This window comes from Cupriavidus sp. MPR-AND1C, assembly GCF_058809705.1.
On record NZ_JBXASU010000057.1, the window covers coordinates 1 to 48,618 of the forward strand.

General features: G+C 66.9%; 46 protein-coding genes and 1 pseudogene. 20 read left to right on the plus strand and 27 right to left on the minus strand.

The features are described from left to right. The first annotated feature begins 349 nt into the window (after nucleotides 1–349). Nucleotides 350–583, plus strand: a complete 234-nt coding sequence (locus tag AC1RWI_RS25510) for a hypothetical protein (RefSeq protein ID WP_492869554.1) — start codon at nucleotides 350–352, stop codon at nucleotides 581–583. Between the two features lie 30 nt (nucleotides 584–613). Next, nucleotides 614–1,015, plus strand: coding sequence for an IS66 family transposase (locus tag AC1RWI_RS25515; protein ID WP_052494998.1), 402 nt, complete (start codon nucleotides 614–616; stop codon nucleotides 1,013–1,015). Nucleotides 1,016–1,207: 192 nt separating this feature from the next. Here the strand turns inward: AC1RWI_RS25515 and AC1RWI_RS25520 are convergent, their stop codons facing one another. From AC1RWI_RS25520 to AC1RWI_RS25545, 6 genes are all read right to left on the minus strand, one after another. Next, a complete protein-coding gene (locus tag AC1RWI_RS25520; RefSeq protein ID WP_492869556.1) occupies nucleotides 1,208–1,936 on the minus strand; it encodes an amino acid ABC transporter ATP-binding protein in 729 nt (242 codons plus the stop codon). Beyond that, complete coding sequence (locus AC1RWI_RS25525; protein WP_043354550.1) at nucleotides 1,917–2,573, minus strand: amino acid ABC transporter permease; 657 nt, start codon at nucleotides 2,571–2,573, stop codon at nucleotides 1,917–1,919. Before AC1RWI_RS25525 ends, AC1RWI_RS25520 begins: the two co-directional genes overlap by 20 nt. After that, nucleotides 2,570–3,235: an amino acid ABC transporter permease gene (locus AC1RWI_RS25530; RefSeq protein ID WP_043354552.1), complete on the minus strand. Its 666-nt coding sequence runs from the start codon at nucleotides 3,233–3,235 to the stop codon at nucleotides 2,570–2,572. Before AC1RWI_RS25530 ends, AC1RWI_RS25525 begins: the two co-directional genes overlap by 4 nt. A 169-nt stretch (nucleotides 3,236–3,404) precedes the next feature. After that, nucleotides 3,405–4,187, minus strand: a complete 783-nt coding sequence (locus AC1RWI_RS25535; RefSeq protein ID WP_492869559.1) for a transporter substrate-binding domain-containing protein — start codon at nucleotides 4,185–4,187, stop codon at nucleotides 3,405–3,407. Nucleotides 4,188–4,285: 98 nt separating this feature from the next. Then, on the minus strand, nucleotides 4,286–5,020 hold the full coding sequence (locus tag AC1RWI_RS25540; protein WP_492869561.1) for a GntR family transcriptional regulator: 735 nt from the start codon (nucleotides 5,018–5,020) through the stop codon (nucleotides 4,286–4,288). Nucleotides 5,021–5,322: 302 nt separating this feature from the next. Then, entirely contained in the window at nucleotides 5,323–6,828 is a 1,506-nt protein-coding gene (locus tag AC1RWI_RS25545) for an efflux transporter outer membrane subunit (protein WP_492869563.1), read from the minus strand. 165 nt (nucleotides 6,829–6,993) lie between these two features. Here AC1RWI_RS25545 and AC1RWI_RS25550 point away from each other — a divergent pair, with 165 nt between their 5' ends. The 7 genes from AC1RWI_RS25550 (at nucleotide 6,994) to AC1RWI_RS25580 (ending at nucleotide 13,422) form a co-directional block, all read left to right on the plus strand. Next, nucleotides 6,994–7,527, plus strand: a complete 534-nt coding sequence (locus tag AC1RWI_RS25550) for a winged helix-turn-helix transcriptional regulator (RefSeq protein ID WP_492869565.1) — start codon at nucleotides 6,994–6,996, stop codon at nucleotides 7,525–7,527. Between the two features lie 71 nt (nucleotides 7,528–7,598). After that, the gene (locus AC1RWI_RS25555; protein ID WP_492869567.1) at nucleotides 7,599–8,711 is read left to right on the plus strand and encodes an HlyD family secretion protein; all 1,113 of its coding nucleotides are present in this window, start codon (nucleotides 7,599–7,601) and stop codon (nucleotides 8,709–8,711) included. Next, on the plus strand, nucleotides 8,708–10,342 hold the full coding sequence (locus AC1RWI_RS25560) for a DHA2 family efflux MFS transporter permease subunit (protein ID WP_492869570.1): 1,635 nt from the start codon (nucleotides 8,708–8,710) through the stop codon (nucleotides 10,340–10,342). Before AC1RWI_RS25555 ends, AC1RWI_RS25560 begins: the two co-directional genes overlap by 4 nt. 26 nt (nucleotides 10,343–10,368) lie before the next feature. After that, nucleotides 10,369–10,596 carry a hypothetical protein gene (locus tag AC1RWI_RS25565; protein ID WP_492869572.1) on the plus strand — a complete coding sequence of 76 codons (228 nt, stop codon included), beginning with the start codon at nucleotides 10,369–10,371 and terminating at the stop codon, nucleotides 10,594–10,596. Further along, entirely contained in the window at nucleotides 10,596–11,783 is a 1,188-nt protein-coding gene (locus tag AC1RWI_RS25570) for a thiolase family protein (protein WP_492869574.1), read from the plus strand. The genes AC1RWI_RS25565 and AC1RWI_RS25570 overlap by 1 nt, the downstream gene beginning before the upstream one ends. Before the next feature lie 85 nt (nucleotides 11,784–11,868). After that, nucleotides 11,869–12,417: a winged helix-turn-helix transcriptional regulator gene (locus AC1RWI_RS25575; RefSeq protein WP_492869576.1), complete on the plus strand. Its 549-nt coding sequence runs from the start codon at nucleotides 11,869–11,871 to the stop codon at nucleotides 12,415–12,417. A gap of 66 nt (nucleotides 12,418–12,483) precedes the next feature. Next, nucleotides 12,484–13,422 carry a 2-dehydropantoate 2-reductase gene (locus AC1RWI_RS25580; protein WP_492869578.1) on the plus strand — a complete coding sequence of 313 codons (939 nt, stop codon included), beginning with the start codon at nucleotides 12,484–12,486 and terminating at the stop codon, nucleotides 13,420–13,422. Here AC1RWI_RS25580 and AC1RWI_RS25585 read toward each other — a convergent pair. Next, nucleotides 13,395–14,393 (minus strand): AraC family transcriptional regulator, encoded by a 999-nt coding sequence (locus AC1RWI_RS25585; protein WP_492869580.1) that lies wholly within the window; start codon nucleotides 14,391–14,393, stop codon nucleotides 13,395–13,397. The two genes, AC1RWI_RS25580 and AC1RWI_RS25585, sit on opposite strands and share 28 nt — an antisense overlap. Nucleotides 14,394–14,561: 168 nt before the next feature. Here AC1RWI_RS25585 and AC1RWI_RS25590 point away from each other — a divergent pair, with 168 nt between their 5' ends. Further along, the gene (locus AC1RWI_RS25590) at nucleotides 14,562–15,098 is read left to right on the plus strand and encodes a carboxymuconolactone decarboxylase family protein (protein ID WP_492869582.1); all 537 of its coding nucleotides are present in this window, start codon (nucleotides 14,562–14,564) and stop codon (nucleotides 15,096–15,098) included. A gap of 201 nt (nucleotides 15,099–15,299) precedes the next feature. Here AC1RWI_RS25590 and AC1RWI_RS25595 read toward each other — a convergent pair whose 3' ends face one another. The 3 genes from AC1RWI_RS25595 to AC1RWI_RS25605 form a co-directional block, all read right to left on the minus strand. Continuing rightward, the gene (locus AC1RWI_RS25595; RefSeq protein WP_492869584.1) at nucleotides 15,300–16,547 is read right to left on the minus strand and encodes a cation:proton antiporter; all 1,248 of its coding nucleotides are present in this window, start codon (nucleotides 16,545–16,547) and stop codon (nucleotides 15,300–15,302) included. 251 nt (nucleotides 16,548–16,798) lie between these two features. After that, the gene (locus AC1RWI_RS25600; protein ID WP_492869586.1) at nucleotides 16,799–18,631 is read right to left on the minus strand and encodes a methyl-accepting chemotaxis protein; all 1,833 of its coding nucleotides are present in this window, start codon (nucleotides 18,629–18,631) and stop codon (nucleotides 16,799–16,801) included. A gap of 211 nt (nucleotides 18,632–18,842) precedes the next feature. Then, entirely contained in the window at nucleotides 18,843–19,742 is a 900-nt protein-coding gene (locus tag AC1RWI_RS25605; RefSeq protein WP_492869588.1) for a LysR family transcriptional regulator, read from the minus strand. Between the two features lie 123 nt (nucleotides 19,743–19,865). On the opposite strand from AC1RWI_RS25605, the gene AC1RWI_RS25610 reads away from it, so the two are divergent. The 6 genes from AC1RWI_RS25610 to tcuB all read left to right on the plus strand — a co-directional run bounded on the left by AC1RWI_RS25610 (nucleotide 19,866) and on the right by tcuB (nucleotide 26,198). Continuing rightward, nucleotides 19,866–20,828, plus strand: coding sequence for a tripartite tricarboxylate transporter substrate binding protein (locus tag AC1RWI_RS25610; RefSeq protein ID WP_492869590.1), 963 nt, complete (start codon nucleotides 19,866–19,868; stop codon nucleotides 20,826–20,828). 95 nt (nucleotides 20,829–20,923) lie between these two features. Further along, nucleotides 20,924–21,673 carry a PIG-L deacetylase family protein gene (locus AC1RWI_RS25615; RefSeq protein WP_043354573.1) on the plus strand — a complete coding sequence of 250 codons (750 nt, stop codon included), beginning with the start codon at nucleotides 20,924–20,926 and terminating at the stop codon, nucleotides 21,671–21,673. Continuing rightward, nucleotides 21,670–22,383 (plus strand): 4-carboxy-4-hydroxy-2-oxoadipate aldolase/oxaloacetate decarboxylase, encoded by a 714-nt coding sequence (locus AC1RWI_RS25620; RefSeq protein WP_492869592.1) that lies wholly within the window; start codon nucleotides 21,670–21,672, stop codon nucleotides 22,381–22,383. Before AC1RWI_RS25615 ends, AC1RWI_RS25620 begins: the two co-directional genes overlap by 4 nt. Before the next feature lie 93 nt (nucleotides 22,384–22,476). Then, a complete protein-coding gene (locus AC1RWI_RS25625) occupies nucleotides 22,477–23,427 on the plus strand; it encodes a LysR family transcriptional regulator (RefSeq protein ID WP_492869594.1) in 951 nt (316 codons plus the stop codon). A gap of 184 nt (nucleotides 23,428–23,611) precedes the next feature. Beyond that, nucleotides 23,612–25,039: an FAD-dependent tricarballylate dehydrogenase TcuA gene (gene tcuA / locus AC1RWI_RS25630; RefSeq protein WP_492869596.1), complete on the plus strand. Its 1,428-nt coding sequence runs from the start codon at nucleotides 23,612–23,614 to the stop codon at nucleotides 25,037–25,039. Beyond that, nucleotides 25,026–26,198 carry a tricarballylate utilization 4Fe-4S protein TcuB gene (gene tcuB, locus AC1RWI_RS25635; protein ID WP_492869598.1) on the plus strand — a complete coding sequence of 391 codons (1,173 nt, stop codon included), beginning with the start codon at nucleotides 25,026–25,028 and terminating at the stop codon, nucleotides 26,196–26,198. The genes tcuA and tcuB overlap by 14 nt, the downstream gene beginning before the upstream one ends. A gap of 459 nt (nucleotides 26,199–26,657) precedes the next feature. Here tcuB and AC1RWI_RS25640 read toward each other — a convergent pair whose 3' ends face one another. The 6 genes from AC1RWI_RS25640 to AC1RWI_RS25665 form a co-directional block, all read right to left on the minus strand. After that, the gene (locus tag AC1RWI_RS25640) at nucleotides 26,658–27,065 is read right to left on the minus strand and encodes a Zn-ribbon domain-containing OB-fold protein (protein WP_492869600.1); all 408 of its coding nucleotides are present in this window, start codon (nucleotides 27,063–27,065) and stop codon (nucleotides 26,658–26,660) included. A gap of 4 nt (nucleotides 27,066–27,069) precedes the next feature. Further along, nucleotides 27,070–28,236 (minus strand): thiolase family protein, encoded by a 1,167-nt coding sequence (locus AC1RWI_RS25645; RefSeq protein WP_492869602.1) that lies wholly within the window; start codon nucleotides 28,234–28,236, stop codon nucleotides 27,070–27,072. Between the two features lie 107 nt (nucleotides 28,237–28,343). After that, on the minus strand, nucleotides 28,344–29,897 hold the full coding sequence (locus AC1RWI_RS25650) for a class I adenylate-forming enzyme family protein (protein WP_492869604.1): 1,554 nt from the start codon (nucleotides 29,895–29,897) through the stop codon (nucleotides 28,344–28,346). Between the two features lie 283 nt (nucleotides 29,898–30,180). Then, a complete protein-coding gene (locus AC1RWI_RS25655) occupies nucleotides 30,181–30,666 on the minus strand; it encodes a spectrin repeat-containing protein (RefSeq protein ID WP_043354589.1) in 486 nt (161 codons plus the stop codon). A gap of 163 nt (nucleotides 30,667–30,829) precedes the next feature. Continuing rightward, the gene (locus AC1RWI_RS25660; protein WP_052495000.1) at nucleotides 30,830–32,128 is read right to left on the minus strand and encodes an MFS transporter; all 1,299 of its coding nucleotides are present in this window, start codon (nucleotides 32,126–32,128) and stop codon (nucleotides 30,830–30,832) included. 173 nt (nucleotides 32,129–32,301) lie between these two features. Then, the gene (locus tag AC1RWI_RS25665; protein ID WP_236702205.1) at nucleotides 32,302–32,457 is read right to left on the minus strand and encodes a hypothetical protein; all 156 of its coding nucleotides are present in this window, start codon (nucleotides 32,455–32,457) and stop codon (nucleotides 32,302–32,304) included. Nucleotides 32,458–32,775: 318 nt separating this feature from the next. Here AC1RWI_RS25665 and AC1RWI_RS25670 point away from each other — a divergent pair, with 318 nt between their 5' ends. Both AC1RWI_RS25670 and AC1RWI_RS25675 read left to right on the plus strand, forming a co-directional pair. Next, nucleotides 32,776–33,522 (plus strand): hypothetical protein, encoded by a 747-nt coding sequence (locus AC1RWI_RS25670; RefSeq protein WP_043354590.1) that lies wholly within the window; start codon nucleotides 32,776–32,778, stop codon nucleotides 33,520–33,522. Nucleotides 33,523–33,946: 424 nt separating this feature from the next. Next, nucleotides 33,947–35,134 carry an OpgC domain-containing protein gene (locus tag AC1RWI_RS25675; protein WP_492869607.1) on the plus strand — a complete coding sequence of 396 codons (1,188 nt, stop codon included), beginning with the start codon at nucleotides 33,947–33,949 and terminating at the stop codon, nucleotides 35,132–35,134. Nucleotides 35,135–35,173: 39 nt separating this feature from the next. On the opposite strand, the gene AC1RWI_RS25680 is transcribed toward AC1RWI_RS25675, so the two are convergent. The 5 genes from AC1RWI_RS25680 to pdxA form a co-directional block, all read right to left on the minus strand. Further along, a complete protein-coding gene (locus AC1RWI_RS25680) occupies nucleotides 35,174–36,163 on the minus strand; it encodes a Bug family tripartite tricarboxylate transporter substrate binding protein (protein ID WP_052495003.1) in 990 nt (329 codons plus the stop codon). Between the two features lie 77 nt (nucleotides 36,164–36,240). Continuing rightward, a complete protein-coding gene (locus AC1RWI_RS25685) occupies nucleotides 36,241–37,272 on the minus strand; it encodes an aldo/keto reductase (RefSeq protein WP_492869610.1) in 1,032 nt (343 codons plus the stop codon). A 78-nt stretch (nucleotides 37,273–37,350) separates the two neighbouring features. Further along, nucleotides 37,351–38,118, minus strand: coding sequence for an HpcH/HpaI aldolase family protein (locus AC1RWI_RS25690; RefSeq protein WP_492869612.1), 768 nt, complete (start codon nucleotides 38,116–38,118; stop codon nucleotides 37,351–37,353). A gap of 76 nt (nucleotides 38,119–38,194) precedes the next feature. Further along, nucleotides 38,195–39,175 carry a Bug family tripartite tricarboxylate transporter substrate binding protein gene (locus tag AC1RWI_RS25695; protein WP_043354597.1) on the minus strand — a complete coding sequence of 327 codons (981 nt, stop codon included), beginning with the start codon at nucleotides 39,173–39,175 and terminating at the stop codon, nucleotides 38,195–38,197. 29 nt (nucleotides 39,176–39,204) lie between these two features. Further along, nucleotides 39,205–41,634: a 4-hydroxythreonine-4-phosphate dehydrogenase PdxA gene (gene pdxA / locus AC1RWI_RS25700; RefSeq protein ID WP_492869615.1), complete on the minus strand. Its 2,430-nt coding sequence runs from the start codon at nucleotides 41,632–41,634 to the stop codon at nucleotides 39,205–39,207. 340 nt (nucleotides 41,635–41,974) lie between these two features. Between pdxA and AC1RWI_RS25705 the strand changes: the two genes are divergently transcribed. After that, complete coding sequence (locus AC1RWI_RS25705; RefSeq protein ID WP_043358040.1) at nucleotides 41,975–42,661, plus strand: GntR family transcriptional regulator; 687 nt, start codon at nucleotides 41,975–41,977, stop codon at nucleotides 42,659–42,661. 617 nt (nucleotides 42,662–43,278) lie between these two features. Here AC1RWI_RS25705 and AC1RWI_RS25710 read toward each other — a convergent pair. After that, the gene (locus tag AC1RWI_RS25710) at nucleotides 43,279–44,496 is read right to left on the minus strand and encodes an MFS transporter (RefSeq protein WP_492869617.1); all 1,218 of its coding nucleotides are present in this window, start codon (nucleotides 44,494–44,496) and stop codon (nucleotides 43,279–43,281) included. Between the two features lie 187 nt (nucleotides 44,497–44,683). Between AC1RWI_RS25710 and AC1RWI_RS25715 the strand changes: the two genes are divergently transcribed. Continuing rightward, nucleotides 44,684–45,601, plus strand: coding sequence for a LysR substrate-binding domain-containing protein (locus AC1RWI_RS25715; RefSeq protein WP_492869619.1), 918 nt, complete (start codon nucleotides 44,684–44,686; stop codon nucleotides 45,599–45,601). 45 nt (nucleotides 45,602–45,646) lie between these two features. On the opposite strand, the gene AC1RWI_RS25720 is transcribed toward AC1RWI_RS25715, so the two are convergent. From AC1RWI_RS25720 to AC1RWI_RS25740, 5 genes and pseudogenes are all read right to left on the minus strand, one after another. Further along, nucleotides 45,647–47,140 carry a gamma-glutamyltransferase family protein gene (locus tag AC1RWI_RS25720; RefSeq protein ID WP_492869621.1) on the minus strand — a complete coding sequence of 498 codons (1,494 nt, stop codon included), beginning with the start codon at nucleotides 47,138–47,140 and terminating at the stop codon, nucleotides 45,647–45,649. Nucleotides 47,141–47,267: 127 nt separating this feature from the next. Continuing rightward, on the minus strand, nucleotides 47,268–47,615 hold the full coding sequence (locus tag AC1RWI_RS25725; protein WP_082055123.1) for a 2Fe-2S iron-sulfur cluster-binding protein: 348 nt from the start codon (nucleotides 47,613–47,615) through the stop codon (nucleotides 47,268–47,270). 59 nt (nucleotides 47,616–47,674) lie between these two features. Continuing rightward, the gene (locus AC1RWI_RS25730) at nucleotides 47,675–48,028 is read right to left on the minus strand and encodes a hypothetical protein (RefSeq protein WP_043354603.1); all 354 of its coding nucleotides are present in this window, start codon (nucleotides 48,026–48,028) and stop codon (nucleotides 47,675–47,677) included. A gap of 29 nt (nucleotides 48,029–48,057) precedes the next feature. Beyond that, nucleotides 48,058–48,426 (minus strand): 2Fe-2S iron-sulfur cluster-binding protein, encoded by a 369-nt coding sequence (locus tag AC1RWI_RS25735; protein ID WP_043354604.1) that lies wholly within the window; start codon nucleotides 48,424–48,426, stop codon nucleotides 48,058–48,060. Between the two features lie 101 nt (nucleotides 48,427–48,527). Then, a pseudogene (locus tag AC1RWI_RS25740) lies at nucleotides 48,528–48,618 on the minus strand (TenA family transcriptional regulator); the annotation flags it as partial.

Here is a 48,618-nt window from a genome sequence, read left to right on the forward strand (position 1 = left end):
TTTCAATCTTTACGGTTTCGCCGAACTCGGCCAGCTTGAGCGCAGTCTCCCCGTCCGCATTGGTCACGCCTTCGATGCGGCTGCCTCCCGAAAAAATCCGCTACTCCGATGAATTTAGCTTCACAAGCCTATCGACCTGGAAACGGGACGTCTATGAGACTATTCCGGAATTGATCCCAGACAATTCGGAGCAATGCGAAAATGACAGAGATGCTGGATGGCGCAGCGAACAAGCATGTCGCCAAATCGGCTAGCCTTGCGGCTGCCCCATCCGGCCCGCCATAGGCGTGCAGATGCCAAGCTTTCAACAAACAGTGAATCTGTAGCAAGATCCGCAAGGCGATGTGGCTTGAACCTGATGTACCTTGCGCCGGTGCTGGCGCACCGATCCGCCAGTGATTTTCATAGATACCAGGACGGTATCCTGCAGCGAGAAACGCTATGCCGCAATCGGACAAGTACGAAATTCGATGAGAAATCGGGCGATGAGGGCGGCCATGAAACGATCAGAAAAGCGGCTACCGCTCAATTCATTCAGCCCACCGTGGGTGCTCAGGCGCGAGCCGGCATGCTGCACCATTGAGGATGTGGAAGCGTTCTAAGTTCCTGCGGGATGCCCTGCACCCCTCATCGGCGCCGCGCGCGTCAACTCGTCGCGCGGGGACAGCGGGAGAATCCACCGCAGGCACGCGATCCGGCCCTGGACCCGCGCGGCAAGACCAAGCAGTCCTTTGCCTGCAACTTACTGGCTCGCCTGCGACGCTATGCGGACCAGGTATGGCGCTTCATTGCCGATCATCGCGTGCCGTTCGACAACAACCAAGCCGAACGCGATATCCGCTTGCCCAAGCTCAAACAGAAGATATCGGGCGGCTTGCGCGTCGCGCAGGGCTTCCAAGCCTTCTGCACCATCCGCTCCTATCTCGCCACACTGCGAAAGCAGCGACGCAAACTCTTTTCGGCCTTGATCCGCAACTTCTCCGGCTGTCCGCCTTCGCCAATCCCTGCTGAATAGTTACGATGTATCGGATATTCCATCAAGATGAATAGCTGCCTGATGATACGTGTAGGGAAAACCGTCAGTCGCTCATCAATGTGGGCAAACCTCAGCCCTGAGGGGAGAGGGAGAGACAGCCGTCGTCATCTTGCGCGGCTCTGGCCCATTCTGCGGCTTCGGCGAATGCCTCTGGTTTGTCAGCAGGCCAGCTCAGGCCGCCATCCCCAGGAACTGCTGCAGCTCCGGCGTAGCCGGATTGCTGAACAACTGCTCCGGCGGCCCGATCTCGTGCACGCGCCCCTGATGCATGAACACCACCCGATTGCACACTTCGCGCGCAAAGCGCATTTCGTGCGTCACCATCAGCAGCGTCATGCCCTCGCGGGCCAGCTGGCGCACCACGTTGAGCACCTCCACCACCAGCTCCGGGTCCAGCGCCGAGGTAATCTCGTCGCATAGCAGGGCCCGTGGCTGCATGGCCAGCGCGCGCGCGATCGCAACCCGCTGCTGCTGCCCGCCGGAGAGCTGGTCGGGATAGCTGTCGAACTTCTCCCCCAGTGCTACCTTGGCCAGGCACTCGCGCGCGCGGGTCAATGCTTCCGGCTCTTTGACGCCGGCCGCCACGGTGGGCGCCAGCATCACGTTGCGTCCCGCGCTCAGGTGCGGGAACAGGTTGAACTGCTGGAAGATCATGCCGACCTTGCGCCGCAGCGCGCGCAGCTCCAGCTCGCTGCTGCCGAGCTTGGCGCCTGCCACGGTGATATTGCCTTCGTCGATGCTCTCCAGGCCGTTGATACAGCGCAGCAAGGTGCTCTTGCCCGAGCCGCTCTTGCCGATGATGGCAATCACCTCGCCGGCCTCCACCTTCAGGTCGATGCCCTTGAGCACTTCGTTGGCGCCGAAGCGCTTCTTTACGTTTTCAATGGCGATGAGCGACATTGAGCTTCCTTTCCAGGTAACGGCTGTAGCGGGATAGCGGCCAGCACAGCGCAAAGTAGATCAGCGCGACCAGCGCGTAGACGGTAAAGGGGCTGAAGGTGGCGTTGGTAATGACAGTGCCCGCCTTGGACAGCTCGACAAAGCCGATGATGGACGCCAGCGCCGTGCCCTTGATGATCTGCACCACGAACCCCACCGTGGGCGCAATGGCAATGCGCAGCGCCTGCGGCAGGATCACGTAGCGCATCTGCTGCAGGTGGCCCAGCGAAAGGCAGCCGGCGGCTTCCCACTGGCCCTTGGGGATGGCCTCGACGCAGCCGCGCCAGATCTCCGCCAGGTAGGCGCCGGACCACAGCGACAATGCCAGGCCAGCGGCCAGCCAGGCCGGGATCTCCACGCCGAACAGCGCCAGGCCGAAGAAGGCCAGGAACAGCTGCATCAGCAGCGGCGTGCCCTGGAACACTTCGATAAAGGCCCACGCCGCGCGGCGCGCCGGCGCGCGCCGGCTGATGCGCATCAGCAGCACCAGCAGCCCGATGACGGCACCGCCGGCAAAGGCCACCAGCGACAGCACCACGGTCCAGCGCACCGCCATCAGCAGGTTGCGCAGGATGTCCCAGGTTGAAAAATCGGTCATGACGCCCTCCGCAGCAGCGTGCCGCCAATGCCGCGCAGCACCTGGCGCAGGCCGATGGCAAGCAGCAGGTAGATGGCGGTGGTCAGCAGGTAGACCTCGAACGCACGGAAATTCCGGCCCTGGACGAAGTTGGCGGCAAAGGTCAGGTCCTCGACCGCGATCTGCGAGCACACCGCCGAGCCCAGCATGACGATCACCACCTGGCTGGACAGCGCCGGCCAGATCTTCTGCAGGGCGGGGCGCAGCACCACGTGGCGAAACACCTGGAAGGGCGACATCGCCAGGCTGGCGCCTGCTTCAAGCTGGCCGCGCGGCACGGCCGCGATGCCCGCGCGCACGATCTCCGCGCTGTAGGCGCCAAGGTTGATCACCATGGCCAGGATGGCAGCCTGCATTTCTCCCAGTTGCACGCCCGCGCTGGGCAGGCCGAAGAAGATAAAGAACAGCTGGATCAGGAACGGCGTATTGCGGATCAGCTCCACATAGCCGCCCGCGACGGCCGCCAGCCAGGCCGGGCCCTGGGTGCGCGCCCAGGCGCAGGCGATGCCGAGGGTCACCCCCAGCACGCCGCCCATGGCGGTGAGTTCGGCCGTGACTCTGACGCCGTGCGCGAACACGCCGGCGTAATCGAAGGCCGAAAGGAAATCGAATTGGTAGGACATGCGGTAGCGATCGGTGGAGGCGCCCGGTCGGGGCGCTCATGAGCGCGGAACTGGCGCAGTACGCCATGCCGCGGCGGCTGCCCGCCGGGCACGGCTTCCCGTGGCTTGGGCCATTAGTGCATCAACACATCAACACATCAACGCATCAACGCATCAACGCATCAACGTATCAAAGCGTGGCCGGCAGCGGCATACCCAGCCACTTCACCGTGATCGCATTGAGCTCGCCGTCCTTTTTCACTTCCGCCAGGATGGCGTTGACCTTGGCCTGCAGCTTGGGCTCGCCCTTGTTCAGGCCGATGAAGCAGGGCGAGTTCTTGATCAGGAACTTCGGCTCCGGATTCTTGGGCGGGTTCTTGGCGAGGATGGCGGCTGCCACCACGTTGCCCGTCGCCACCAGTTGCACCTGGCCGGACAGGAACGCACTGATGGTGCCGTTGTTGTCTTCGTAGCGCTTGATGGTGGCCGTCGCCGGGGCGATCTTGCTCAGCTCCAGGTCCTCCACCGCGCCGCGCGTCACGCCGATGGTCTTGCCGGCCAGTTCGGCGGCACCGGTCACTTTCTGGTCGGCCGGGCCAAACACGCCGTTATAGAACGGCGCGTAAGCCTCGCTGAAATCGATGGCCTTCTCGCGCTCGGCGTTCTTGCCCATGCTGGAGATCACCAGGTCCACCTTCCTGGTCTGCAGGTAGGGCACGCGGTTGGTGCTGGTCACGGGCACCAGTTCCAGCTTCACGCCCATCTTCCTGGCAATCAGCGCCGCCACGTCGATGTCCAGCCCCTGGGGCTTCATCTCGGCGTTGACCGAGCCGAACGGCGGAAAGTCCTGCGGCACCGCGACCTTGAGCACGCCGGCCTTGACCACATCGTCCAGCGCTTCGGCACCGGCGGTTTGCATTGTGAAGGCGAGGGCGGCGGCACCGAGGCCGAGGAGGAGTTTGGAGAGCTTCATAAGGGTCCTTGCTAGCTTGCCGTTGGGTGGAAATTCAAAGATTCGAAATAGCGAAATAGAAGAAACAGGTCGTTGCTATCTACCGGTTGCCCGCGCGCTCAGGCCGCATGACCCAGCGGGCTCAGCGCCTGGCGCAGCGGATCCGGCGGGGCCGCCGGCGTGGCGGCGCTCAGGCCGGCCTCGACGTGGCACAAGTGGGCGTCCATCAGCGCGATGGCGCGCTCGGTATCGCCAGCGGCTAGCGCTGCCACGATCAGCACATGCTCGGCGCAGGACTCGCTGGCCTGGTGACTGGACTGGTAGCGCATGGCAATCAGCGTGGTGCGCGCCGTCAGGTCGCGCAGCGTGTCGGCCAGCAGCACATTGCCCACGCATTCGGCCAGGCATACATGGAAGTCGCCCAGCAGGTAGCTGCGCACGGCGGCGTCGTCGGCGCTCAGCGCGCGCTGCTCCTGTGCCACGTGCTCCTGCAACCGGCCGATGGCGGCGGCGGAGACCGGCGCCGCATAGCGCAGCAAGCCAAGCTCGATCGCACGCCGGGCGGCAAACGCCTGGCGGGCTTCCTGCCGCGACGGCTCGATCACAAACCAGCCGCGCCGCGCCGACACCGTGACGATGCCGCGCGCGGCCAGCCGCGTCAGGGCTTCGCGCACCAGCGTGCGGCTGACGTCGAACAGCCCGGCCAGCGCCTGCTCGCCCAGCCGCGTGCCGGGGCCCAGGCGCTGGGCCAGGATCGATTGCGTGATGCGCTCGGCAATCTCGGCCGAAGTGCTGCCGCGGGCGGGGCCGGCGGCATCGCAGAAGGCTGGCATGGAGGGGGCGGCGAAAGTCATGCCAGCCTCAGACGCAAGAGGTATGCCAGACTGATATACAAGCGTGATGTGCAGATTTTGTACACAAAACAGCCTTGGCCCGGGCTGGGCGCGCACCAGTTGGGCGCGGCCTATGTCGCTGGCGAGTGCAGGTGCACGACAGTGGTGCGGCGAGTGCTGCCGGCGAAGTGCCCAGGCTGCATGCGCAAGGCGCGGCCGATCACTTGGGCGAGGCGATGCACTTTGGGCCCGCCGCTAGCATCGGTGGACGTCTGCACCCTGCCGCCGGAAGGGATTCCCACGCCAGGCGTAGCCTGATCCGATCACCACCCGCCGCCCAGCGCCCGGAACGTCGCCACCGCGGCGCGCGCGTTGTCGGCGTGCACGCGGGCCTGCTGGTCGCGCGCGGCCAGCAACTGGCGTTCCTCATCCAACACCTCGAACAGGCTGACGGCACCGCCCTTGTACGCATCTTCGGAGGCGCCGCGCGCGCGTTCGTGGGCGTCGATCTCGGTGCTCAGCTCCTTGCCTTGCGACTCCAGCTCGGTCAGCGTGACGATGGCGTTCTCCACGTCTTCGGTGGCGCGCAGCATGGCCTTGCGGTAGTTGACCAGCGCCTCGGCGTTGGCGCCCTTGGCTTGCGCCACCTCGGCATCCACGCGGCCGAAGTCGAACAGGCGCCAGCGCAAGCCCGCTGCCGCGACCGGCTGGAACGCGGCTGCGGAAAACAGCTTGGCGCCGCTCAGGCTCTCAAAGCCGAGCAGCGCGGACAAGGACAGCTTGGGGTAGTACTCGGCGGTGGCCGCGCCGATGCGCGCGCTGCTGGCGGCCAGCCTGCGCTCGGCCGCGATCACGTCGGGGCGGCGGCGCAACAGGTCGGCGGGACCCTGGGCCACGGAGATGGCTGGCACGGCCACGCCGTTCGGCAGGGGGCCAAGCTCGGCCGCGTAGGTACCCGGCTGCGCGCCCATCAGCACATCTAACCGGTTCAACTGGGTTTGCAGCTCGATCCGCAACGGTGGAATGGTGACGCGCGCCTGCGCCACCAGCGCTTGCGCCTGGGCTACCTCGCGGCTGGATGCGAGCCCGTCGCGCAAGCGCAATTGCACCAGGTCCAGCAGCTGGCCGTTGTTCGTCACCTGCTCCTGCGCAATGGCAATGCGCTGCTGCGCGCCGCGTACGCGCAAGTAGGCATCGGCGGCCTCGGCCGCAACCGAGATGCGCACGCCAAGCTGGTCGGCCTGCGCGGCCTGCGCCTCGGCGTCGGCCGCCTCTGCGCCACGCCGCAGGCCGCCGGACAGGTCGATCTCCCAGCTCGCGCCCGCGCCCACATCGTAGAGCGCGGCATTGCGGTCGTAGCCGGGGAACTTGCTCGCGATCTTGCCTAGCGGGCTTTCCAGCGACTGATGCACCTTGGCCGCCTGCGCCGACAAACTGCCTTGGGGCAGCAGTTGCGCACCGGCCTCGGCGGCAGCGGCCCGCGCCTGCTGCACGCGGGCGAACGCGGCGGCCAGGTCCAGGTTCTGGTCCAGCGCGCGCTGGACGATGCGCGTGAGCGCGGGATCGTTGAATCCCGTCCACCAGGTATCCAGCGCTGGCGCTGGTTGGGGCGTGGCGCGTGCGGCCAGCGCATCGGCATGCGGGTAGCTGGCTGCGGTGTCGGCCGCGGGCGCCTTGTAGTCCGGGCCTACCGCGGCGCAAGCCGCCAGGCCCAGCGCCGTCAGCGCTGCCGCGGCGAGCGCGGTGGCCCGCGCCGCGTGCCGGCGCAGGTGCTGGTGCGGCTGCGGCTGTTCAGGCGCGAGTCCGGGGCGGGGCGGGGTACGGCTCATGTCCATCTCCTTCAGGGATTCAGGGATTCGGGGATTCAGGGAAATCAGGAAGCGGCTTGATCGCCGCCCCACTGGCTTTCTTCAACAAGTTACTTGCATGATGATATTTACAACTCTATACTAACTTTCATCTTGCTAGCAACATGATTCCCGGAGGTGGCGGACATGCAGAAAAAGCCGCTCGACAACGCGCCTTGCCCCATTGCCCGCAGCCTGGCGCGGGTGGGTGAGCCGTGGAGCATCCTGATCCTGCGGGAGGCGTTCTATGGCAACAGCCGCTTCGATGAATTCCAGAAGCAGTTGGGCATTGCGCCCAACATGCTGGCGCGCCGCCTCGAGACCCTGGTGCGCGAGGGCCTGCTTGCGCGGCGCCAGTACTGCGAGCGGCCGCCGCGTTTCGAGTACCTGCTGACTGCCCGGGGCCGCGAATTCCGCCCGGTGATGCTGGCGCTGCTGGCCTGGGGCAACCGCCACTTCTCGCCGGAGGGCGAGAGCTTGTTGCTGGTGGACCGCCAGACCGGCGCCACCGTTATCCCGATCCTGGTGGATGCGCAGACCGGGCATCCGATTACCGATGACGATCCCATGGTCGTGGCCGGCCCGGCGGCCAGCGAGGGCGTCCGCGCCAAGCTCGAAAAGGCGGCGCGCGCACGCGCGGCCCACATCCCCGATGTCCCGCAGGCAACAGTCCATACGTGAAAGCACGGCAGCGTTAGCGCGCTGAGGCAAACGTCAAAGCAAAAGTTAGAGCGAAAACCAGAGGAAGCTTCATGACAAGCGACATCACCGCCGAGCGCGCAGGCCCGGCGCCCATCCCCGTTACCAGCAAGCCCCGCATCAGCCGCAAGCGGCTGATCATGACCGGCGTGTTCATCGCCGCCGGCCTTGGCGCCGCCGCCTACGGTCAGCACTGGTGGACGCACGGCCGTTTCCTGGAAAGCACCGACGATGCTTATGTCGGCGGAGAAGTCACGGTGATTGCGCCGAAGGTGCCGGGCTACCTGGCGCAGGTGCTGGTGACCGACAACCAGCAGGTGCACGCCGGCGACTTGCTGGCCCGCATCGATGACCGTGACTACCGCGCCGCGCTGGCCAAGGCGGAAGGGGCGGTGGCCGCCCAGCAGGCGCTGCTGGCCAACCTGGACGCCACCCGCTCCTTGCAGGAAGCCGTGATCGGCCAGGCGCGGGCGGCAGTCACCGCGGTGAATGCCGACACCCTGCGCTCGCGTGACGACCAGGCTCGTTACCAGAGCCTGGCGGCCAAATCGGCGGTATCGGTCCAGAGCGCGCAAAAGGCCGACTCGGACTACAAGCAAGCTCTCGCCAACACGCAGAAAGCGCAGGCCAGCCTGCTCGCCGCGCAGCGCCAGGTCGACGTGATCGCAACGCAGAAGCTGCAAGCGCAGGCGGCGCTTGCGCAAGCCGTTGCCGAGCGCGACATCGCCAGATTGAACCTGGGCTACACGGAGCTGCGCGCGCCCATCGATGGCACCATTGGCAACCGCCGCGCCCGCGTGGGCGCCTACGCCGCGGGCGGTGCGCAACTGCTGTCGGTGGTGCCGGCGCGCGGCCTGTGGGTCGATGCGAATTTCAAGGAAGGCCAGCTTGCGCATCTGCGCCCGGGCATGCGTGCCACGGTGGAGGCCGACGTGCTGCCCGGCCGCGTGTTCCACGGCCGCGTACTCAGCCTGGCGCCGGCCACGGGGGCGCAGTTCAGCGTGCTGCCGCCAGAGAACGCCACCGGCAACTTCACCAAGATTGTCCAGCGTGTGCCGGTGCGCATCATGCTGGATGACAACGAGGCCGCGCTGGCCATGCTGCGGCCCGGCTTGTCGGTGCTGGCGCAAGTCGATTCCCGCGCCGACGCGCAGGTGCAACAATGAGCAGCAGCGTCCTGGCCGGCCCGGGGCAGGCCACGCAGCCAGCCGTGCCCGTGCAGCCGTCTGCGCCGGCGTTTTCCGCGGCCTCCATGAGCACGGCCGCCAAGGTGCTGGCCTTCGCCACCATGTGCGTGGGCATGTTCATCGCCTTGCTGGATATCCAGATCGTCTCGGCCTCGCTGCGCGACATCGGCGGCGGGCTGTCGGCGGGTACCGATGAAACCGTGTGGGTGCAGACCAGCTACCTGATCGCCGAGATCATCGTGATTCCACTGTCGGGCTGGCTGTCGCGCGTGATGTCCACGCGCTGGCTGTTTGCTGTTTCTGCGGCAGGCTTTACGCTAACCAGCCTGCTGTGCGGCATCGCCTGGAACATCCAGAGCATGATCGCCTTTCGCGCCATGCAGGGCTTCCTGGGCGGCTCGATGATTCCGCTGGTGTTTACCACGGCCTTCGCCTTCTTCGGCGGCAAGCAGCGCGTGATCGCCGCGGCCACCATCGGCGCCCTGGCCTCGCTGGCGCCCACGCTCGGGCCCACCGTGGGCGGCTGGATCACCGACAACTACTCCTGGCACTGGTTGTTCTTCATCAACCTGGTGCCGGGCATCTTCATCACGGTGGCGGTGCCGCTGCTGGTGCGCGTGGACCGGCCCAACTGGTCGCTGGTGCGCGGCGCCGACTATCTCGGCATGACGCTGATGGCACTATTCCTCGGCTGCCTGCAGTACACGCTGGAAGAAGGCCCGCGCTGGGACTGGTTTGGCGACGACGTGATTCGCACCACCGCCTGGATCTCGGGCATTGCGGGTGTCGGCTTTGTCTGGCGCAGCCTGACCTACGCACAGCCGGTGGTGGACCTGCGCGCGCTCAAGGACCGCAACTTCGCACTCGGCTGCTTCTTCTCGTTCATGACCGGCGTGGGCATCTTCGCCACCATCTATCTCACGCCGCTGTTCCTGGGCCGCGTGCGCGGCTTCAGCGCGCTGCAGATCGGGCTGGCGGTGTTCTCAACCGGCGTGTTCCAGGTCATGTCGATCCCCGTCTACGCCTTCTTCGCCAATCGGGTGGACCTGCGCTGGCTGATGATGTTCGGGCTGGGCTGCTTCGCCTTCTCGATGTGGCAGTTCGCGCCGATCACACATGACTGGGGCGCGCAGGAACTGTTGCTGCCGCAGGCGTTCCGCGGCATGGCGCAGCAGTTCGCGGTGGCGCCGGCGGTCACGCTCACGCTGGGGGCGTTGGCGCCGGAGCGGCTCAAGCTGGCATCCGGGCTGTTCAACCTGATGCGCAACCTGGGCGGCGCGATCGGCATCGCCAGCTGCGCGACCATCCTGAACGACCGCACCAACCTGCATTTCCAGCGCCTGGCGGAGCACCTGAACGACAGCAACGAGGCCATGGGCGCGCTGCTGCAGGCGGTGGGCAGCAATATGGCCGCGCTGGGGCACGACCTCGCCGATGCGCAGTCCGCCGCGCTCAGGCAACTGTGGGCACTGACCTGGCGCGAGGCGCAGACGCAGACGTTTGGCGATGCCTTCCTAGTCATCATGGTGTGCTTTGTCATCGCCACCGCCATGGTGCCGCTGCTGCGCAAGGCGGGCCCGCCCATGGCGCCATCGGCCGATGCGCATTGAGGCCTTCCACACCCGGGAGATGGATCATGAACACCCGTTTAGCTAGCGCGCTGGCCTGTGCCACGCTGTTTGCCGCCCTGGCGGCCCAAACCGTCCACGCCGGCACGGAGCGCCCGCGCGACGCCGGCGTGGGATGCGCCCGCGCCGACAACCGCTACTGCAACGCGCCGCCGGGCGCGGCGGCTGGCGATGCGCAAGCGCAATGGCCGGCCGCTACGCGGCCGGCTTCGTCCACCACCCCAAGGAGCTTGTGATGAAAACCAGGGAAGTTGTGTTGTGCCACCCCGTTCGCACCGCCATCGGCGCCTATAACGGTTCGCTCAAGGCCACGCCGGCAACCGAACTGGGCGCGGCGGTCATCCGCGAGACGGTGCGCCGCTCCGGCGTCGATCCGCAGCGGATCGGCAGCGTGGTGTTCGGCAATGTGATCCAGGCGGGCAACAGGATGAATCCCGCCCGGCAGGCGGCCATTGGCGCGGGCCTGCCGGTTTCGCTGCCGGCGATGACGGTCAACCGCGTGTGCGGGTCGGGCGCGCAGGCCATCGCCAGTGCCGCCGATGAAATCTGGCTTGGCCATGTCGACGTGGCGATTGCCGGTGGCATGGAGAACATGGACCAGGCGCCGTACCTGATGCCCGCCGCCCGCTGGGGCAGCCGCATGGGCGACGCGGCGCTGCAGGACAGCATGCTGCGCGATGGCCTGGTGGACGCCTTCTCGGGCGAGCACTCGGGCTGGCATACCGAGGACCTGGTGACCCGAAACAAGATCGGCCGCGACGAACAGGACCGCTGGGCAGAGCGCTCGCAAAGCCGCTTTGCCCGCGCGCAGGAGCAAGGCCGCTTTGTGGAGCAGATCATCGGTGTGCCCGTGAAGGCGAAGGGCGGCACGTCCACGTTCAACGTGGATGAAGCGAACCGGCCGGATACCACCTTCGAGATTCTCAGCAAGCTGCGTCCGGCGTTTCGCAAGGACGGCACCATCACCGCGGGCAATGCACCGGGACTCAATAGCGGCGCGGCCGCCATGCTGGTCGCCGAACGATCGCTGGCCGAGAGCCTCGGGCTGGCACCGATGGCCCGGCTGGTGGCCTATGGCGTAGGCGCCGTCGAGCCAGGCTTGTTCGGCCTTGGGCCTGTTCCCGCTGTGCGCCAGGCGCTGCAGCGGGCGCAATGGGCGCTGGGCGATGTCGAGTGGATCGAGATCAATGAGGCCTTCGCGGCGGTGCCCCTGGCCGTGGCGGGCGAACTCGGATTGCCGCTCGACATCATCAACGTGGAGGGCGGCGCGATCGCGCATGGCCATCCCATCGGCGCGACCGGGGCGGTGCTCACCACACGCCTGCTGTATGCGATGCGTGCGCATGGGCTACGCCGGGGCGTCGTGACGCTGTGCATCGGGGGCGGGCAGGGCATTGCGCTGGCGCTCGAAGCCCTGGATTAGACGGCACCGGTGAGGCCGGCATTGCGGCGTTTCAATCCAGCTATCATGCTGAAAGTATCAAGATGCCGAAGCGGAGTCGTCGACCATGCAAAGAAAAACCTTCAGGAACATGCAATGCCCCATCGCCCGCGGGCTGGAACGGGTTGGCGAGTGGTGGAGCATGCTGCTGATGCGCGAGGCGTTCTACGGCGCGCGGCGTTTCGACGACTTCCAGAAGAACCTGGACATCGCGCCCAATATGCTCACGCGCCGCCTCACCGCGCTGGTGGAGGAGGGGCTGCTGGCGCGCCGGCAGTACTCGGAGAAGCCGCCGCGCTACGAGTATGTGCTGACCCAATGCGGGCGGGATTTCCTGCCCGTGCTGCTGGCCATGCTGGCCTGGGGCAACAAGCACTTCGCGCCGGAAGGCCCCAGCGTGGAACTGCGCGACAAGGAAACCGGCAAGGTGGTCGATCCCGTGCTGGTGGATGCCGGCACGGGCGAGCGGCTGAATTTCAAGCGGCATGCCCTGGTGGCGGGCCCGGCCGCCGCGGACGGCATGCGCCGGCGCCTGGCATCCGCCGCCGCCTTCCTGGGGGGCGCGGAGCAAACCGGGGAGGCGGGCGGCGTGGTGCTCGCCGGGGACCTGTCGTAGGCGCTTTGCACTGTTGGTCACTGTTGGTCACTGTTAACCAAGTAGGACATCGAAGCGGGGAACGTCATGAAGATTCTGGTCCTGGGCGCTGGCGCCATGGGTGGCTACTACGGCGCGCGCCTGATGCAGGCGGGGGCGGATGTCACGTTCCTGGTGCGCCCACGGCGCGCCGAAGCGCTGGCCAGAGATGGCCTGACCGTGCGCAGCGAGCTTGGCGATATCCGCGCCGCGGTGAAGACGGTGCTGGCCGAGGACGCCAAGGCAGATTACGACCTGGTCCTGCTGGCATGCAAGACCTACGACCTGGACAGCGCGATGGCAGCGCTGGGCCCGGCGCTTTCTGCCAGCGGGGGCAAGCGCGCGGCAATCCTGCCGCTCGTCAACGGGCTGCGCGCGTATGAGACGCTGGACGCGCGCTACGGCCGCGACAGGGTGCTTGGCGGCGTGTCGTACATTGCCACCACGCTCGACGCCGCTGGCGCGGTGGTGCATCAGGGCGCGGTCGACAGGCTCATCGTGGGAGCGCGTGCCGAGTCGGCACAGGACCTGGCCGCGGCCTTCCATGCGCTTGCCGCCAGCACGCCCGGCACGCGCGAGTTGTCACCAGCCATCGACCAGGCGCTGTGGAACAAGTGGGTGATGATCTCGGCCGGTGCGCTGATGACCTGCCTGATGCGTGGCGCCGTTGGCCAGATCGTCAGGACGGTGGACGGCCGCGCGCTGATGCAGCAGGCCATGGACGAATGCGCGGCGGTGGCGCGTTTGTCCGGGTACGCCTTGCCCGAGCCGGTGGCCCAGGCCGTGGCCGCGCGCCTGCTGGACGAGAACTCGGCCTGGGCTGCCTCCATGATGCGCGATATCGCGCAGGGCGCGCCCCGCCTGGAGGCGTACGACATCGTCGGCGACATGGCACAGCGTGCCGCGCGGCTGGGGCATGCGGTGCCGCTGGTGCGCATCGCCTATAGCCACCTGCAGGTCTACGAGGCGCAGCGCGCCGCGGCCTGACGCGCCGAGGCCGCCTGCGCGGCGGCGGCCGCGCGGCGCTCCCGCGCTGCATGCCGGAACATGCCCGGCCCCACGCCAAAGTACGCTTTGAAGGCGCGCCCGAAGGCGGCCTCGGAGGCATAGCCGCATTGCTCGCCGATGCTGGCCGCGGAGCCGCGGTCCAGCGTCAGCAGGCGGGCGGCCATTTCCATGCGCAAGGTGGTCACGAACTGCAACGGCGTCTCGCCGCTGAGCTGGGCGAAGCGCCGTGCGAACGTGGCGCGCGACACATTGCACACCGCCGCCAGCGACGCCACCGACCACGGCTCGGCCGGCGCGCGCAGTACCGCATCGATCGCCTTGGACAGCCGCGCATCGGCCATCAGCGCCAGCAGGCTATGCGTGACGCCGCCCTGCGCGATCAGCGCGCGCAACAGCAGGGTCAGCAACGCGGTGGAGAGCTGCCCGATGACCGCCGCGCCACCCGGCTCGGGCGCCTGCGCCTCGTTGCGCATCATGTCGATCAGCGCATGCAGCCAGGCGCAATCGGCGCGCTGCGCGGTGGCCACGCGCAGCACCGGTGGCAGGTTGCGCAACAGCACCGTGCCCGGCAGGCCCAGCACGAACGTGCCGCACAGCATGTCCAGCGGATGCGCGTCGCCGGGCATCGTCACCTCGGTCAGCAGGCCATTGAAGCGCGTGGTCTGGGCCGGCATGGCGGGGTGCGCCCCTTCGGCCCCATCGGTCCCCTCGGGCAGGCTGCGCAGCGTGTGCGCGCTGCCATGCGGGAACAGCAGCACGTCGCCCGCAGCGAGCGAGATGGCCTCCTGCGCCACCAGCGCGCGCGCCTGCCCCTTCAGGATGATGTGATACGGCAGGTGGCCGGCGGGCGCTGCCGCGTTGTCCACCCGCCAGTTGCCGGCGAAGTGGCAGTGCAGGTCGACGGTGCCGGCGGGTGAAAGCATGCGCACAAGTTCGGTCAGGCTATCCATGGCGGGAACGGAGTCATCAAGACGGATACGATGTGTTGAGACGATAGCGCAAGATAATGCGACGATTATATGCGGTAAGTCGCATCTGGCGCGCCTAGACTTCAGTCCATGGAAGCAGCGCAACAAACACAGCGCGGGTCCATCAACCAACCGCAAAGGAGTGCCGTCATGTCCCGTCTTCACACTATCAACCCCGCCGAAGCCACCGGCCAGGCTGCCCAACTGTTCGCCGCCATCAAGGGCGCCGTGGGCAAGGTGCCCAACGCTTACGCGGTGATCGGCAGCAATGCCCCCGAGGTGCTGGCCCACGCACTGCAAACCGGCGCGCTGCTCAAGAACGCCACGCTCAGCGCCCGTGAGCTCGAAGCGATCAACCTTGCCGTCAGCGAAGCGTCGGGTTGTGACTATTGCGTGGCCGCGCACACCATGACCGGCAAGATGGCCGGCTATACCGCCGAACAAACGCGAGAGCTGCGCGCCGGCGAATACCCGCAAGACAGCAAGATCGACGCGCTGGTCCGCTTCGCACTGGCCGTGGTCACGACTTCCGGCACGTTACCCGCCAGCGTCGTCGCCAATGTGCGCGAAGCCGGCTACACCGATCGCCAGATCGTCGAGAGCATCCAGGCCATCAGCGCGATCCTGTTCACCAATATGATCAACCGCGTCAACGATACGGTGATCGATTTCCCCAAGGTGGCGTGACAGAGGGCGGGGCGGCCGGCCAGGCCGCTCCCGCCGCCAGCGCAGCGCGCCGGGGCGTGTCCGAAAAGTCACCCGCCTGCGCTATCATCTGGGCCCGATCGCCAAGAGCGCTCGGGCGCTTCGTTGTATTCCCGACCCAAACCGTGCTCGACGTGCCTATCTCCAACCGCCGCCGCAAGCTGCGCGCGGATGCCGTATCCGCTATGGTTTCGGGCTCAGGCCATTCAGGTGCTTGACCAGCTTGCCCAGCGTGGTGGCCTGGATCAGCAGGCTGAACACCACCACCAGGTAAGTCACGCCGATCAGCATCTCGCGGCCGGGAAACTCCGGCAGCGATAGCGCCAGCGCGATCGAGATGCCGCCACGCAGGCCGCCCCAGGTCATGATGGTGGCCGAGTGGGGATTGAGCCGGCGGAAATTCTGCAGCGCCAGCAACGGGATGGCCACGCTGATGCCGCGGGCAACCAGCACCACGGGAATCGCCGCCAGCCCCAGCCAGACGATATGCAGCTGCAGCGACAGCGCGATGATCTCCAGCCCGATCAGGCCAAACAGCACCAGGTTGAGCAACTCGTCCAGCAGGCCCCAGAAATTGAACAAGTGCTCGCGGGTCTTCTCCGACATCGACTTGCTGGTGCTATGGTTGCCGATCACCAAGCCCATGATGACCACCGACAGCGGCGCGGACACGTGCACCGCTTCGGCCAGGCTGTAGCCGCCGGTGGCGAGCGCCAGCGTGATCAGGATCTCGACCGGATAGCTGTCGATCCCGCGCAGCAGCACCGACGCCACATAGCCCACCACCATGCCCAGCACCACCGCGCCCAGCACTTCGCGCACCAGCGCTAGCGCCACGTGCGAAGCGGAGAATTCGGTGGCGCCGGTAGCTAGCCCCACCAGGGTCAGGAATGCCACCACCGCGGTGCCGTCGTTGAACAGCGACTCGCCTGCGATCTTGGTTTCCAGGCTTTCCGATGCGCCCGCGTTCTTGAGCACGCTGAGCACGGCGATCGGATCGGTAGGGGAAATCAGCGCGCCGAACACCAGGCACCACAGCAGGCTGACCGGGTGGCCCAGCCACCGTGCGACATAGAAGAAGCCGAACCCGACCGCGGCGGTCGAGATCACCACGCCGACCGTGGCCAGCATGACTACGGCCCGGCGCTGGCGGCGCATGCGCGAGAGGTCGACGTGCAAGGCGCCGGCGAACAGCAGCAGGCTGAGCAGGCCGTGGAAGACCACGTCGGAGAAATCGATCTGGGCCACGAGCTTGCGGGCCTGCGCGACCATTTCAGGGTGGTTGAAGCCGAGGATGGACACACTCAGGCAGGTCACCAGCCCGACGGCCGTGATGCCCAGGGTGTCGGGCAGCTTGATGAAGCGGTGGTTGATGACGCCGAAAATGGCGATGAGGGTGAAAAGGGCACCAGTCCCTTGGAATACAGTCATGCGGGGCGTTCTCCTTGCTGATGGGCGTTGCGGGTGTTTCAAGCATTGCAGGCATACCGGCACTAGCAGTACTGGCAGTACTACCGGCACTACCGGCATTCCGCGCCGGGTGCGACGGCATGTGGATTTTGTGCCACATCAACCATACCAGCAATTGTGAAATTTCTCCAAATGGCGCCCGCCTGACGAAAAAAGGGGGGCAGCCGCCGCTGCCCCCCATTGCTTACCTGGCTCGCCGCTTGCTCAGCGGTTCAAGCCCCGGACCTCATTGCGCCGCCATGCGCGCTGGCCAGGCGGAACTGGCCTACCGCATCGGCCAGCTTGTTGGCTTGCTCATGCAGGAAACCGGCCGCTGCCGAGGCTTGCTCAACCAGCGCCGCATTCTGCTGCGTCGCCCCGTCGAGCTGGCTTACGGCTTGGTTGACCTGCGTGATGCCCACGCTTTGCTCGCTGCCGGCATTCGAGATTTCGCGCAGCACCTGCTCGACCTGCTTCACGCTGGCCACGATGCTGTTCATCGTCTCGCCGGCGTCCCGCACCAGCTCCGCGCCCGAGTCCACCTTGGCCACCGATTTGCTGATCAGTCCCTTGATCTCCTTGGCGGCCTGGGCGCTGCGCTGGGCCAGCGTGCGGACTTCGCCAGCCACCACGGCGAATCCGCGTCCCTGTTCGCCGGCGCGGGCGGCTTCCACGGCGGCGTTGAGCGCCAGGATGTTGGTCTGGAAGGCGATGCCGTCGATGACCCCGATGATGTCGTGGATCTTGGCGGAGGCGGTCGAGATTTCCTGCATGGTGGTCACCACGCGAGAAACGGCATCGCCCCCCCGATTGGCGACCTGTGAGGCCGCGGCCGCCAGCTCGCCGGCGCGCACGGCGGCCTCGGCCGAGTTTTGCACAGTGCCGGTGAGCTGGTCCATGGCAGCCGCTGTCTGCTCCAGGCTGGCGGCGGCTTGCTCGGTACGCGCGGACAGGTCGATATTGCCCTGCGAGATTTCGGCGGTTGCCGTACGAACCGATTCGCTGCTGTCCCGGATATCGATCAGCACCGTGGCGAGCTTGTCGGCAAACTGGTTGAACGCGCGGGCGATCTGCGTGACCTCATCATTGCCGTCAGCCGGCAGGCGCTTGGTCAGGTCGCCGTGTCCGGAGCCGATTTCGTCCATCGCCTCGCGCACCTGGGACAGCCGGCGGAACGCAGAGGCAGTCATGACCGAGCCGACGCCCGCGGCGAGGAAGGCCACCGTCACCAGGGTCATGAACATGGCCTGCAGCACATTGCGCAGGCCGGCCAGGGCTTCGTCCTCATCCATGGCAACCACCACTTCCCAGTCGGAGTTCTTGACCGGCTCCGCATGCAGCAGCTTGGTGGCACCCGCGATCTTCACTGCGAGGGGCTGCTCGGGATCCGACAGGCTGCCCAGGGCGTTCGCCGTCAGGTCGGCGGACAGATCGGTGGCCGGCTTGAGGTTGAGCCTGGCATCGGGATGCGCCACGATGCGCCCGCTCTTGTCGGCCAGGAAGGCAAAGCTGGCCGGGGTGGGGTGGATGCCGTTCACGGTGGAGGTCACGGCGTCCAGGTTCACATCGGCGGCCACCACGGCCTTCAACTGGCCATTGGCCAGCACGGGCAGGGCCAGCGTCACCACGAGCTTCTTGGTCGCGACATCTTCATACGGCTGCGTGATGACCAGCTTGCCGGCGCTGACGGCGGCCTGGTACCACGGGCGGCCCGTGGGATCGTAGTCGGCGGGGATGCCGAGGTCGCGGGAAAACACCGCGTGCTTGTCCGGGTAGCCCGCGTAGGCCACGACAAAGCCGCCGGATTTTTCCAGCTGCGTGACCGCGGACATGGGATCGGTGGAAAGGCTCTCCGGCGATACGGCTTGCACCATGTCGGCCCGCGCGGTCAGCCACTCGGTGATGGCTTGCGCGTTGCCTTGGGTGATGGTGGCGAGGTTTTGCCGCAGCGTGCGTTCGTCGCTGTGCTTCGTGACTACGTAGGTGATGCCGGTGGATGCGGACAGGGCGGTGACAACGATGGCGACACAGGTCGCCGTAATGCGTGTACGGAGCGAGAGAAGCATGCGCGTTGGGTAGGGGGCGGTGGTTGAAAAAGGCCTCCGACAATTTTGTTGTCGGCCAGCATGCCCCGGCTAACGGAAGGCTGGAGGGGAACTGTAGGGCTGAAACGGCAATGTGCAGACATTTCATCGCGCTAGTGCATGGCGGCGCCCCGCGGCGTGGTGAATACGCCGCTATTGCGCAGCGGGACTCGGTTTCCGCACCATCCTTGCCTCAGCCGCCAACCTTAAAAAATGCCAGGAAACGACGCATGATGGGTGACAGCGCTCCGGTGCGATGCGCCACCAGCACCCGGCTGTTGGCATCCTGGCCAGCCAGCGGCCGGTACGTCACTCCGGGGATGCCGGTGCGCGCGTAGATCTCCGGCAGCACCGACACGCCGGCGCCGCTCGCTACCAATCCAATGATGGTGGTCGCCTCGCGCGCCTCCTGGCCGATGCGCGGGGCAAAGCCCGCCCGGTTGCAAAGCGTGGTGACGTGGTCGAACAGCCCGCAGCCCAGCCCGCGGGGGAACAGCAAGAAGGGCTGTGCGGACAGCGCGCCGATATCGATCCCGGCGTCGTCCAACGAGTTTGCCAGTGCGTGCGAGGCAGGCAGCACGGCGACCAGGCGGTCGGCCAGCACCTCGTGCACGGTGATGCTGGCGGGCGGGTAGAACTGGGGCGACGGCCGCAGGAAGCCAATGTCGATCTCGCCTTTCTCCAGTCCTTGCAACTGCTGGCCGGTGGACATATGCACCAGCTCCAGCATGGCGCGCGGGTGGTCCACGCGGAATCGCTGCACCGCGCGTGGAAACGCATCCTGCATCGGCACCGACGCGGTAAAACCCACGCGGATCTCGCCCGCCTCGCCGGCGGCCACCTGCCTGACCACCTCGCGGGCCTGCTCCAGGTTGGCGAGCGCCGCCCTGGCCTTGTCCAGGAACAGCGTGCCCGCCGGCGTCAGCGCCACATGATGGCGGGAGCGGTCCAGCAGCGCGCTGCCGAGTTCGTCCTCCAGCGCCTTGATCTGGGTGCTCAGCGGTGGCTGGCTGATATGGAGCTTGCGCGCGGCCTCGCTGAAGCTCAGCGCTTCGGCCACGGCGACGAAATAGCGAAGTTGGCGGAAATCCATTGCTTATATCGAAGTGCAATAACAAGGGGTTCAAAAACGTATTGGACAGTATCACGGCAGCTACCCAGAATGCACGCAAACGGCCTTGAGCCGCACCACAAACTGCACCATCAGGAGACAACCATGCTGCGCCGCCCCTACCTTGCCGGCTTCCTGGCCGCCGCGCTCTCGCTGGCCGCCAGCGCCCAGACCTACCCGGCCAAGCCAATCCGGCTGGTCGTGCCTTATGCCGCCGGTGGCGCGGTGGACATCGTGGCGCGCTCGGTCGGGCAGAAGATGAGCGTGCTGCTCAAGCAGCCCATCATCGTCGACAACCGTCCGGGCGCCAGCACCAATATCGGCATGGAGGCCGTGGCCAAGGCCGCGCCGGACGGCTACACGATCATGATGGCGTCCAATAGCCTGGCCACCAATGCCGCTCTGTTCGCCAAGCTGCCGTTCGACCCGGCACGGGATTTCATGCCGGTGGCGCGCGTGGGGCAGGCCTCGCTGGTGCTGGTGGTGCCCGCAAAATCCAGCGTGACGTCGCTCAAGGGCCTGGTTTCCCAGGCGCATGCCCAGCCGGGCAAGTTCAGCTATGCCTCGGCCGGCAACGGCAGCTCGGGCCATCTCGCCGGCGAGCTGTTCAAGGAAGCGGCGCACATCGACGTGCTGCATGTGCCTTACAAGGGTGGCGCGCCTGCGATCACCGACCTGCTGGGCGAGCGTATCTCGTTCATGCCGATCAACCCGCTCGAAGTCATCACCCATATCCGCGCCGGCACGCTGCGCGCCATCGCGGTGGCAAGCGACCAGCGCACGCCGCTGCTGCCGGACGTGCCGACCTCGCGCGAGCAAGGCTTGCCGGGCTTCACCGCCTCGGTCTGGTGGGGGCTGGTGGCGCCGGCCAAGACGCCGCCGGCCGTGGTCCATGAACTCAACACGGCCGCCAACGCCGCGCTCGCCGACCCCGATGTGCGCAAACAGCTCGCGCAACTGGGCGTGACCATCCTGCCGGGCACGCCTGAAGCTTTCGGCCAGTTCGTGCGCGGCGAAACCGCCACCTGGAACGGCGTCATCCGCAAGGCGGGCATCACGGCCGACTGAGGTCTCACGCGCATCCGACGATCCTACGACCCGATACGGCCCGATACGGCCCGATACGGCCCGATACGGCCCAACAAGATCCAAGAGAATCCCCCATGTCCGACATCCAAGCCCAAGCCCAGCCGGACGCGCAGCGTCCCTCGATCCTGGTGGTCAGCGCGCACGCCGCCGATTTTGTCTGGCGTGCCGGCGGCGCCATCGCGCTGTACGCCGAGCGTGGCTACAACGTCAAGATCGTCTGCCTGTCCTTTGGCGAGCGCGGCGAGTCCGCCAAGATGTGGCGCCAGCCGGGCATGACCATCGAGCGCGTCAAGGCGGCCCGGCATGAAGAAGCGCAGCAGGCCGCCGACATCCTGGGCGCGACGCTGGAGTGCTTCGACCTGGGGGACTACCCCATGCGCGTGACCGACGCAGCGCTGCTGCGCCTGGCCGATCTCTATCGCGCGCTGCGGCCCGAACTGGTGTTGAGCCACTCGCGCGAGGACATCTACAACTTTGACCATCCGCTGGCCACGCACGTCGCGCAGGAAGCGCGGGTCATCGCCCAGGCGCATGGCTACAAGCCCGAGGTGCCGGTGATCGGCGCGCCGCCGGTGTTCCTGTTCGAGCCGCATCAGCCTGAGCAATGCAACTGGAAGCCCGACGTGCTGCTCGATATCTCTTCGGTGTGGGAGAAGAAGCAGCGCGCCTTCGCCACCATGGCGGCGCAGGAACACCTGTGGGAGTACTACACCCGCGTGGCGCTGCAGCGCGGCGCGCAGGCCGCGCGCAACTCCGATCGCAAGGTGCAGTACGCAGAAGGCTATGCACGCGTGTTCCCGCAAGTCGCGCAGAGCCTGTCATGAAGACCATCGCCTATCGCAACATCCTGCGCGCGGGCGCCGCGGACATCGACGCACTGGGCGCCGCCGGTGTCGCCACGGTGCATGAGGCGCAGCGCCGCACCGGGCTGATGAAGCCGTACATGCGGCCAGTCCAGTCCCGTGCCGCCATGGCCGGCAGCGCCGTGACGGTGCTGATGCATCCCGGCGACAACTGGATGATCCACGTCGCGGTGGAGATGGTGCAGCGCGGCGACGTGCTGGTGGTGGCGCTGGTCAGCGACTGCACCGACGGCTTGTTCGGCGACCTGCTTGCCACCTCGCTCAAGGCGCGCGGCGCGCGCGGCCTGGTGATCGACGCCGGCGTGCGCGATGTGTCCACGCTCAATGCCATGGGCTTCCCGGTCTGGTCGCGGGCCGTCTCGGCGCAGGGCGCGGTCAAGGAGACCGTGGGCGCGGTCAATGTGCCGGTGGTCTGCGCCGGCGCCCACGTGCGCCCCGGCGACGTGATCGTGGCCGACGATGATGGCGTGGTGGTGGTGCCGCGCCCGCTCGCCGCCGAGACCGCGCGCCGTGCCGCCGAGCGCGGTGCCATGGAGGAGGGCAAGCGCGCTACGCTGGCCGCCGGCGTGCTGGGGCTGGACATGTACCAGATGCGCGAGGCGCTGGAGGCCAAGGGCCTGGCGTACGCCGAGCAGACCGTGGACTGGTACAGCGGTTTCGACGAAGCCTGACCGGGCGGCCACCGCCGGTTCGCGATCTGGTATAAGCGTCGCACACACGAATCCAGACACGATTCCAGACACGAATCCAGGCCGGGGAACCAGATGGAACTACGCCAGCTTCAGTATTTCGTCCGCGTGGTGGAGCTTGGCAGCATGAGCCGCGCGGCGCTCGACCTCGATATGGTGCAATCCGCCATGAGCCAGCAGATCAGCCGGCTGGAGAGCGAGCTGGCCACCCGGCTGCTGCGCCGGACCACGCGCGGCGTGACGCCCACCGAGGCCGGGCTGGCCTTCTTCCGCGAGGCGCAATTGGCGCTGCGCCATGCCGAGCAGGCCAAGCGCGCCGCCCACCATGCGCGGCTGTCCGGTACGGTCAGCGTGGGGCTGGCGCCCACCACGGCTTCGGTCATGGGTGTGCCGCTGATGCGCGCCATGCGCGAGCGCTATCCGGATGTGCGCCTGCATATGGTGGAGAGCCTGTCCGGTCACCTCAGCGCCATGCTCAACGCCCGCCAGCTCGACCTGGCCGTGCTGTTCGACACCGTTGTGGCGCGCCGCTGGAGCGTGACGCCGCTGCTTGAGGAAACCCTGTTCCTGATCCGCTCACGCCGCGCGCTGCCGGCCGAGCTCGACGCCGAGGCGCCGCTGCGGCTGCGCATGGCGCAATTGCGGGATGTGCCGCTGATCATGCCCACCGGCCTGCACGGGCTGCGCAGCACGCTCGATGCCGCCTTCGCCCGCGTGAAGATTGTGCCGCAGGTGGTGCAGGAGGTGGATTCCCTGGCCATGCTGATGGATGCCGTCGACCTCGGGTTTGGCGCCACCCTGCAGCCCTGGGCCGCGGTGGGGCGCTATGCCGATGCGCAGGCGCGTTTTCACCTGGCCGAGATCGCGGACCCCAAGGTGCGGCGCCAGAACGTCCTGTGCAGCCTCTCCGACGACGAACTATCGCCCGCCGCGCTGGCCATGCGCGTGGTGCTGGCCGACTGCGCCCGCGAACTGGTGCGCTCCGGCGCTTGGCGGGGGGCACGGCTGCTTGGGCCGGACGGCTGATGCACGTGCCCCGCAGGGGGTATCACGAATCGTGATGCCCCCATGTGATCCGGGGGCTTAGCAGGACGCCGGCGGGCCGCTACAGTGCGGGCATCCCCACCGGAACCCTCATCGTGCTGTCCATCATTCAAATCCTGGAGCCGCCCCTGCCGGCTTTCCCGAGCCTCGCCGGAGGCGCACGCCCATGATCGACGTCCTGGTCATCGGCGGCGGCAATGCCGCCCTGTGCGCGGCACTGATGGCGCGCGAAGCCGGCGCCAGCGTGCTGCTGCTGGAAGCCGCGCCGCGCGTGGGGCGCGGCGGCAACTCCCAGCACACCCGCAATTTGCGCTGCATGCACGACGCGCCGCAAGACGTGCTGGTCGAGGCCTATCCCGAAGAGGAATACTGGCAAGACCTGCTCAAGGTCACCGGCGGCCTGACCGACGAGCGCCTGGCCCGCCTGGCCATCCGCGCCTCGTCGACCTGCCGCGACTGGATGCGCAGCCACGGCGTGCACTTCCAGCCGCCGCTGTCAGGCGCGCTGCACGTGGCGCGCACCAATGCCTTCTTCATGGGCGGCGGCAAGGCGCTGGTCAACGCGTACTTCCGCAGTGCCGAAGCCCTTGGCGTCAAGGTGCGCTACAACGCGCCGGTGGATGCCATCGAGCTGGACGCAGGCCGCTTCAAAGCCGCCCGCATCGGCGGCGAGCGCATCGAGGCACGCAGCTGCGTGCTGGCCGCCGGCGGCTTCGAGTCCAACCGCGCATGGCTGCGCGAGGCCTGGGGCCAGAACGCCGACGGTGACTGGCCGGCCGACAACTTCCTGATCCGCGGCACGCGCTTCAACATGGGCGTGCTGCTCAAGTTCATGATCGAAGCCGGGGCGGACGCCATCGGCGACCCTTCCCAATCGCACTGCGTGGCCATCGACGCGCGCGCGCCGCTGTACGACGGCGGCATCTGCACGCGCGTGGACTGCGTCTCGCTGGGCGTGATGCTCAACCGCAATGCCGAGCGCTTCTACGACGAGGGCGAGGATTTCTGGCCCAAGCGCTACGCCATCTGGGGGCGGCTGGTCGCGCAGCAGCCCGGACAGATCGGCTATTCCATCATCGACGCCAAGGCCGTGGGCCGCTTCATGCCGCCTGTGTTTCCGGGCGTGCGCGCCAACACGCTGCCGGAGCTGGCGCGCCAGCTCGGGCTGGACGAGGCCACCTTCATGCGCACCATCGAGGCTTACAACGCGGCGTGCCGCGTTGGCACCTTCGACCACACCGTGCTGGACGACTGCCACACCGAGGGCCTCGCCCCGGCCAAGACCCACTGGGCACGGCCGATCGATACCGCGCCGTTCTTCGGCTACGCCCTGCGCCCCGGCATCACCTTTACCTACCTCGGCCTCAAGGTGAACGAGCACGCTGCCGTGCACTTCGGCGGCAAGCCCAGCGCCAACCTGTTCGTGGCTGGCGAGATGATGGCCGGCAACGTGCTCGGCAAGGGCTATACAGCGGGTGTCGGCATGGCCATCGGCACCGCCTTCGGCCGCATCGCCGGCACCCAGGCCGCCGCAGCCGCGCTCGGGCGGCCCGGTCACAACGCATTCCAGGAAAAGCAGCATGCAACATCTTGAAGCGCTGACGCGCGAAGCGGCGGCACTGGCCCAGGGCATGCTGCCGCTCACCGGAAACGAGGCCGAGGTGGGCCGCGTCATGCAGATCTGCAACGCCTGCCGTTATTGCGAAGGCTTTTGCGCGGTGTTTCCCGCCATGACGCGCCGGCTGGAGTTCGGCAAGGCCGATATCCACTACTTGTCCAACCTGTGCCACAACTGCGGCGCTTGCTACCACGCCTGCCAGTACGCGCCACCGCACGAGTTTGCGGTCAACGTGCCGCAGGCCATGGCCAAGGTGCGGGTCCAGACATACTCCGACTATGCCTGGCCCGTCGCCCTCGGTGGCCTGTACCGCCGCGCGGGCCTGGCCACCGCGCTGGCGCTGGCAACCGGGCTGGCGTTGTTCCTGGTGATGGTGCTTGCGATGCGTGGCAGCCTGCTGCACGCACCGCTGGCCGGCAACTTCTACGCCATCTTCCCGCACAACCTGCTGGCGGCGATGTTCGGCCTGGTGTTCGGCTGCGCGATGCTGGCGCTGGGCGTGGGCGTGGCGCGCTTCTGGCGCAGGGTCTCGCCCGGCGAGCTGCAAGGCGAGGTGCGCGGCCCGGCCATCGGCGGCGCGGCGCACGATGCATTGCGGCTGCGCTACCTGGACGGCGGCCATGGCCAGGGCTGCAACAACGCGGACGACGCGTTCACGCTGTGGCGCCGGCGCTTCCACCATTTCACGTTCTACGGCTTCATGCTGTGCTTTGCCGCCACGGCGGTCGCCACCCTGTACCACTACCTGCTGGGCCTGCACGCACCGTATGCGCCCACCAGCCTGCCGGTGCTGCTGGGCACGGCCGGCGGCATCGGCTTGCTGATCGGCCCGGCAGGCCTGCTCTGGCTCAACCTGAAGCGCGACCCGCGCACCGGCGATGCCGCCCAGAAGCCGATGGACCGCGGCTTTATCGCGCTGCTGTTTTTCACGAGCCTGAGCGGGCTGGCGCTGCTGGCCTGGCGCGACACGCCGGCCATGGCGCTGCTGCTGGCGGTGCACCTGGGCGTGGTGATGGCGTTGTTCCTGACGTTGCCATACGGCAAGTTCGCGCACGGCATCTACCGCAGCGCGGCGCTGCTCAAATGGAACATCGAAAAACGCCGGCCCGGCAACCTGGCGCTTGGCTCGGACTGACCATCACGCATGCAAAGAACCAGGGGGAACCACATGACAAAGCCCGGCATTCTCGCCATTTCCTCGATCTGCGGCATTGGCGTGTCGGCGAGGGATTGAGGGATCTGGTAACGGGGTTGTTGCGGGTGCGACTGCTGGATGTCAGAGGCAACTGCTGGAGGTCAAAGGCAACTGCAGTTTCACCACGCCTGCGGCGCGGCGACCTACTTTCTTGTCTTGCCAAGAAAGTAGGCAAAGAAGGCGCCCCATACGGCCTAGGTAAACCTTCACGGCTCGCTTCGCATCGCGCTGGAGTGTGGCCCGCCCTCCGGGCGCTTCACACGGTTACCACAACGGGTTGATCGACTGATCGGTTGAAGGGTTGATCTTGCCAGTGGTTGGCTCCCCTCTCCCGCTTGTGGGGGCTGGGGGAGAGGGCGGGCGCTCGCCATTGCGATGTCCCTCGCGTTCCTGTTTGCTTCAGCCAGCGCTGGCCGGCGTGAACGTTGGCACCGGCGGCCCGTCGTCCGTCGGCGTGAACACGAGCTTCACTTCCTGCCCGATGCGTACGGTATCCAGGTCGCAATCCACGATGTTGGTCATCATGGTCACGCCTTCTTCCAGCGTCACGTAGGCAATGCAGAAGGGGGTGGGGCCGGCACGGCGGGTGACGCTGAACGAGTAGATGGTGCCCCGTCCCGAGGCCTGCTTCCATTCGGTCTCGCCCATGCAGAACGGGCACAGCGTGCGCGGGTACCAGTGGGGCTTGCCGCAGGACTGGCAGTGCTTGACCAGCAGGCGGCCGGCGCGGGCGGCTTCCCAGAACTCGGTGTTGTCCGGGGCGACCTGCGGCGCTTTGAGGGGAGTGGCGGTGTAAGGTGTGCTCATCTTATTACTCCCGTTCCAGGATGACGGTGGCGCTGCCGTGGCGCGAGCCGAGGTAGCCGCCGGTGCCTTGGGCCAGGGCCAGGTCGCAGTTCTTGACCTGCACGGCGGGGTGGGCTTCGCCGCGCAGCTGGCGCACCGCTTCGATCACCTTGGTGATGCCGCCGCGGTTGGCGGGGTGGTTGTTGCACAGGCCACCGCCGTCGGTGTTGAAGGGCAGCTTGCCCACGCCGGAGATCAGGTTGCCGTCGGCCACGAACTTGCCGCCTTCGCCCTTCTTGCAGAAGCCCAGGTCTTCCAGCTGCATCAGCACGGTGATGGTGAAGCTGTCGTAGATCGAGGCGTACTTGATGTCGGATGGGCGAATGCCCGCCTCTTCAAACGCGATCGGGCCGGAGATGGCGGCGCCCGACCAGCTCAGGTCGACCATGCCGCCGAGCTGGCCCTTGACGGCTTCGCCGGCGCCGCGGATCTTCACCATGGGGCGCTTGAGCTTGGCCGCGATTTCCGGGCGGGCGACGATCAGCGCGCCGCCCCCGTCGGACACCACGCAGCAGTCGAGCTTGCGCAGCGGATCCGAGATCATCGGCGAATTCAATACGTCCTCCACCGTCACCACCTCGCGCAGCATGGCGTGGGGATTGTGCTGCGCGTGGTGCGAGGCCGCTACCTTGATCCAGGCAAGCTGTTCGGCGGTGGTGCCGTACTGGAACATATGGCGCATCGCCACCATCGCGTACAGGTTCACGGTCACCGGGCTGAACGGCGCCTCGAACGGCTGGTCGGGCAGGTTGGCGCCCCAGTTGCGCGCCTGCGTGCCGCTCGAGCCTTCCGAGCGCGGGCGGCCTGCCAGCGTGATCAGCGCCACATTGCACTTGCCGGCGGCGATGGCCTGCGCGGCGTGCGAGACGTGGACGATGTACGCCGAGCCACCGGTATCGGTGGAGTCGACGTGGCGCACCTTCAGGCCGAGGTAATCGACCATATTGAGCGCGCCGAGGCCGGGCGCGTCACCCGCGCAGAAGTAGCCGTCCACGTCCTGCAGGGTGAGGCCGGCGTCTTCGAGCGCGCCCTTGGCGGACTCGGCGTGCAGTTGCGCGACGGATTTGTCTGGTGCCTTGCGGGTCGGGTGCTCGTAGGCCCCGACGATATAAGCCTTGCCGTTGATGCTCATGGGTCTCCCTAGTTGTTGTCCCGGGTACGTTGGCGTGCGGTGATGGCCATGGAATATGGAATATGGCTATAACCGAAGTCTTGCGTTCTTGTTTGGTGCCGCGAGCGTCAAGGCGCGCGTCCGTACTGGTCGCGCAGATCGCGCTTGAGCACCTTGCCGATGGCGTTGCGCGGTAGTTCCTGCGACAGCTCCAGCGCGGCCAGGCGCTGCATTTTCTCTAGCCGGCCATTCACCCAGTCCAGCAGCGCGGCCGCTTGGGCGATGGCGCCGGGCTGCAGCACCACGAAGGCCACGGGCGTCTCGCCCCAGCGCTCCGAGGGCACGCCGACCACCGCCGCGTCCGCGATGTCGGGATGCTCGAGCAGCACCGCTTCGATGTCGCTCGGGTAGATGTTGAAGCCGCCCGAGATGACCATGTCCTTCTTGCGGTCCATCAGGATGAGGAAGCCGTCGGCATCGAAGTAGCCAACGTCGCCAGTGCGGATGAAGCGCTTGCCGGTGGCGTCGAACCACTCGGCCTCGGCGGTCTTCGCTGGATGATTGTGGTAGCCGGACATCATCGCGGGGGAATGCCCGACGATCTCTCCCGGGGCGTCGCGCGGCGCATCGGCGGGGAACTCGCGGCCTTGATCGTCCAGCAGCCGCATATCGGTGTCCGGCGAGGGGCGGCCGACCGTATGCAGCTTGTCCGGGTGCTCATGCGCGCGCAGCTCGCAGCGCCCGCCGCCCTCGGTCATGCCGTAGTACTCGATCAGCGCGCCGGGCCAGCGTGCCAGCACCTGGGCCTTGAGCGCGGCGGAAAAGGGCGCGCTGGTGCAGAACTTATAGCGGAACGATGACAGATCGGTGCTGGCAAAGTCAGGGTGGGCCAGGATGCGCTGGTATTGCACCGGCACCAGCATGGTATGGGTGACGCGGTGCCGTGCGGCCAGCGCCAGGTACTGGCCGGCATCGAACTTGCGCATCAGCACCACCGTCCCACCCAGCGACAAGGTGGGGAACAGGCTGACCAGTGTGGTGTTGGAGTATAGCGGCGTGGATAGCAGCGCCACGGTGTCGGGGCCATAGCCGCCCTGGGTGGCGCGCTGCACATGCGACGAGCGCATGCCGAACGGCTGGATGATGCCCTTGGGCACGCCGGTGGTGCCGGATGAATAGATCAGGTTGAACGCCCAGTCGGGCTGCACGTCGACCGCAGCCGGCCGGGCATCTTCGGGGGCCAGCCACTGGCCAAAGGCAATGCCCGCGTGGCTGTCGTCCAGCGCGATGCAGGGAATGCCGAGCTCGGCCTCCAGCCCGTGCAGGGCCTGGTGCGTGCTGGCATCGATCAACAGCCGGCACGCCCCCGAGTCCTGCACCATGGCGCGCAGCGTCTGCGGGTTGAGCGAGGGCGACAGCGGTGCCACCGCCACGCCTGCCCGCAGGCTGCCGAGGAAGGCGGCGACGTATTCGATCGACGTCGCGGCGCAGATGGCGACGGCGCCTTGCGCCGGCACACCGTCTCGCTGCAGCGCGGCGGCAACGCGGTCGGCGAGCCGGTTGAGGCTGGCGAAATCCACGCTGCGTTCGTCCAGCACCACGGCCGGATGCCGCGGCCGCAGCGCGGCCTGGGCGTCGACGAGGGCGGCGAGAGGGGTGAAGTCAGTGCTGGTCGGTGACATAGGGCTGCCGTTGGGCTCTTGGGGGTGTGCTTGGCTGTCTCATTCATGGCCGGCCTGCCGCGGCTGTGAAAGAGTGTCGCGCCTTGTGCCGGGTTCGACAATTTGGCTTTTTGGAAGAGGGGCTTGCCGGGAATCGTTGTTGCGACGCACAAAATGGCGCGCGGGGGCAAGCCAGGGGACAAGCGAGGGGAGGGGCGTTGCGCAGGGAGACGGATGGAAAACCAACTTGCGGGGTGGCCCTCGATGGCGCCACCCTACGGCGGATATGGCGGATATGGCGAAATCAGCCCATGGCCAGGGCCGCCGCGCTCATCTGCTGCTCGGGCGAGGCCTTCTCCATGGACTTGGCCAGCGCGGCAGTGGTGCTGGCGATGGCACCGGAAAGTGAACTCATGGCCTGGTTCAGCGCTGCCAGGCGAACCTGCTTCTGGTCGGCAGTGAGATTCTGGGCCGAGGCCACGGCTTGCAGCTCCTGCTGCTTGCGTGCCAGTTCCTCGCGCAGTTCGCGGATTCGCTTGAGCAGGTTCTTGGCCGTATCCGGCAGGTTGCTGTTGTCGATATCACTGTTGCGGCCGCTGGCCGGCTTGCTTGCCGCCAGCGTGCGGCCAGCCGGTGAGAGATCGACATGGATGCCATCGGACGGCTTGCCGCTACTCGGTTGGCCGGCGGGCGTTGCCTGGCTGGCGGTAGCAAGGCCGGCTGCGCCAGCCAGGGCCGTGGCGGCGGCAAACTGGCCGCCGGTGGAGGACGCCGGATCGATCGTGCTCATCGGATTTGTTCCTTCGGGTAGTGCGCGAACGCACGGGAGGCGGCCGCGCGCGGCACACCTGGATACCCGGAATTAACGAACACGTGAAGCAGATCTGTAGGGCAACGTAGGTGGTTTTGTGATGCTGGCGGCGCCAAATGCGGAAAAAAGTTGACGATGGGCCTCAAAATTCCGGCGCCACGGGACGCGCCTTGCGATAAAGGATGAGGGTGGCCAGCAGCCCGCATGCCGCGGCAAAGCTCATCCAGTAGCCCGGCGCGGCCTTGTCGCCGGTCACCTCGATCAGGTAGGTCGAGACCGCCGGCGTAAAGCCGCCAAACACCGCCGTGGCAAGGCTGTAAGCCAGCGAGAAGCCGGCCACGCGCACCTCCACCGGCATCACCTCGGTCAGGGCCACCACCATGGCGCCGTTGTACATGCCAAAGAGGAAGGACAGCCACAGCAGCACGATCAGCATGCGCCCGAAGCTCGGCGCGCCCGCCAGCCACGACAACGCGGGATAGGCGGTGACCAGCGCGATGGCCGAAATGGCCAGCAGGATAGGGCGGCGGCCAATGCGGTCGGACAGGGCACCGCCGATGGGCAGCCAGATAAAGTTGGAAATGCCGACACAGAGCGTGACGCCAAGGCTGTCGGCCGTGCTGAGCTTGAGCACCGTCTTGCCGAACGTGGGCGTATAGACGGTGATCAGATAGAAGGTGGTGGTGGTCATCGCCACCAGCAGCATGCCGGCCAGCACCGTGCGCCAGTTGCCCAGCATGGAGTCGAATACCTCGCGCGTGCTCGGATGGTGGCGGCGGGTACGGAACGCCTCGGTTTCCTGCAGCGAGCGGCGCAGCACGAAGAGGAACGGCACGATCAGGCAGCCGATAAAGAACGGGATGCGCCAGCCCCACGCCCCCAGTTCGTCGGTCGTCAGCCAGTAGTTGAGCCCGAAGCCGAGCCCGGCTGCCACCACGATGGCGATCTGCTGGCTGGCCGACTGCCAGGCGGTATAGAAGCCCTTATGGCCCGGCGTGGCCATTTCGGCAAGGTAGACCGATACCCCGCCCAGCTCCGCGCCTGCGGAGAAGCCCTGCAGCAACCGGCCGATCAGCACCAGCACCGGCGCAAGCACACCGATGCTGGCATAGCCCGGCACCAGGGCGATCAGGATGGTCCCGCTGGCCATGAGCGACAGCGTCACGATCAGGCCCTTGCGGCGTCCCACCTCGTCGATGTAGGCGCCCAGCAAGATCGCGCCGAGCGGGCGCATCAGGAAGCCCGCGCCAAACACCGCAAAGGTCAGCATCAGCGAGGCGAACTCGCTGTTTGACGGAAAGAAGGTGTGGGCGATGTAGGTGGCGTAGAAGCCGAACAGGAAGAAATCGAACTGTTCGAGGAAATTCCCGCTGGTAACCCGCAGGACCGCGCCCAGCTTTGAGGATCCGGGCACTGCCGCGCCTGCCATGTCCGCTTGCATCGCCAGTCTCCTTCGCCGCGCCACCCCGGCTATCCGCCGCCTTTCGCGAAAGGTCGGCTAGCCTGCGCGGGCGCGCTTGCGCTGGTCAATATATGCCTTGCAAGCCGCCAGCGCCAGTCCCGCATGTGCGAGGGGGCGCGCCAGGCACACGCCCCCGGTGCCTCGCCCGATACTCAGGCGCCGCGAAACATGGCCGGGCGCTTCTCCACGAAAGCGCTGCTGCCTTCCCGCGCGTCTTGCGAGGCCGCGGCGATCATGAACTGCATCGCCTCCACCGCCAGCCTCTCATCGATGGGCAGATACCCGATACGCCGCTGCTGGTGTTCCATGGCCCCGGCGCCCGCTTTGACTGGATGTCATGGACGTAGTGGTATCAGCGCCTCGGGCCGGTGCGCTCGCGTGCGCGCGCAAGCCGTCAAGCCAGACGTCGGTGGGGTATTGGGCGGTGGGTTTCCCGCCGTTATCCAAGCGGGGCAACGGCGTGCTTATCGCCTTCCGGGGCCGGCGATGTGAACTTCCGAAAAACCCTCGGAAATGCGGGCGTGGCCGGCTTGCCGCCAGTGTTAATCGGACCGGCGGCGTGGCGTATCGGCTTGGCGTCTCGTCACCAACCTCGTAAGTAGCGGCTTAGATAAAACAGGAGAATCATGGGTCGAATCGGTCTTGCCGGGCTGTTCCTGGCGTTGTGTTCGTTGGCGGGTTGTGCGGTCGTGCAGAAGCCAATTCCTGCTTCCGCGAAGCTCTTTGATGATCGGACGAGCACGGTCGCGGTGGCAGTGCAAAAGCTGCCAGAGCCTAACCAGAACATGATTGGGGCGCAGGGGATCCTTGACTACGCCATCAACAAGGCCAATGCACAGGCAATCGTGGAGCGGTTGCAGCGGCAAGACTTCTCGTTGGTAAAGGGGCTGCCGCAGGAACTGGCCAAGGGGCTGGAGTCCCGCCAGGTCAAGGTCGTGCTGGTAGCGGATCCTGTGGATACGGAGATGTTGAAGAAGTTCACGGAAGGCTCCGGTGACGGTATTGCTGAGATGGACTACCGGCCTTTGGCCAAGCAGTATGGCGCGGATCGGTTGCTGCTGGTGGCGCCGCGCTGGCTGGGCACGTCGCGCAGCTACTATGGTTTTATGCCGCTGGGAGCGCCGCAGGGCTATGTATCGCTGGTGGGGCAGTTGATTGATCTGCATACCAATCGGCTGCAATGGTACGAGCCGGTGCAAGTCAACACGCCCGTGATCGGCGAATGGGATGACGCGCCGGAATATGTCAACCTGATGAAGTCGGTGGACGCGAGCACGCGGGCTGCGACCTCGAAACTGCGCGCGGCGTTATTTATGGAGCAGATGACAACGGCCACAAGCGGCGGTGTGTCTTCAGGTGCCACGGTGCAATAGGCATTGGCATTGCCATCCCTGCCGCGCGCGAGCGCCGCGGCAGGGTGCTGGTGCGCTGGCACCCATCATCGAACGTGAGCCAGGAGTTCGCTGACCGGGGCCGCAGCAAGGCCCGCTTGCTTTTTCTTTCCAATCCCTGGCGACCTCTTCCTAGGGTAATCCCCAATATGCCGTATCATCACGCCCGGGCGTCGCGCTGCCGGGCGTTTTGCCGTCATCGGGCCGCGCGTGCATCCCATCGCACTTTTTCGGGAAATCCGGGACAAAGCCAAGGTGCGCCGGCAGCTTGCCGGGCGCCAGATCGCCGCCCCGGGGTACTGATTTGATCATATTGAATAAACAGAGGCCGCAGATGAGTGGCCTTGGAGACATCCGGGTCGCTTTGTCGGGGCGGCCGGATTAGCAGGAATTGCAGGAGTTGCTTTTGTCTACAACCGAAACCCAGCGCAGAACCGAGGTTGACCTGATTCGCGGCATCGCGCTGATTTTCATCGTGGTTGACCATGTGAACGGCAGCGTGCTGGCCGATTACACCATCCGCAATTTCGCGTTCTTCGATGCGGCGGAGATCTTTGTCTTCCTGGCCGGTTATTCGGCAGGGGCGGCTTACGTCGCCATGGAGGCGCGGCATGGTGCCAGCGCTGCGCAGAATCGCCTGATCCGCCGTAGCTGGGAGATCTACAAGGCGTTCGTGCTGACCGGCGTGCTGATGCTGGTGTTCGGCCTGTTGCTGGCGCTGGCCAAGGTGCCGGCGCCCGCGATCCGGTCCACGGAGGCGCCGGTCTTCATGGCGCATCCGTTCAGCACGCTGATCGAGGTGTTCAGCGTGGCGCGGCAGCCCTTTGTGTCGGACGTGCTGCCGATGTACGCGGTCTTCATTTTGTTTGCGCCGCTGGCGATCCGCATGGCGCGCGCGACGCCGCTGACGTTTGTCGGCGCCAGCGGGTTGCTGTGGCTGATGGCGCCGATGCTCACGCCGCTGCTGCCTAGCAGCGATGGCAATGGCTGGAGCTTCAACCCCTTTGCGTGGCAACTGCTGTTTGGGCTGGGCCTGATGGCGCGCCTGCGCCCCGATGTGATCCTGCCGCGCCAGGCACTGGTGCGCTGGGTGGTGACAGTGCTTGCCGTGGCGGTAACGCTGGCCGGCGTGCTGCTGGCTTACCTGTGGATGCGTCCACATGTGTACGAGCCATGGCTGCCCGCCTGGCTGCCGGCCATGGTCTTCCCACTGCCCAAGAAGAGCCTGGCGGCGCTGCGCATCGTGAGCTTCCTCGGGCTGGCCTGGCTGTGCTATCTGGCTGTCCGCGCGGGCTGGGTAGCGCGGCTGGCGTCGGTGATGGGGCCGGTGGTGCAGATCGGCCGCCATAGCTTGTTCTGTTTTGTCTTTGGCGCCGTGGTGTCGGTGGTGATCGAGGGCTTCACCTATGGCATTGCCGGCGGCCGGCCGCCGCGGCCGATCGCGCTAGGCGGCGATATCGTGGCCGTGGCGCTGTTGCTGGTGATTGGTGGCTGGTATGGGCGGCGCAAGGAGGGGCGCAAGGACGCGCGCAGGGAAGAGCGCAGGGAAGAGCGAAGGGAAGGAAGAAAGGAAGTGCGGAAGGCTGCTGCTTAGGCAGCCTTCGCGGGTTTGTGCTTGTGTGCGACTACGCCGTCATTCCTTGATATCCGCCTGGCGGATGACCTGCTTGTACTTATCCAGCTCCGCGCGGATAAATGTGCCGAACTCCTGCGGGGTACTGACGATGGAATCCACCCCGAGCGTCTTCAGCCGGCTTGTCACCTCCGGCTGTACCATGGCCTTCTGCAACGCGGCGTAGAGCTTGTCGATCACCGGCTTGGGCGTCTTTGCGGGCGCCAGGATGCCGTACCAGCCTGAGGTCTGGAACTTGGGAAACCCTTGTTCGGCAAAGGTGGGTACATCCGGCAGGTCCGGCTGGCGCGTTGCGCGGGCAATGGCGATGGCGCGCAAGTTGCCGCTGCGCACGTGGGGCATGGCGGATGCCGCGGTATCGAAGATCATGTCGATCCGTCCCGCGATCACATCAGGCAGCAGCCCCGATCCTCCCTTGTAGGGCACGTGCAGCAGGTCGATCCCGGCCTGGCTGCGAAAGATCTCGCCGGACAGGTGCGGTGGCGTGCCGCTGCCGGCGGAGCCGTAAGTCAGCTTGCCGGGGCTGGCCTTGGCGGCCACCAGCACGTCCTTCACGGTCTTGTAGGGCGTATGCGTGTTGACCACCAGCAGCGTCGGCGCCGAGGCCAGCAGCGACACCGGCTCGAAGTCCTTGACCGGGTCGTAGGGCACCCGCGCATACAGGTTGGGGCTGATGGCGTGCGAGGCAATCGAGCCCAGGAACAGCGTGTAGCCATCCGGCGCGGCATGGGCCGCGGCTTCCGCTCCGATCATGGTGCCGGCGCCAGGGCGGTTGTCGATGATCACCTGCTGGCCGAGCGCGTCGGACAGTTTTTGGGCGATCGGGCGCGCCACGTTGTCGTTGCCGCCGCCGGGCGGGAAGGGCACGATCAGCTTGATCGGGCGGTTGGGGTAGTCATCGGCGCGCGCGGCAGCCGGTACCAGAGCGAGGGCGGTGACGGCCATGGCCAGCGCGGCTGCCGCCAATGCGGGAAATCGTTTTGCAGTCATCTTGTCTCCTCCCCCGTTGCCAGGGTGGGTTAAGTCTGTCTTCATGCGTTTTTTGCTTTAGCCAGCGCCCAACGGGATCAGCCTTCCGAGACCGCCACCGGCCGCCCCGTGAGCGGATAGCTGGGGTCGCTGTAGCCCGGCGTGGACGCGTGGCCGGGGCGCACCAGGGCGTCGACCATGGCTTCCTCTTGCGGTGAGATCGCCACGCCCACGGCGCCGAAGTAGTCCTCGAACTGGGCCAGCGTGCGCGGCCCGGCGATCACCGAGCTGATGATGGGGTTGGCGAGCACCCAGGCGGTGGCGAACTGGCCCAGCTTGAGGCCGCGCGCCTGCGCATGCTGCTTCAGCGCCTGTGCAATCACCAGCGACTCCTCGCGGAACTCGGTCTCCATCATGCGGCGGTCCGCCCGGCCGGCGCGCGAGTCCTGCGGCGGTTGCTGGCCGGGCAGGTACTTGCCCGTCAGCACGCCACGCGCGATCGGGCTGTAGGACACCACGCCCAGCCCGAAATGCTCGCAGGCCGGCAGGATCTCCACTTCGGGCATGCGGTTGAGCAGGTTGTAGTAGGGCTGGCAGACCGCGGGGCGGGGCACGTTGAGCATGTCGCACAGGCGCGCGATCTCAGCGATGCGCCAGCCGCGGAAGTTCGACACGCCCCAGTAGCGGATCTTGCCGGCGCGGATCAGGTCGCCCATGGCGCGCACGGCTTCTTCGAGGTTCTCGCCAGCGTAGTCGCGGTGCAGGTAGAGGATGTCGAGATAGTCCGTGGCCAGGCGGCGCAGGCTGTCTTCCACGGCGCGCATGATCCAGACGCGCGAGTAGTGCGCGTGGTTGGGGGCGGCCTGCATCGGGTTGCCCAGCTTGCTGGCCAGGACCCAGTCCTGGCGATCGCCCGCCAGCAGCTTGCCCACCATCGTTTCCGACCCGCCCAGGCTGTACATGTCGGCGGTATCGATGAAATTGACGCCGTGCGCGCGGGCGCTGTCGACGATGCGCCCGGCCTCGGCCTCGTCGGTCTGGTCGCCAAACATCATGGTGCCCAGGCACAGGGCGGACACCTGCAGGTTGCTGGCGCCCAGGCGCCGGTATTGCATCTTGAAGTCAGACATCTCGAATCTTCCAGGAGAGAAATAAATGCGGTGCGGGCCTGTGGTGGCCTGTGGTGGCCGGATGTGGCTTATTGCGGCTTATTGCGCCTGCTTGAAGCGCGCCGCCAGCGCATCGGTGGCCAGGCGCAGCAGGGTCATGTCGGTGCCCACCGCGACAAAGCGCGCGCCCATGTCGATGTACTGCTGGCCCTGCGCTTCGGTGGTGAGAATGCCAGCGGCCTTGCCGTTGGCGCGGATGCGGCGGATCGCGGCGGCAATCGTTTCCTGCACCTCGGGATGCTGGATGTCACCGAGGTGGTTCATGTCGGCGGAGAGATCGCTCGGGCCGATGAACACGCCGTCCACGCCGTCCAGCGCGCAGATCGCGTCAACGTTGCGGATCGCTTCCATCGATTCGAGCTGCACCAGCACGCAGGTCTGCTCCTGCACGTTATGCAGGAAATCCTTGATGCGGCCGAAGCCGCCGGCGCGCGTGCCGCTGGCCACGCCGCGCATGCCGCCTTTGGGAAAGCGGCTCCATGCCACGGCATTGGCGGCTTCCTCGGCGTTTTGCACGTAGGGCAGCAGCAGCGATTGCGCGCCGATATCCAGGCAGCGCTTGATCCACAGCATGTCGTTCCAGGGCGGGCGCACCACGGGATGGCTCCTGGCGCCTTCGGTGGCCATCAATTGCGTATGCAGGGTGGAGATGTCGTTGGGAGCATGCTCCATGTCGAGCAGGAGCCAGTCGAACTGCGAGCGTGCCACCAGTTCCACCACCTGGTAGGAAGACAGCGAGCACCACAGGCCAATCTGCGGCTGGTCGGCGAGGATGGCTTGCTTGAAGGCGTTGACGGGAAGTTGCATGGAAAGTCTCCGGGGGTTCGGTGGTTGAAGGTGCGGCCATGTACTGGCGTGCGAATGCGCGGATGCGCGGATGCGTTCACATGTCCAGCTTCAGGCCGCTCTCGCGGATCAGGTCGGCCCAGCGTGTTTTCTCTTCGCGGACAAACGCCTGCGTGGCTTCGGGCGTATTGCCGACCGGCTCCGCGCCGAGCTGCGCCAGGCGCTGGCGGATCTCGGGTTGCTGCAGGATGCGTACCACATCGGCGTTGATCTTGCGGATCACCTCGGGCGGGGTGCCAGCGGGCGCGAGCATGCCCTGCCAGCCGCCGGCGGTAAATCCCGGCACGGCCTCCGCCACCGTCGGCACGTTGGGCCACTCGGGATGACGCTCGCGGCTGGTGAAGGCCAGCACGCGCAGCTTGCCGCCGCGCACGTAGGAGGCGCTGGCCACCATGCTGTTGAACATCAGGTCGGCCTGCCCGCCCATCACGTCCAGATTCGCTTGCGCGCCGCCCTTGTTGGGCAGGTAGAGCCAGTCGATGCCGAGCTTGCGGGCGAGCTGCAGGCCGGCCAGGTGCGGGCCGCTGCCGATGCCGGTGGTGGCCCAGTTGAGCTTGCCAGGATGCGCGCGGGCGTAGTCCACCAGTTCCTTGAGCGAGTTCGCCTTGGTCTGCGGCGAGACCAGCAGCATGTAGGGCGAGTAGGTCAATGTGACCACCGCGCTGAAATCCTTGATCACGTCGTACGGCAGGTTCTTGTAGGCCACCGGCGCGATCACGAAGTTGGACAGGTCGCCCAGCAGCAGCGTGTAGCCATCGGGCGCGCTCTTGGCGACGTTGTCCGTGCCGATATTGCCGCCGGCGCCGGTGCGGTTCTCTACCACCACGGGCTGTTTCCATGCTTCCTGCAGCTTGCTGCCGAGCAGGCGGGCCAGCACGTCGGAGGCACCGCCCGGTGCATAGGGCACCACGACGCGCACCGGGCGCTGCGGCCAGGGCGCGGGGCCATCGGCGCGGGCTGGCAGCGCCAGCGCAGTGAGCGATGCGGCCGCTAGCAGGGTGATCCATTTGCGCAGCATGGTTGTCTCCTTTGTTGTTCTGGTTTTTTTCAGGCTGTTTGCCGCGGCTTTGGCGCCATCACGATCGCCTGCAGCATGGCTTCGGTCATGCTGCGCGGATCGGCCACGCCCTTGCCGGCAATGTCGAACGCGGTGCCGTGGTCCACCGAGGTGCGCACCGCCGGCAGGCCGATGGTGACGTTGACGCCGGCTTCCAGCCCCAGCACCTTGACCGGCCCGTGGCCCTGGTCGTGATACATCGCCACTACCAGGTCGAAGTCGCCGCGGGTGGCGCGGTAGAAGAGCGTGTCTGCCGGCAGCGGGCCATCCACCAGCCAGCCGCGGGCACGGCAGGCCGCCACGGCGGGGGCGATTTTCCCGGCTTCCTCGCCGCGCCCGAACAAGCCGTTCTCGCCGGCGTGCGGGTTGATGCCGCACACGGCCACGCGCGGCTGGGCGATGCCGCTCTTTTGCAAGGCCTGCACGCCGCGCGCGATGGTGCGCTCGACCAGGCCGGCATTGATCTTCTCCACCGCATCCAGGATGCCGATGTGCGTGGTGACATGGATCACACGCAGGTTCGGCGCCAGCAGCATCATCGAGACCTCTTCGGTGCCCGTGAGCGCGGCCAGCATCTCCGTGTGGCCGGGGTAGCGGTGGCCGCCCAGGTGCAGGGCCTCCTTGTTGAGCGGCGCGGTACAGATCGCATCGACCTTGCCAGCCTGCACGAACTCGACGGCGCGCGCGATATAGCGGTAAGCGGCATCGCCGCAGATGGCCGAGACCTTGCCATAAGGCGTGTCGGCGGGGATCAGCGCCAGGTCGACGCAGCCGAGGGTGCCGGGCTCGAACGTGGCTTCGTCGGGGTCTCTCACCCGCGCGATGCGCAGCGCGGTGCCGGTGCGGCGGCAGGCGTCTTCCAGGCGCGCGGCGTCGCCCACCACGAAAGGCCGGCATTGCGCATAGAGCGTGCCGTCGGCCAGGCATTTGACGATGATCTCGGGGCCGACGCCGGCGGCGTCGCCCATGGTGATGGCAATTCTCGGTCGATACATGGAGGGCTCGCTGGGGCGGGTGTTGGCAGGGCTGGCCTGCTCCGGATACGTGGGGCTGGCGCGCATGGCGTCGGCAGGAGACGCCGGCGCGGCGGTCTGGCGCAGATGCGCCATGCAGGCCAGCAGCGTGTCGCGCTGGCCAAAGGCGCCGGCCTTGATGCAGACCGGCACCGTGTTGTTGTCGTGATCGAGGCCCGCCGCGCCTGCCGTGCCCGTTGCGTCGTGCAGCGGCGCGCGGGCGCTGGTCACGCCGGGCACCAGCGCGCGCACGTTGGTGAGCTGGCTCACGCCCAGCATCTCTAGCACGGCGCGCGCGCTCTCCCCGCCAGACAGCACCAGCCCCGCCGCCACCTGCGCCATCGGGGCGGCAAAGCGGGCCAGCGCGGCGCACAAGGTGCTGCCGTCCAAGGCCGGGTCGGCCGGGCCTTCGACGTGGATCACCACGTCGCGGCCCAGCGCCAGCGCGTTAGCGGCGCGCTGGCGCTGGGCGAGCCAGGCGGTGGATGCCGCGCCGTCAACCAGCAGGCGCGGCGAGCAGGGCACCGGCACGCAGGTGGCGCACAGCGCCTGGACCTGTTCGGCGGCAAGCGCCGACATGCTGCCGATGACAGCGAGCCGGCCAGTGGCTGCCGGCGCCGTCGCGCCGGCCACGCGTGTGCTGTCGGGCTTTGTTTCCGCGGGCGGCATCGCCACATGCGCGGCCAGTTGCCGCGCGAGCCCGGCGGAGCCCGCGGCCAGCACTGGCCCGGGCCGGGACGCGATCAGCGTGGCCAGCAACGCGAGATCGTCGTCGGTTTGCGCATCGCACACGAGTGCGTCGCATGCGTGATCCAGGCCAAGCGGTGCGGCGCCGGCGTTGCCCAGTGCCCGCAAAGCCGACAGCGTCAGCACGCTGACCCGCAGGCCGGCCGTGCGGAGCAGCGTCGGCAGGTGATCGCTGGCGAGGCCCAGCGTGGACCACAGCCTGGTGCCTGATAGCGGCTTGCCATCCAGGTAAGCCTGGCCCTCGCGCAGCGTGCGGCCCTGTGCCGGAAACGCCGGGCAGACCCAGATCGGGCCAGCGGCCCCAACGGCGTTGCGCGCCGCTAGCAGCTCGGCGCCGATATGGCCGCGCAGCGTGGAATCGAGCTTGTGGAAATGCAGGCAGTCCAATGCCGATGCGTTATCCAGCGCGCGCGGGCCGAAGCCATCGGCAAAGGCCTGGGCGAACACCTGCGCGGCCTCGGCGGCGGGGCGTGCCCGCGAGTGGGCATCGAGCGCCAGGATCCGCCCGTCCCATGCCGCGCAAGCTGCACCGGTAGCCGCACCTTGCGCGCGCATCCGCACTTCGCCGCTGCCATTGCCGGCGAACGCCGCCACGCTGTCGCACGCGCCGGAAAGATCGTCGGCAACGATGCGCACGGCGGCGAACCTTGGTGGGGGCACGGCTGTTGGCATGGGTCTGAGCGTGATGAATCAAGGGGAAGGCATGGGGGATGGCGTCACCTGCGCCCCTGCCTGTCTCGCTTGCTAGTCTTCCGTATCCCTGCTGAATATGGTTTTTGATGCACTTTTATTGCTGTTTCAGTGCGGCAGATCTCAGCGTGCGGTCGATATTACACGCCGAATCAAAAAAATGCATGCAATTATTTTGTTTGGCATTCAATTTTCGAAAAATGCGCAGCCATCGGCCTTTGCTGCATAATGCTTTCGCCAGCCCGGCCCAACCGCCCGCAAAGGGCAGCGATGCCGGGCCTTTTTCCCACCAGAAATGTCGATTGCAGAGATGTCACAGGAATTGCCCGCGCTCCCGCAGGACCAGGACGACCAGCCGCTTTCGCAGCGGGTCTACCAGGCCATGTTGTCGGCCATCATCAGCGGGCAGCTAAAGCCGGGGGAGGTGGTCAACGAAATCCGGCTCGCGCAGGAGCTTGGCGTCAGCCGCACGCCGGTGCACACGGCGATTCGCGAACTGGTCAAGGATGGGCTCATCACCCAGGAGGCGAACCGGCGCCCGGTGGTGGCGCGCTTCTCGCGCGAAGATATCCGCGAGGTGTTCGATATGCGCAAGCTGTTGGAGAGCGAGGCGGCTCGCATCGCCGCCGCGCAGCTGGACCGCGTCACGCTCAAGGCGCTGTCCGACGCGGCCGACGCCATGGATGCCGGCGCCGCCGCCAGCGTTGACGATACCGAGGCACTGGTGCGCTGGGCCGATTTCGACGACAACTTCCACCTGGCCATCGCGGACGCCTGCGGCAGCAAGCGCCTGCGCGAGGACATCCTGCGCTACCGCCTGCTGCACCACGGCCTCAACCAGCTGCGCATGCGTGCGGAGCTGATTCCGCAGGCACTGGCCGAGCACCGCAAGATCCTCGACGCACTGGCCGCGCGCGATGGCGACGCCGCCAGCCGCGCCATGCAGGAGCACCTGCATGAGTGGCAGGCGTACTACATGCAGCGGTTTCCGCTGTAGGGCTTGGGCAATGCCGGCAACGCTTGCCCGGCCGATACTTGGATACTTGTCGAGAACCCTAGCCTCGTTCGAGGCTATTGAGAGTCGTCAAGATGCGCATATGCCAACCTTGCCCGTGAGCGCGGATCGCGTGTCGCGCTTGAATGATGCGCGCTGCCATCCTCTAGCCACCTTCTGCCGCATCGCGAAGGCCCGCTGTGCCGCCGGCCGCGTCACGCAGCGCTGATGCCACTCCCCCCACGCAGGTGAAGCCCGCGCGTCCAGATCCGCCAGCCGGTGCGTCTTCGACCAGCGCCGGGTTGCGCTGCGGTTGCAGCAGCAGGCGGGTTTGCTGCGCCGATTACTTGGTGTGCTGGACATGTGCATCCTGCGTCCGCTTGCCGTTTCACAGACCGGTGTGGCGCGAGCTTGTGCTCCAGACAGAGCCAAAATGCCTACGCCCGTTACCATCTTCATGCCTCGATCATTGGGGCTTTGCCGCTATGCGGCACTTCGTCCGCTCCGGTACCCATCGCGTGCGGCCGGATCGCGCCAAGCCTCGTCCGCCTCGCCAGAAGCCCCATCGACATGCCGCCTATTGCCGCTTATAAGGCCTGTTGACGCTTGATTGTTGATGCTTATCTTGCGTGGATTGGGCCCGAACGTAGCCGGAGCAGTGCCAGCAGGGCCACCATCGACAGCGCGCCGGACAAGCAGAGGGCGGCGCCCGGTCCATATTGCGTAAGGACGAGGGCAAAAGCGATGGGCGCGAACGCCTGCGCCGTCCTGCCAAACACGGCAAGCCTTCCCGTCACCGCGCCGTATCCGCTTGCCCCGAACAGTGCCAATGGCAGGACGCCGCGCGCGACCGAGATCATGCCGTTGCCCGCGCCATGCAGCACGGAAAAGAGCGGTCCCGATCCCGACGCCATGCCAAAGAGGCCGAGAGAAACGCAAGCCACCGGATGCAGTGCCGTGGCAAGACGGGCGGTCGTGAGCGGGTGGATCTTCAGGCGCTGGGTGAGCCCGAACTCCACCAGCCGGGCGACGACCTGCGCGGGGCCGAGCAGGACGCCGGCAAACACCGCCTGCCCGAATGTCGCCCCCTTGGCGAGCAGCAGTGCCGGCAGGTGCACGGCCATCGCCGACGTCACGAATGCGGTTGCGCCGGAAAAGATGCAAAGCAGGCCGAGTTCACGCGCGCGGCTGCCCGGCGGCATCGCCGCGTTCGCGCTCGCACTCGGGTGCGCGGCGGGCTTGATCGGCGGCTCGGCGCGCCCAGGCGGGACGAGCCGCCAATACACCGGCGCGGCAATCAGCAGATGGGCCACGGCCCACGCCTGGCAGCAGGACCGCCAGCCCCAGTGCTCGATCACCCACGTCGAAGCCGGCCACCCGACGGTGCTGGCGAAGCCGCCGACCAGGCTCACGCCGACGATCAGGCGGCTGGCGGCCTTCGCGTGTTGCGCAACCAGCGCCGCGAAGATGGCGTCGTAGAGGCCCATCGCCATGCCCAGTCCCATCACGCACCAGGCGGCATACAGCGCGATGCCGCCGCTGGCCTGCGACAGCAACAGCAGGCCAGCGGCGAGCACGAAATTCGACGATAGCAAGACCCGCCTGCCGCCGTTGCGGTCGATGTACCGTCCGATCGCCGGGCCCGCGCATGCCATCGTTACCAGTGCGAGAGAGAAGGCGCCGAAGAACATTCCCGGCGACAAACCGAGGTCCTTGCTGGCTGGCGCGGCGATCACTGCGGGGAGATAGGTCGAGGAGCCCCAGCCGACGATCTGTGCGGCGCCCAATGCCAGCACGCGCGCCACATTGTTCTCGCCTCTGGCACCGGTCTGCTCCATCTGAAGCGGCGCACTCACCAGCGGCTTAAGCCGGCTGCGGCTTTGCTATTAGAAAATACGTTGAGGGTGGGCATTTGAGTATCGGCGGGTGCCACTGTGAGAAACAGAGGATTCGAGGCAGAATACGGCTCCGCCCGAGCCGGGGAAAGCGATATTTCCTGGCATCTCCGTTAGAAAAAGTGACAACATGCCGGCACAACTCCCGCCCTTGAAAGCGCTGAAGGTCTTTGAAGCCGCGGCCCGCGCCAGGAGCCTGACGCTGGCCGCGGCAGAGCTGCACATCACGCATAGCGCGGTCAGCCAGCAGATTCGGCTGCTGGAAAGCCATTTTGGCCGTCCCTTGTTCGTGCGCAGTGCGCGCGGTGTCGAGCCAACCGAGGCTGCGCTGCTGTTCTACGCCGAGGTCAAGGCAAGCCTGGACCGCATCGCGCTTGCGGCCGAGCGGTTCACGCGTACCGGCGAACAGCGCATCGTGCGCGTTAACACCACGCCGTCCATTGCCATGCGGTGGCTGATCCCGCGCCTGTCCTCATTCCAGATCGAAAACCCGCGCATGGAAATCCGCGTGACCACTTCCGCCAGCGACGGCATCGATGACCTGAGGGAGCCGTTCGACGTGATCATCCGGCGCGCACCGATGTCGCGCGCCGGCCATGAATGCATCCGCTTTCTCGATGATGTATCGGCCCCGCTCGCCTCGCCGCGCTACCTGGCGCAGCATCCGCTGGCGGCGCCCGAGGATTGCCTGCATGCCTCGCTGCTGCACCTGAGCAGCCGGCGCGACGCATGGGCACGCTGGCTCGCGGCGGCAGGCGTGGTACCGCCACCGCCGCCGGGCGAGCACTTCTACCAGCATTTCTTTCTCAGCCTGCAGGCCGCCACCGCCGATCTCGGGATCGCAATCGGCTCGCTGGCACTCGTGGACGAAGACCTCGCCACGGGCCGCTTGTGCCAGTTGTTCCCGGACGTGGTGTTGCGCGACCAGGGCTTCCATATGCTGCTTCGCGCGGACCGCGAAGCGGCAAGCGCGCTGAGTGTATTTAGCGGATGGCTGGCCCGGGAGGGTGTGCGCGCGTCCTCTGGCCTGCGGGCGCGGATCGCGTGATGAACCGAACCCGTCCGTCTTCCTGCATGCCATGAATAGCAGGGCCTACTCCCCCAGCGCGATGCCATCCTTGCGTTTGTCCGATGCGCCGAGCAGGCCGCCGCACGCACTGCGCATGACGATCTGGGCGCCGCCGAAATCGCTGCGCCCGCCCAGTTCGCCAAGGCCGGCGGGATCGCTGTAGCCAGCATCGCGCAGGGCTTGCACGATGGCCGGCGGCATGCCGGCTTCGATGGCCAGGGTGGTGTCGGATTCCAGCCGCCAGCGCGGGGCATCCAGCGCGGCTTGCAGGGGTTGCTGCCAGGCCGCCAGCCTCACCAGCAACTGCAACTGGCCTTGCGGCTGCATCAGCCCGCCCACCACGCCGAAGCCCGCGTGGAAGCGCCCGCCGCGCAGGGCCGCGCCAGGCACCACGGTGTGATACGGGCGCTTGGCCGGAGCGGGGCTGTTGATATGGCCCGGCCCGGCAAAGCCGAAGCCGCGGTTCTGCAGCACAAAGCCGCAGCCGGGCACGGCGATGCCCGAGCCGAAGCGCTTGAAGATGCTGGTCATCAGCGTAACCGCCAGGCCGTCGCGGTCCACCACCACGGTGCATACCGTGTTGCCGGCCGGGTCTGCCACGGTTTCCTTGGCGTACCGCATGGCGCGGCCCATGGCCTGCACCGTGCGCAGCACGGCTGCGGGATCGTCCTCGGCCAGCATGGCAGGATCGAGTTCGCCGAGTTCGTCCAGCGCGTGCAGGATGGCCACGCCGTGTGTATTGGGCGGGCATTCCAGCACCGTCAGTCCGCGGAAATCCGTGGACACGGGCGTGCAGAAATCGCCCCTGTGGGCGGCGAAGTCGGCGGCAGCCAGCGCGCCGCCGGCGATGCGGCTCGCCATTTCGGCGGCATGGGCGGGCTGGCCGAGATAGTAGGCATCGGCACCCTCGGCGGCAATGGCGGACAGCGTGGCGGCCAGCTCCGGATTGCTGAAGGTCTCGCCGGCCGCAGGCGGGCGGCCGGCGCGATAGAGCGCGGCGCAGACCGGGTCATGGTGCAGCACGCGGTCGAACAGCGCCCATTCCCGCGCGGCTACCGGTGCCACCGCAAAGCCGTCGCGCGCTAGCGCAATGGCGGGCGTGAACAGCCGTTTCCATTCCAGCCGGCCGTAGCGGCGGTGCAGGTCCTCCCAGCCGCGCACCGCGCCGGGCGTGGTCAGCGATAGGGCGTGGCGCTCGGGGATGCGCTGCCCGGGCAGGGCCGCTAGCGCATGCATGGGGAACGCGGCCGGCGCGCGCCCGGTGCCGTTGTAGCTGACCGCGTGGCCGTCGGGCTCGACGATCATGGCCAGCATGTCGCCGCCAATGCCTGTTGCCATCGGCTCCACCACGCCCAGGATGGCATCGGCCGCGAGCGCCGCGTCAATGGCGCTGCCGCCTTCACGCAGCACCTGCAGCGCGGCCTCGGCAGCAAGCGGGTGGCCGGTGGCGACCATGCAGTGCGGCGCGCGCACGCCCTCGGTGGTGTTGGCACGGCTAGCGCAAGCTGTGGTTGTCATGCGTGGCGCTCCAGGAGAGTCGGATCAATCGGGTTTGACACAATGGCGTGCGTGAGCGGCAACGCAGCGCCGCAAGACCGCCGCGCACGCTGCCGGTCCGCGCCGAATCAGGCGTGGCGCCGCGAACCTATTCGACCACCGTCCCGGCCACCGTCCCGGTGACCGCAGCGGCAGCCTTGGCCGGGCTCGCCTGGGCTTCCCAGGACACGGCGATGTCGCCGGTGACGAAGGTCTGGCAGGCCATGCGGTAGCCCTCGCCGAATTGCGCCTCCGACAGGTGCTTGCGCTCTTTTGGCTTGATGGCGTCGGTGAACTCGAGCCCGCGCTCGATCTTGCACTTGCAGGTGCCGCACAGGCCGCCGCCGCACTTGAAGGGGATGCCGCCTTTCTCGCGCAGGGAAACGCGCAGTAGGTTGCTGTTCTCGGGGGCGCTGACGACCTTGCCGTCGTTGCTGACAAAGGTGATTTCAATCATGGAAACGGTCCGATGGCATGAGGGGCTGCCCGGCGCTGTGCCGGTCATACTCGGTGGATTCAGTCGTTCGCTCGCCAGTCACGCGCATGGACATCGCGCTTGGCCAGCGTGATGTCCATGCTGCCGAAGGTGGCCAGGCGCGTGAGCGCGTCGCGTGCGCCCTGCAGCGTGTCGAACTGCTCGAGAAACTTGGAGGGCACGTAGTTGATGGTGGGGGCCGGGCGGCTCGCGGCATCGACGTCTTCGCCGAACTCCTCCACAACCTTCACCTTCACCGGGTGCGCTATTTCGGCGATGACGAAGTGCGCCGTCCTGCGGCCGTAGAAGAGATAGTCGTAAGCCTCGACGGCCACCAGCCCCTCTACCAGTTCGGTGCGAAACTGCCCCGGCTTGCTGCTGAGTATTACGTACATGACTGCGTTGCCTGGTGGATGCTGGTGAATTACTGCGCGTTGCCCGGGACGCTCGCTTGCAGGACATTGGCCCCGCCGCTGGCGGTGGCTGTGCCTTGCACTGGCAGTTCGTCCTGGATCAGCTCGATGTCATGCTCCAGCCAGATCTGGCAGGTCAGGCGATACCCTTGCTCCAGCCGTTCTCCGAGCTGCTTCTTTTCCTTCCAGTTCGGCGGCGGCAGGTGCTCGGCGCCGGCGATCACGCGGCACGCGCATTTGGAGCACTTGCCCATGCCGCACTCGTAGCGCAGGTTCGGATACGGAAACTGCTTGATCCCGGCGCGCACCACCAGGTTGGTGCTGGGCTTGACCTCGTCCTCGAAGGTCTGGCCGTTCTTGTGAAATACGACTTTTGGCATACAACGTTTCCGCAAGCGGTCTGGTCTGTCAGGGGCGGCTGGGCGGATGCGCACCGGCCGCGCTTCATCGCACGATCTCATCGCGCGATCTGGCGGCTGCTTCAGGCAGCCATGTCGAGTTCAGGCAGGGGGATTTCGTGGGCGACGTAGTCGTGATAGAGGGCGGTGGTGTAGAGCAGGCGCATCTGGGCG

Excerpts from the sequence above, each read along its gene's own strand:
- AC1RWI_RS25685 (WP_492869610.1), bottom strand. The coding sequence starts at position 37,272 with ATGTCTGACTTCAAGATGCAATACCGGCGCCTGGGCGCCAGCAACCTG.
- AC1RWI_RS25595 (WP_492869584.1), bottom strand. The coding sequence starts at position 16,547 with ATGACTGTATTCCAAGGGACTGGTGCCCTTTTCACCCTCATCGCCATT.
- AC1RWI_RS25735 (WP_043354604.1), bottom strand. The coding sequence starts at position 48,426 with ATGCCAAAAGTCGTATTTCACAAGAACGGCCAGACCTTCGAGGACGAG.
- AC1RWI_RS25565 (WP_492869572.1), top strand. The coding sequence starts at position 10,369 with ATGAACACCCGTTTAGCTAGCGCGCTGGCCTGTGCCACGCTGTTTGCC.
- AC1RWI_RS25585 (WP_492869580.1), bottom strand. The coding sequence starts at position 14,393 with ATGGATAGCCTGACCGAACTTGTGCGCATGCTTTCACCCGCCGGCACC.
- AC1RWI_RS25670 (WP_043354590.1), top strand. The coding sequence starts at position 32,776 with ATGGGTCGAATCGGTCTTGCCGGGCTGTTCCTGGCGTTGTGTTCGTTG.
- AC1RWI_RS25520 (WP_492869556.1), bottom strand. The coding sequence starts at position 1,936 with ATGTCGCTCATCGCCATTGAAAACGTAAAGAAGCGCTTCGGCGCCAAC.
- AC1RWI_RS25720 (WP_492869621.1), bottom strand. The coding sequence starts at position 47,140 with ATGACAACCACAGCTTGCGCTAGCCGTGCCAACACCACCGAGGGCGTG.
- AC1RWI_RS25560 (WP_492869570.1), top strand. The coding sequence starts at position 8,708 with ATGAGCAGCAGCGTCCTGGCCGGCCCGGGGCAGGCCACGCAGCCAGCC.
- AC1RWI_RS25625 (WP_492869594.1), top strand. The coding sequence starts at position 22,477 with ATGGAACTACGCCAGCTTCAGTATTTCGTCCGCGTGGTGGAGCTTGGC.
- AC1RWI_RS25695 (WP_043354597.1), bottom strand. The coding sequence starts at position 39,175 with ATGCTGCGCAAATGGATCACCCTGCTAGCGGCCGCATCGCTCACTGCG.
- AC1RWI_RS25615 (WP_043354573.1), top strand. The coding sequence starts at position 20,924 with ATGTCCGACATCCAAGCCCAAGCCCAGCCGGACGCGCAGCGTCCCTCG.
- tcuB (WP_492869598.1), top strand. The coding sequence starts at position 25,026 with ATGCAACATCTTGAAGCGCTGACGCGCGAAGCGGCGGCACTGGCCCAG.
- AC1RWI_RS25580 (WP_492869578.1), top strand. The coding sequence starts at position 12,484 with ATGAAGATTCTGGTCCTGGGCGCTGGCGCCATGGGTGGCTACTACGGC.
- AC1RWI_RS25610 (WP_492869590.1), top strand. The coding sequence starts at position 19,866 with ATGCTGCGCCGCCCCTACCTTGCCGGCTTCCTGGCCGCCGCGCTCTCG.
- AC1RWI_RS25515 (WP_052494998.1), top strand. The coding sequence starts at position 614 with ATGCCCTGCACCCCTCATCGGCGCCGCGCGCGTCAACTCGTCGCGCGG.
- AC1RWI_RS25730 (WP_043354603.1), bottom strand. The coding sequence starts at position 48,028 with ATGTACGTAATACTCAGCAGCAAGCCGGGGCAGTTTCGCACCGAACTG.
- AC1RWI_RS25725 (WP_082055123.1), bottom strand. The coding sequence starts at position 47,615 with ATGATTGAAATCACCTTTGTCAGCAACGACGGCAAGGTCGTCAGCGCC.
- AC1RWI_RS25525 (WP_043354550.1), bottom strand. The coding sequence starts at position 2,573 with ATGACCGATTTTTCAACCTGGGACATCCTGCGCAACCTGCTGATGGCG.
- AC1RWI_RS25655 (WP_043354589.1), bottom strand. The coding sequence starts at position 30,666 with ATGAGCACGATCGATCCGGCGTCCTCCACCGGCGGCCAGTTTGCCGCC.
- AC1RWI_RS25600 (WP_492869586.1), bottom strand. The coding sequence starts at position 18,631 with ATGCTTCTCTCGCTCCGTACACGCATTACGGCGACCTGTGTCGCCATC.
- AC1RWI_RS25530 (WP_043354552.1), bottom strand. The coding sequence starts at position 3,235 with ATGTCCTACCAATTCGATTTCCTTTCGGCCTTCGATTACGCCGGCGTG.
- AC1RWI_RS25620 (WP_492869592.1), top strand. The coding sequence starts at position 21,670 with ATGAAGACCATCGCCTATCGCAACATCCTGCGCGCGGGCGCCGCGGAC.
- AC1RWI_RS25575 (WP_492869576.1), top strand. The coding sequence starts at position 11,869 with ATGCAAAGAAAAACCTTCAGGAACATGCAATGCCCCATCGCCCGCGGG.
- AC1RWI_RS25545 (WP_492869563.1), bottom strand. The coding sequence starts at position 6,828 with ATGAGCCGTACCCCGCCCCGCCCCGGACTCGCGCCTGAACAGCCGCAG.
- AC1RWI_RS25535 (WP_492869559.1), bottom strand. The coding sequence starts at position 4,187 with ATGAAGCTCTCCAAACTCCTCCTCGGCCTCGGTGCCGCCGCCCTCGCC.
- AC1RWI_RS25550 (WP_492869565.1), top strand. The coding sequence starts at position 6,994 with ATGCAGAAAAAGCCGCTCGACAACGCGCCTTGCCCCATTGCCCGCAGC.
- AC1RWI_RS25570 (WP_492869574.1), top strand. The coding sequence starts at position 10,596 with ATGAAAACCAGGGAAGTTGTGTTGTGCCACCCCGTTCGCACCGCCATC.
- AC1RWI_RS25555 (WP_492869567.1), top strand. The coding sequence starts at position 7,599 with ATGACAAGCGACATCACCGCCGAGCGCGCAGGCCCGGCGCCCATCCCC.
- AC1RWI_RS25665 (WP_236702205.1), bottom strand. The coding sequence starts at position 32,457 with ATGGAACACCAGCAGCGGCGTATCGGGTATCTGCCCATCGATGAGAGG.
- AC1RWI_RS25650 (WP_492869604.1), bottom strand. The coding sequence starts at position 29,897 with ATGTCACCGACCAGCACTGACTTCACCCCTCTCGCCGCCCTCGTCGAC.
- AC1RWI_RS25710 (WP_492869617.1), bottom strand. The coding sequence starts at position 44,496 with ATGGAGCAGACCGGTGCCAGAGGCGAGAACAATGTGGCGCGCGTGCTG.
- AC1RWI_RS25605 (WP_492869588.1), bottom strand. The coding sequence starts at position 19,742 with ATGGATTTCCGCCAACTTCGCTATTTCGTCGCCGTGGCCGAAGCGCTG.
- tcuA (WP_492869596.1), top strand. The coding sequence starts at position 23,612 with ATGATCGACGTCCTGGTCATCGGCGGCGGCAATGCCGCCCTGTGCGCG.
- AC1RWI_RS25645 (WP_492869602.1), bottom strand. The coding sequence starts at position 28,236 with ATGAGCATCAACGGCAAGGCTTATATCGTCGGGGCCTACGAGCACCCG.
- AC1RWI_RS25690 (WP_492869612.1), bottom strand. The coding sequence starts at position 38,118 with ATGCAACTTCCCGTCAACGCCTTCAAGCAAGCCATCCTCGCCGACCAG.
- AC1RWI_RS25660 (WP_052495000.1), bottom strand. The coding sequence starts at position 32,128 with ATGCAAGCGGACATGGCAGGCGCGGCAGTGCCCGGATCCTCAAAGCTG.
- AC1RWI_RS25715 (WP_492869619.1), top strand. The coding sequence starts at position 44,684 with ATGCCGGCACAACTCCCGCCCTTGAAAGCGCTGAAGGTCTTTGAAGCC.
- AC1RWI_RS25705 (WP_043358040.1), top strand. The coding sequence starts at position 41,975 with ATGTCACAGGAATTGCCCGCGCTCCCGCAGGACCAGGACGACCAGCCG.
- AC1RWI_RS25680 (WP_052495003.1), bottom strand. The coding sequence starts at position 36,163 with ATGACTGCAAAACGATTTCCCGCATTGGCGGCAGCCGCGCTGGCCATG.
- AC1RWI_RS25540 (WP_492869561.1), bottom strand. The coding sequence starts at position 5,020 with ATGACTTTCGCCGCCCCCTCCATGCCAGCCTTCTGCGATGCCGCCGGC.
- AC1RWI_RS25640 (WP_492869600.1), bottom strand. The coding sequence starts at position 27,065 with ATGAGCACACCTTACACCGCCACTCCCCTCAAAGCGCCGCAGGTCGCC.
- AC1RWI_RS25590 (WP_492869582.1), top strand. The coding sequence starts at position 14,562 with ATGTCCCGTCTTCACACTATCAACCCCGCCGAAGCCACCGGCCAGGCT.